The 49,467-nt window shown below is 45.8% G+C and carries 30 protein-coding genes, 1 pseudogene and 1 CRISPR repeat array; of the genes and pseudogenes, 24 read left to right on the top strand and 7 right to left on the bottom strand.

Annotated elements, in window-relative coordinates; genetic code table 11:
- Positions 1 to 78: 78 nt before the first annotated feature.
- From cas9 to DXD25_RS10945, 5 genes are all read left to right on the top strand, one after another.
- Complete coding sequence (gene cas9 / locus DXD25_RS10965; protein ID WP_117663537.1) at positions 79 to 3,702, top strand: type II CRISPR RNA-guided endonuclease Cas9; 3,624 nt, start codon at positions 79 to 81, stop codon at positions 3,700 to 3,702.
- 7 nt (positions 3,703 to 3,709) lie between these two features.
- On the top strand, positions 3,710 to 4,594 hold the full coding sequence (gene cas1, locus DXD25_RS10960; protein WP_117663536.1) for a type II CRISPR-associated endonuclease Cas1: 885 nt from the start codon (positions 3,710 to 3,712) through the stop codon (positions 4,592 to 4,594).
- Entirely contained in the window at positions 4,591 to 4,953 is a 363-nt protein-coding gene (gene cas2, locus DXD25_RS10955; RefSeq protein WP_117663535.1) for a CRISPR-associated endonuclease Cas2, read from the top strand. The genes cas1 and cas2 overlap by 4 nt, the downstream gene beginning before the upstream one ends.
- Before the next feature lie 92 nt (positions 4,954 to 5,045).
- Positions 5,046 to 6,193: direct repeats of the CRISPR family, unit length 36 nt; unit sequence GTTGTGGTTTGATGTAGGATTCAAAAGATATACAAC.
- Between the two features lie 16 nt (positions 6,194 to 6,209).
- Positions 6,210 to 6,458 (top strand): DUF3791 domain-containing protein, encoded by a 249-nt coding sequence (locus tag DXD25_RS10950; RefSeq protein ID WP_117663534.1) that lies wholly within the window; start codon positions 6,210 to 6,212, stop codon positions 6,456 to 6,458.
- A 127-nt stretch (positions 6,459 to 6,585) separates the two neighbouring features.
- A complete protein-coding gene (locus DXD25_RS10945) occupies positions 6,586 to 6,792 on the top strand; it encodes a DUF3791 domain-containing protein (protein WP_006848384.1) in 207 nt (68 codons plus the stop codon).
- Positions 6,793 to 7,722: 930 nt separating this feature from the next.
- Here DXD25_RS10945 and DXD25_RS10940 read toward each other — a convergent pair.
- Positions 7,723 to 8,400, bottom strand: a complete 678-nt coding sequence (locus DXD25_RS10940) for an SGNH/GDSL hydrolase family protein (RefSeq protein WP_117663533.1) — start codon at positions 8,398 to 8,400, stop codon at positions 7,723 to 7,725.
- A 360-nt stretch (positions 8,401 to 8,760) separates the two neighbouring features.
- Here DXD25_RS10940 and DXD25_RS10935 point away from each other — a divergent pair, with 360 nt between their 5' ends.
- On the top strand, positions 8,761 to 9,372 hold the full coding sequence (locus DXD25_RS10935) for an HAD family phosphatase (protein ID WP_233522286.1): 612 nt from the start codon (positions 8,761 to 8,763) through the stop codon (positions 9,370 to 9,372).
- 49 nt (positions 9,373 to 9,421) lie between these two features.
- On the opposite strand, the gene DXD25_RS10930 is transcribed toward DXD25_RS10935, so the two are convergent.
- Positions 9,422 to 10,732 (bottom strand): ATP-binding protein, encoded by a 1,311-nt coding sequence (locus DXD25_RS10930; protein ID WP_117663531.1) that lies wholly within the window; start codon positions 10,730 to 10,732, stop codon positions 9,422 to 9,424.
- Between the two features lie 286 nt (positions 10,733 to 11,018).
- Here DXD25_RS10930 and DXD25_RS10925 point away from each other — a divergent pair, with 286 nt between their 5' ends.
- Positions 11,019 to 12,158, top strand: a complete 1,140-nt coding sequence (locus DXD25_RS10925) for a DUF418 domain-containing protein (protein WP_117663530.1) — start codon at positions 11,019 to 11,021, stop codon at positions 12,156 to 12,158.
- A gap of 142 nt (positions 12,159 to 12,300) precedes the next feature.
- Here the strand turns inward: DXD25_RS10925 and DXD25_RS10920 are convergent, their stop codons facing one another.
- The 3 genes from DXD25_RS10920 to DXD25_RS10910 all read right to left on the bottom strand — a co-directional run bounded on the left by DXD25_RS10920 (position 12,301) and on the right by DXD25_RS10910 (position 16,376).
- A complete protein-coding gene (locus DXD25_RS10920; protein ID WP_117663529.1) occupies positions 12,301 to 14,292 on the bottom strand; it encodes a glucosamine-6-phosphate deaminase in 1,992 nt (663 codons plus the stop codon).
- 34 nt (positions 14,293 to 14,326) lie between these two features.
- On the bottom strand, positions 14,327 to 15,118 hold the full coding sequence (nagB, locus tag DXD25_RS10915; RefSeq protein ID WP_089545304.1) for a glucosamine-6-phosphate deaminase: 792 nt from the start codon (positions 15,116 to 15,118) through the stop codon (positions 14,327 to 14,329).
- 61 nt (positions 15,119 to 15,179) lie between these two features.
- Positions 15,180 to 16,376, bottom strand: coding sequence for an ROK family transcriptional regulator (locus DXD25_RS10910; RefSeq protein ID WP_117663528.1), 1,197 nt, complete (start codon positions 16,374 to 16,376; stop codon positions 15,180 to 15,182).
- Between the two features lie 354 nt (positions 16,377 to 16,730).
- Between DXD25_RS10910 and DXD25_RS10905 the strand changes: the two genes are divergently transcribed.
- From DXD25_RS10905 to DXD25_RS10865, 10 genes and pseudogenes are all read left to right on the top strand, one after another.
- Entirely contained in the window at positions 16,731 to 17,966 is a 1,236-nt protein-coding gene (locus DXD25_RS10905) for an MFS transporter (protein WP_117663527.1), read from the top strand.
- Positions 17,967 to 18,011: 45 nt separating this feature from the next.
- Positions 18,012 to 18,929: a dihydrodipicolinate synthase family protein gene (locus DXD25_RS10900; RefSeq protein WP_117663526.1), complete on the top strand. Its 918-nt coding sequence runs from the start codon at positions 18,012 to 18,014 to the stop codon at positions 18,927 to 18,929.
- Between the two features lie 25 nt (positions 18,930 to 18,954).
- Entirely contained in the window at positions 18,955 to 20,142 is a 1,188-nt protein-coding gene (locus DXD25_RS10895; RefSeq protein ID WP_117663525.1) for an AGE family epimerase/isomerase, read from the top strand.
- 20 nt (positions 20,143 to 20,162) lie between these two features.
- Positions 20,163 to 21,440: a sialidase family protein gene (locus DXD25_RS10890; protein ID WP_158556329.1), complete on the top strand. Its 1,278-nt coding sequence runs from the start codon at positions 20,163 to 20,165 to the stop codon at positions 21,438 to 21,440.
- Between the two features lie 142 nt (positions 21,441 to 21,582).
- Positions 21,583 to 23,448, top strand: a complete 1,866-nt coding sequence (locus tag DXD25_RS10885; RefSeq protein WP_117663523.1) for a family 20 glycosylhydrolase — start codon at positions 21,583 to 21,585, stop codon at positions 23,446 to 23,448.
- 92 nt (positions 23,449 to 23,540) lie between these two features.
- Positions 23,541 to 25,577 (top strand): annotated as a pseudogene (locus DXD25_RS17550) (GDSL-type esterase/lipase family protein); the annotation flags it as partial.
- Positions 25,557 to 26,633: a cyclically-permuted mutarotase family protein gene (locus DXD25_RS17545; RefSeq protein WP_367400160.1), complete on the top strand. Its 1,077-nt coding sequence runs from the start codon at positions 25,557 to 25,559 to the stop codon at positions 26,631 to 26,633. The pseudogene DXD25_RS17550 and the gene DXD25_RS17545, both read left to right, overlap by 21 nt.
- Positions 26,634 to 26,904: 271 nt before the next feature.
- Positions 26,905 to 27,261 carry a P-II family nitrogen regulator gene (locus DXD25_RS10875; RefSeq protein WP_089545297.1) on the top strand — a complete coding sequence of 119 codons (357 nt, stop codon included), beginning with the start codon at positions 26,905 to 26,907 and terminating at the stop codon, positions 27,259 to 27,261.
- 63 nt (positions 27,262 to 27,324) lie between these two features.
- Complete coding sequence (locus tag DXD25_RS10870; protein WP_117663521.1) at positions 27,325 to 28,587, top strand: ammonium transporter; 1,263 nt, start codon at positions 27,325 to 27,327, stop codon at positions 28,585 to 28,587.
- 121 nt (positions 28,588 to 28,708) lie between these two features.
- Entirely contained in the window at positions 28,709 to 29,428 is a 720-nt protein-coding gene (locus DXD25_RS10865; RefSeq protein WP_117663520.1) for a hypothetical protein, read from the top strand.
- An 88-nt stretch (positions 29,429 to 29,516) separates the two neighbouring features.
- Here the strand turns inward: DXD25_RS10865 and DXD25_RS10860 are convergent, their stop codons facing one another.
- Positions 29,517 to 31,001, bottom strand: coding sequence for a glycoside hydrolase family 125 protein (locus DXD25_RS10860; protein WP_117663519.1), 1,485 nt, complete (start codon positions 30,999 to 31,001; stop codon positions 29,517 to 29,519).
- A gap of 32 nt (positions 31,002 to 31,033) precedes the next feature.
- On the bottom strand, positions 31,034 to 33,211 hold the full coding sequence (locus tag DXD25_RS10855; RefSeq protein WP_117663518.1) for a GH92 family glycosyl hydrolase: 2,178 nt from the start codon (positions 33,209 to 33,211) through the stop codon (positions 31,034 to 31,036).
- Positions 33,212 to 33,985: 774 nt separating this feature from the next.
- On the opposite strand from DXD25_RS10855, the gene asnB reads away from it, so the two are divergent.
- The 7 genes from asnB to DXD25_RS10805 all read left to right on the top strand — a co-directional run bounded on the left by asnB (position 33,986) and on the right by DXD25_RS10805 (position 49,228).
- Positions 33,986 to 35,773 carry an asparagine synthase B gene (gene asnB, locus DXD25_RS10850; RefSeq protein WP_117663517.1) on the top strand — a complete coding sequence of 596 codons (1,788 nt, stop codon included), beginning with the start codon at positions 33,986 to 33,988 and terminating at the stop codon, positions 35,771 to 35,773.
- A 69-nt stretch (positions 35,774 to 35,842) separates the two neighbouring features.
- On the top strand, positions 35,843 to 40,366 hold the full coding sequence (gene gltB, locus DXD25_RS10845) for a glutamate synthase large subunit (RefSeq protein ID WP_117663516.1): 4,524 nt from the start codon (positions 35,843 to 35,845) through the stop codon (positions 40,364 to 40,366).
- Between the two features lie 201 nt (positions 40,367 to 40,567).
- Positions 40,568 to 41,911: a glutamate synthase subunit beta gene (locus DXD25_RS10835; protein ID WP_117663514.1), complete on the top strand. Its 1,344-nt coding sequence runs from the start codon at positions 40,568 to 40,570 to the stop codon at positions 41,909 to 41,911.
- 1,552 nt (positions 41,912 to 43,463) lie between these two features.
- A complete protein-coding gene (locus DXD25_RS10820) occupies positions 43,464 to 45,593 on the top strand; it encodes a phasin family protein (RefSeq protein WP_147327898.1) in 2,130 nt (709 codons plus the stop codon).
- A gap of 86 nt (positions 45,594 to 45,679) precedes the next feature.
- Positions 45,680 to 46,807 carry an OmpA family protein gene (locus DXD25_RS10815; RefSeq protein WP_117663510.1) on the top strand — a complete coding sequence of 376 codons (1,128 nt, stop codon included), beginning with the start codon at positions 45,680 to 45,682 and terminating at the stop codon, positions 46,805 to 46,807.
- A gap of 114 nt (positions 46,808 to 46,921) precedes the next feature.
- Positions 46,922 to 48,112 carry a hypothetical protein gene (locus DXD25_RS10810; protein WP_147327897.1) on the top strand — a complete coding sequence of 397 codons (1,191 nt, stop codon included), beginning with the start codon at positions 46,922 to 46,924 and terminating at the stop codon, positions 48,110 to 48,112.
- Positions 48,113 to 48,190: 78 nt separating this feature from the next.
- Positions 48,191 to 49,228: a hypothetical protein gene (locus DXD25_RS10805; RefSeq protein WP_147327896.1), complete on the top strand. Its 1,038-nt coding sequence runs from the start codon at positions 48,191 to 48,193 to the stop codon at positions 49,226 to 49,228.
- Positions 49,229 to 49,467 lie beyond the last annotated feature (239 nt).

Raw genomic sequence — 49,467 nt, 5'->3', positions numbered from 1 at the left:
CATTTTCAATCGATTACATAAGAATTAACAGAGTATTGTTACAGAAAATTAATAATTAAGTATATAAAACTATACAATATGACTAAAATACTTGGAATTGATACCGGAACCAATAGTCACGGATGGGCTATTGTGGAAAAACAGGCAGATGAATATCATTTGCTTGATAAAGGTGTGGACATCTTCCAGGAAGGTGTTTTAAAAACAGAAAAAGGCAAAGAATATTCTAAAGCTGCTGAGCGTACAGCTCATAAAGCTGCAAGAGTAAGAAACTATCGTATTAAATTACGTAAGATACGTTTGCTTCGTATTTTAAGTGATGCACATCTATGTCCTCCGCTTTCTAAAGCAGAACTATCTGCATGGAGACTCAAGAAAGAGTATCCTAAGAATGAGTTGTTTATGCAATGGCAAGCTACTGATGATGATTCAGAAAAGACTCCTTATGCTTATAGACACAAATGCCTTCATGAAAGTTTGGACTTCAGTAGTATAACTGATAGGTATATTTTAGGCCGAGCATTTTATCACATGATTCAACGCCGCGGTTTTTTAAGCAATCGTAAAGATCAGAATGGTGACGAAACAGGAAAGGTAAAAGAAAGTATCAGCAATCTGACTCAGGAGATGCATGATGAAGGTTATGAGTATCTTGGTGATTATTTTTATTCTCTCTATAATAAAGGAGAGAAAATCCGTAATCATTATACTGCACGAAATGAACATTATCTGGCAGAGTTTAAGGCTATATGTGAAAAGCAAGATTTAGATAAGAATCTTGGTTCTGATGTGGTACGTCAAATAGAAAAAGCCATTTTCTACCAGCGACCATTAAAGTCGCAAAAAGGACAAGTTGGTAAATGCGTATTTGAGAAGAACAAGACAAGATGTCCTTCTTCACATCCTATGTATGAAGAGTTTAGAATGCTCTCTTTTATCAATAACATAAAGATTCAGACTCCAAATGATGATGTATTACGCCCTCTGTCTTCAGAGGAGCGAGCACTCATTATGCCTTTGTTCTTCCGTAAATCAAAGAAGTTGTTTGACTTTGAAGATATAGCAAAGAAATTGGCACCCAAAAAACAATATGGTTTTTACAAGAAGAGTTCTGATGCCGAAATGCCATATCTTTTCAATTACCCTATGGATACATCTGTTTCTGGTTGTCCTGTAACTACCGCTTTAAAAGATATCTTTGGAGATAATTGGATTGATTCTCTTTGCGAAACCTATACGCTAGCCGAGGGTAAAAGTCGTTTGAATGTAGTCAATGATATTTGGCATGTATTGTTCTTCTATACAGATGATACAAAACTTGCAGAGTTTGCTAAGAATCGTCTGCAATTGAATGATGAAGAAGCAAGGAAATTTTGCAAGATTTCTTTGCCGGGTGATTATGCGTCTTTAAGTTTGAAGGCTATCTGTAAGATTCTTCCTTATCTTAGAAGAGGTTTGATTTATTCTCATGCCGTATTTTTGGGTAACTTATGTGAAGTGATGCCGCAATATGAATGGGATATAGAAGAAATGCGTAATGCTGCTATTGAGCATATTATCCACGAAATGAATCAGATTGATTCTAAAGATGCACGTACTTTCGAGGTTTGTATTGAGGAGTATCTGAAGGAGCAGTATCATGTATCTGAAGAGAAACTTAAGAAGTTATACCATCCTTCTAAGATGGATAAATATCCAAGAGTATTGCGTACTAATGATCATGGTGTTTATCAGCTTGGTTCACCTCGAATTGATTGTGTGCGTAATCCAATGGCTATGCGTTCCATATTCAGATTGCGTAAATTGGTAAACCGATTGTTGGAAGAGGGAAAGATAGATCTGGATACAGAGATCCATATTGAGTTTGCTCGTGAGTTGAATGATGCGAATAAGCGTCGTGCGATAGCGAAATTTGCAAAAGATAATCAGAAAAAAAATGATGAGGCTCGTAAGAAGATTATAGACAAAATGGGGGAGGAGTATAATGTTAAAGATGATGATATCCTAAAGTGTATTCTTTGGGAAGAGCAGGGACATATCTGCTTATATACAGGCAGGCAGATTGCCATTCCCGACTTTGTAGGAACAAGTCAAAAATTTGATATAGAGCATACGATTCCCCGTAGTGTAGATGGTGACAGTACAAGAATGAATTTGACGCTCTGTGATAGTCGCTTCAATAGAGAAATCAAGAAAACCAAGTTGCCGGCAGAATTGCCTAACCATGATGAAATTATGGCACGTATTAATGACTGGAGAGAAAAGTATGAGTCTCTTGATGGGCAAATACGTAAACTGAGGGGAAAATCAAAGGGGGCAACAACCAAAAAGCTAAAGGATGACATAATTTATAATCGTCATCTTTTGGAATTGCAACGCGATTATTGGCGAGGTAAGTATTTGCGTTTCACGATGGAGATTGTACCTGAAGGATTTAGTCGACGCCAAGGTACTGATATCGGTGTGATTTCTAAGTATGCACGTCTTTACTTGAAATCCCTTTTCAAGCATGTCTATACCGTTAATGGTATTGCTACTTCTGATTTTAGAAAGATTTGGGGTGTTCAAGATGTATATGGTAAGAAAGAGCGTGTAAATCATGTTCATCATTGTATTGATGCTATCGTTGTTGCATGTATAAGCCGAGACGAATATGATAAGTTAAGTGCATACTATCATAATGAAGAAAATCATAAATGGTATGGCATGTCAAAGGCTTATTTTAAAAAGCCATGGCCTACATTTGTTGAGGATTTAAAGAATGTGCAAGATGAAATTTTGGTTTATCATTATACTCCAGACAATATGCCTAAGCAAGGACGTCGTAAAATACTTCTTGATGTAGAAGTTGATGGAATCAAAAAGAAAAAGAAGGTCCTTTGTAAGGGTGATGCAGCAAGAGGTTTATTGCATAGCGATACATACTATGGTGCTATAGAGAACGATGGCGTGGTAAGATACGTTAAGCGTATAAATTTGGCTTCTATGAAGGTGACCGATGTTAAAAATATCGTTGATGATGCTGTTAGAGGTATTGTAGAGGCTGCTATCAGAGAAAAGGGCTTTAAAGAAGCTATGGCTGGAACTATATGGATGAATGAAGAAAAGCAAATTCCTATAAAAAAAGTAAGATGCTATACTTCGATAAAAAATCCAATATCTTTCGATAAGAAAAAACAACGAGATTTGTCGGATAAAGAATATAAAAGAAACTATTATGTTACCACTAAGGGTAATTATATAGTTGCATTATATGTTGGTTCTACAAAAACTGGCAAAAGAAAGACATTTTATGAATTTGTGAATATGATGGAAGCTGCTGGTTATTATAAGACGAGTACTGATAAGTCTGTTGTTGGACATAATATAGTGCCACTTGAAAAAGATGATTGCCAGTTGGCTTTTATCCTAAAAAAAGGAACTATGGTTATCTTTTATAAAGAAACAAAAGAGGAGGTATGGGATTATTCTCAAAAAGAGACAGTCAGAAACCTTTACTACGTATCCGGGATAGAATCCGATGGTAGGGTAACGTTTAAGTATCATCAAGAAGCGAGACGAGACGAAGAACTTCCTCGAAATGCTTCTGACACATCAGATATAAAGCCTAAGATAAGAGTCGGTTTGGCTTCTGCAAAGATACTGGTTCAAGGCTATGATTTCGAGATTAATGAATTAGGTGAAATTAAAAGATTAAGATAAAAATGATATGATTAAGCAGACATTGTTCTTTTCAACTCCAGTTTGCCTTTCACTTAAGAATTGCCAGATCGTAATCTCTTGGAAAGATAGTGACGACAAGATTACACACCCTATTGAAGACATAGGGTGTGTAGTCTTGGAAAATCAAATGATAAGCATTACTTTACCGCTTCTCAACGAGTTGGTAAAGAATAATGTTGCTGTTATCTTATGTGATAACAAGATGATGCCAACATCTATGTTGCAAAGCTTAGATGCTAATACTACGCAAGCTGAAAGTTTAAAATTTCAGCTTGCTGTTACTGAGCCAATGAAAAAGCAGGCTTGGAAACAGATTATAGAGTCAAAGATAGAAAATCAAGCCGCAGTCTTGGCTCTTGCTGGTAAGAATAAAGATATTCTCAAGCCTTATTATAATAATGTAAAGAGTGGAGATTCTGACAATAGAGAAGGATTGGCGGCAAAGGTGTATTGGAATAGCCTTTTCTGTAACTCCTTTAAAAGAGAAAGAGAAGGATGTCCACCTAATGCTCTTTTAAATTATGGTTATGCCATATTGCGTGCAGCCGTAGCACGTGCTTTGCTTGGTTCTGGTTTGCTCCCGAATTTGGGCATCTTTCATAAAGGCAGATATAATGCTTTTCCATTAGCTGATGATGTAATGGAACCATATCGGCCATTTGTTGATGAAATCGTTTATCGGCTTTATGGAAATGGAATTACAGAACTGAATAAAGAATCAAAGTCTGAGATAATGCGTGTGTTGAATAGTGATGTTAACATAGGAAAGGTTAAGCGACCTTTGCAGATTGCATTGACCATCACAACTGCCTCTCTTGTGAAATATTATTCTGGAGAAATCAAGAAACTTTCCTTACCTATTATGACATGACAGAAGATAGACTAAATGCGTATCATATAATGTGGTTATTTGTATTTTTCGATTTACCTGTTACTACGAAAAAAGAAATGAAGGCAGCTTCTCTTTTCCGCAAGAACTTGGAGAAAGATGGTTTCTCCATGATGCAGTTTTCTGTCTATATACGTCATTGTGCATCAAGGGAAAGTTTGGAAGTGCATATAAAACGGGTAAAATCTTTGCTTCCGGAGACAGGAAAAGTTAGTTTATTAAGTGTTACTGATAAGCAATATGGAGATATTTATAACTTCTGGGGTAAACCCAAAAGTATTAATAAGAGTAAAATATCGAAAAAAGTTATCAGTGAACCTATTCAATTGGAATTTTTTTAGTACTTTTGCATAGAAAATTATATCCTACTCATCATTTCTTATTAGAAAAAGTGATTGTTATGTGCTGGAAATCAGTACTTTCAAATCTGTAGGTTGTGGTTTGATGTAGGATTCAAAAGATATACAACGCATCAGAGGCAGGCACGGTACTGGGACTGTTGTGGTTTGATGTAGGATTCAAAAGATATACAACTTAGATTATGGATGATACTTTGCTCTTTATGTTGTGGTTTGATGTAGGATTCAAAAGATATACAACTTGCTGAAGAATGGGGATGAGAAGCGTCGGTTGTGGTTTGATGTAGGATTCAAAAGATATACAACGGGCGGCTTTGCCGTGGGACCCGCCCTTGCGTTGTGGTTTGATGTAGGATTCAAAAGATATACAACGATTGGTATATTGGTTCAGATGGTTTTATGTTGTGGTTTGATGTAGGATTCAAAAGATATACAACGATTGGTATATTGGTTCAGATGGTTTTATGTTGTGGTTTGATGTAGGATTCAAAAGATATACAACGATTGGTATATTGGTTCAGATGGTTTTATGTTGTGGTTTGATGTAGGATTCAAAAGATATACAACAGAACATGCAGAGTGAACGGCAAGGTAGTAGTTGTGGTTTGATGTAGGATTCAAAAGATATACAACGAGTTGATTTCGCATATTTCTGCCCACGCGTTGTGGTTTGATGTAGGATTCAAAAGATATACAACAGATATTGCGCCGCATATTAGTTATCGTGGTTGTGGTTTGATGTAGGATTCAAAAGATATACAACTACAGCAGCTACCAGTGTTGCAATCATGCAGTTGTGGTTTGATGTAGGATTCAAAAGATATACAACAAGGAGGCATCTGAGATTGTAAACGGTATGTTGTGGTTTGATGTAGGATTCAAAAGATATACAACAAGCAGTCCGTCAGCATGATCTATCACTCAGTTGTGGTTTGATGTAGGAGTCAAAAGATATACAACAACCCATAAAATTAATAATTAAAGAGTTAAGTTGTGGTTTGATGTAGGAGTCAAAAGATATACAACGCTACCGCCGCCATCCCTCGGACCACCGCGTTGTGGTTTGATGTAGGAGTCAAAAGATATACAACAGCATAAAAAAAAATGGTAAAGAATAAAGAGTTGTGGTTTGATGTAGGAGTCAAAAGATATACAACGGAAGACGGTTACAAAGTGCTCGACCCGAGTTGTGGTTTGAAGTAGGAGTCAAAAGATATAAATACAATATTTTGTAAAGAATGGAAGATCGAGAACTATTACAGAAAAGTGCTCCAGAGTTCGAACGCCTCGCCTTTACGGTGTTGGCTATCGAGGCTTCGGCACAAAAAATGGGTATATCGCCGTCTGAAATGAGAAAGCGATTGGATAAGGTGGGGCTAATCAAGAGTCTCATCCAAGATTGCTATGACACTCTACATACCGAGAGCCGGGAAGCTGTGGCAAGTGATGTGGTCGAAGCTCTTAAAAATTGGGAAAGAAAAGAATAATGGAAAAGCAAATATTATATCATGGTTCAAATGTCTTTGTTGAGTATACTCTCCGCCAGATTTGCATTTTAAGCCAAGAGATAGTTGATAAGTATTTGCAGTTCAAATTATATGAAAGGGTATAATTATGTTGGATTTCTTATTATGGAATAAAATCGCTCGTATCATAAAGCAACTAGCCGATACGTTACATATATCAACCGACAGAGCATTGCAGATATTCTATGACTCTGATGTTTGCCGTATGTTACATGACAAAGAACTTGGCTTGCATCTAATGAGTGATACATATATTGTAAATGATTTGATAGAAGAGCTGAGGAATAAGCAATAGCAAAACAATGGATCATTAGAGGAGGAAGATTCTTTGTACTGTAGCACCTTGATTGTTTAGTACGATCAAGGCAAATGCTTCATAATTCAAGATTGAAAGTGGGTATGGTGTCATCCAACAACTCTTCGCCCACCAGCTGATTTCCGCTTGCACAACAGATGCTGGACGAGCGCATATCAGCTGTTATGCAAGCGCACAACAGCTGTTGTGCGGCTGAAGATATAGGCTTCTCCGGCTTATAATATTAATTCTTCCGGCAACAAGTAAAGGTTACTCCGAAGACTTTTTACGTAAAACCGATGCAACAATGATAGTATTTACAAGCAACAATGATAGTACTTGCAAGCAACAGCGATAGTACTTACACGGTGCAAAGACGTTACTGAGAGGTCGCCATGATAGTACTGACGAGGCGTAAAGGGGCTTGTAGCGCTTATTGCCTCACTATGGCACAACATTGCCCCTTACCAGGGCAATAACCTGCCATTGCCAGGCACAAAACGATACGTCGGGAGCTGGTAAAACAACCACTCGCTTTTTTACTCTTCACTCTTCACCAAATCGGCTGAAACCCCGATAAACACTGGGGGTGCGAGAGGTGAAGAGTTACGCACTACTCTTCACCACTCTTCACCCCTCTTCACCTTCGGATTGCGCACGGAATTGAAATGGTAGCTCGTCCTGTTCGGTCGGGGGGCTGAAACCACTTTTTTATGTCCCACAGATTTCACAGATTTTCCGTAAGCGGCTCCGCGTGAAGAGTGGTGAAGAGTGGCGTAAACTCTTCACACGTGCAAGTTCTTAAACTACAGGTGTTTATGACCTTCTGGTGAAGAGTGAAGAGTGTTTTTGAAAGTGGCTTGCTATTACGCCGGATTCAAAGACGGAACAATTTATATCCATTGTTTGGAAGGTTATGTTGCGGTAATTTTATTTCTTTATCACCTTCAGAACCTGGTCGGCAAGGCTTCTCATTCCCTTGATAGTTGGGTGACCGTTCTTCTTGTCTATGTCATGAAGGGCGATGACCGGAACCTGGTAGGTCTTGCAGATCTTTTTTACTGACTCGTTGATCTCATCCTTCAGCTCTGAGTTCAGAATGAAGTAGATATCTACATTCGGATGGCGCTGACGGAGATCGGAAAGCAACTTCGCCAGAGCAGGACGGAAACAGTAGAGGTCGGCACGCTTCCAGTTGCTGTACTGGTAATTGCCGATAGGAGCATTCGCCCAACTGTCGTTCGTTCCGCCGCAAATCAAGATGATGTCCGGATTGCCCAGCAGGGTAGTGCGGTTGATGAATGAACGGTCGCTGTAATCCTCATCGCGATAGCCGGTGTTGCAGATGGTGGAACCGGAATAGGAATTGATGTTGCCCATCTTGTAACCACCTTCCTTGATAACCTGCCACCACCAGGTTTGCTCCACCTTGTTGACATCGGTTGCTTTTTGAACCGCAGTGGTGTACCAGGTGGCATATCCCTTTGGGATGAAACCTTCGAAAGTTGAATACGAGTCGCCGAGCACGGCAACGGTCTGCTTCACCTGTGCCAGCAGGGGCATCAGGGCGAACATAAAGAGGCAGACGATAACTGATAATCTTTTCATGACGTTTTTTATATAGTTTGATTTTTAATATGATCCTCTTTTGGGATAGGGCTTGAAACCCGATTGCAAAGATACGATATTATTTGTGGATATACAAATTTCCCTTAAGGAAAAAAATAAAAACCCTTAAGGAAAAATTCTCAATCTCTTCTTTCCCCATTTTTCGGGTGTTTTTGCCTGATTTCCTTTCTTAGGAATATTGTTTACATAGGGATGATGGGGAAGAACCTCTTTTACTAATAAATGTTATATTCCTGAAATTCCTTCCCTAAATCATTTGTTCTCTCCCAAATTTACAGTATTTTTGCAGTAAGTATCTGATTAAAGATTAAAAGTGTGATTCAAAATAAGATATAGATTATGCAATACAAGAATATCATATTCGATTTAGGTAATGTCTTGGTGAAGCTCAATCCGGAAGGATGCATCGGGGCTTTCAAGGCGATAGGAATGGGGGAGTTGGTTGATACGAATCCTCAGAGTGAGGGGATGAAGCTGATGAGCAAGCTGGGTGTGGGAATGATCACCACCGAAGAATTCTGTGAAGCAGCCCGTAAGTTGACAGGGACTGATGTGACGAATGGAGAGATCATCGATGCTGCCAACAAGATGCTGGTGGAGATTCCTGATGAGAAAAAGGAGCGACTCCTGCAGTTGAAGAAGGCTGGCTATCGCCTCTTCCTCCTGAGTAATACCATTGATATTCACTGGGATTATTGTGTGGAGCATCTTTTCCCTTATCAGAACCATGGGGTAGAGGATTATTTCGAGCAGTGCTTCCTCTCTCAGAGAATGCATCTGGCTAAGCCTAATGCCCGCATCTATGAGGAGGTAATCAGGCTGGCGAACATCCATCCCGATGAAACCCTCTTCATCGATGATCTGAAGGAAAACTGTGAGGCTGCCGAGAAGCTGGGCATCCACACTTTCCAGAACGTGAATTTCGATGATTGGCTTGAGCTTCGATTCTGACGGATATGTCAGAATCGAAGCTTTTATTAAATGCCATTAGGCTGATTTGTCAAATAATACTAGGTAATTTATCAAATGGTGTCAGGCATGCATAGAGCGGAACATTGATCATCCAATCTTGATCCTTATAGGGAAGCATGGAGTAGCGGAGTCCCTTCAGGTGCGGATTGTTGGTGATGAATGTTCTGAGAGATTTGGCCTTGACGTTCACCTCTGCCTTTACTTCAATCGGTATAACCCGGTCGTGCCATTGGGCTAGGAAATCAATCTCTATTGTGGAGTTATCCACAGCATGATAGTATAATGAAATATCCTGGCTCTTCAACTGGGTGAAGACATATAATTCCGTGAAGGCTCCTTTATATTCAGAGAAAATGCTATCTCCTACCAACATCGATTCTGCTGAAGTCTCTGCCATCGCTCCCATCAGTCCCACATCGAGCATGAAGAGTTTGAAGGCGTTCAGGTCTTCATAGAATTTGAAAGGGAGGCGTGGGGTATTGACTCTCTGAACCTTATATGCCAGTCCTGCATCTATCAGCCATTGGATGGCCAGTTCGAAATCTGCGGCTCTGGCACTTTTCTTCACGGCTCCATAGATAAACTTCTTGTTCTCTTTGGCAAGTTGGGCAGGGATACTGTCCCACACCATATTAATGCGAGGCACTTCTCTATCTGGTGCGTGCTTCGAGAAATCTCGGCGATAGTCTTGTATAATCTGCTTTTGGATGGAACGGACTTCCTGCAGTCCCTTCTGCTCTACATGGGCGAGTACGGCGGCTGGCATTCCTCCTACATAATAATATTGTCGCAGCAGGCTGATCAATTCTGTTTCCAGTAAATTGATGACGTTCCAATTTCCTTCTTTCAAGATGCTTGCCAGTTTTGCTTTTCCCATGGCATCGAGGAATTCGATGAAGTTCATCGGGTAGAGGCGCAGCTCTTCTACTTTTCCTACTGGATATGACACCTCGCTATGGAGTGATATTCCCAACAGGGATCCTGCCACGATGATATGAATATCAGGAGCATCCTCGCAAAAGAACTTTAAAGCTTCTAATGCTTTGGGACAATCCTGTATCTCATCGAGTACCATAAGGGTATCGTTGGGGGTAATATCTACCTGGCTGATGGCGGAGAGTGCCATCAGTATATCAGCAGTTGTGCCTCCTTTTTCAAACACTTCTGCTGCCTTCTGATTTCTGTCGAGACTGAAGAATGCAAGCTTTTTATATTCTCTTTTTCCGAATTCTTGCAGGATATAGGTCTTGCCTACTTGTCTTGCTCCGTTGAGAATCAGAGGTTTATGATTTCGCTTGTTCTTCCATTCAACGAGTTTATTATAGATGCTTCTTTCCATGATTTACACTTTTTATGATGAATAATCGTATAAACTTCACATTTTTTCTAACGAATATCTGTAGATTCTCACACTTTTTCTGACGAATACATGGAAGTTTTTCACACTTTTTCTAATGAATAACGGAACAAAGATACACTTTTTCTAACGAATAACCAAGGAAAAGGCAGACTTTTTCTCTTTTTCTATTAAAACTTAATATTTGTTATACATTGAGGATAATTCGCTTTTTCCAATAAAATGTTATACCTTTGCCAACTCATAATAACTAACATAAAATATCAAAATGAATTTTTACAAGACATTAGGACTGAAAAACAGTCGTATTGATGTGGCTGATGCCTTGCGAGGATTGGCAGTGGCAGGTATTATTCTCTATCACTCCGTGGAGCATTTTAATATGTACGATGGAAGCATAGCGCATGCTTATACGTTGGGGTGTGATGATTGGATGGCAGATGTGCTGGCATTGCTGCTGTCGGGAAAGATGTATGGTATCTTTGCCCTGCTCTTCGGATTGAGCTTCTTCATCATGAACGATAACCAGCAGCAGCGTGGAAATTGCTTTTCGGGTAGATTCGCCTGGCGAATGTTCCTCCTGGCAATGCTCGGTATCGTGAACACCGCCTTCTTCGATGGCGACATCCTCTTCTCCTATGCCATCTATGGACTGGTTCTCATCCCTCTGAGCTATCTTCCTACCAAATGGCTCTGGTGGGTGGTTGCCTTCCTCTTTATCCAACCGATAGAAATCTATTCCCTCATTTCGGGATGGCAGGTAGATGCGTCGTCGTTGAGAGAGGTGTATGGAAATATGTATAATGGTCATCAGCACGGCAGTTTCCTGGAGAATGCCTATGGCAACCTGCGATACGGACAGGTGGCTACTTATTACTGGTGCATGATGAAGGGAAGACATACGCAGACCATCTGCCTCTTCATACTCGGAATGCTGGTGGGCAGAAAGCGTTGGTTCTACAATGAGAACAACAACCTGGCTTTGTGGAAGAAGGTGCTGGTGGTTTCCATCCTGGTATTGATTGTGGGAGGCATAGCTGATGTGCGCCACATGGAAACATGGAACAATTGGCTTTATCCTATCTACAACTTCTTCATTCTCTCGTTCGTAGTTTCAGGCTTCGTACTGTTGTGGTATGGTAAGGAATGGTTCAGAAAGGGATTGTCGTTCCTGCGTCAGTTTGGTAAGATGAGTCTGACCAACTATTTCCTCCAGTCTATCATCGGTTGCGGACTGTTTGCCTATTATGGTTTCAATCTCCAGACGAAGCTCGGCATTACCTATGCCTTCTTTGTCGGCATCGCCATGGTGGTAGTACAATGCCTCTTCTCCAACCTCTGGCTCAAGTATCATTCCCATGGTCCTTTCGAGGGAATATGGAAGAAGCTGACCTGGATTAAGTTCTAAAAAAATGCCCTCCTGTCTTTCGGCAGAAGGGCACAAACTAATTATTCTCGTACAATTAGTTTTGTCAAATGAATAGTTGATATAGGTTAGAGTATGAATGAAGATCTATATTATATATCAACTTGAGTATGCGATGGAAGGCTTAGAGTGGAATGTACTCCACAAATGCTTCCATAGCCTCGTAGCAAGCCAGACCTAACTCATCATAGAGCTGAGCGGTGCCACGGTTGCGGTCTTCTGCACGCTGCCAGAAGAGGCGCTCATCGTTACCCAGGAATGGAGCACTCTCCATCTGTGACTGGTGCTTGAGGATAGAGTTACGCTTTGCTCTCAACTCCTCTGGGCTCAATGGAACACACATCTCGATGTTCTCAATCTCCCATTCTGCCCAAGCGCCACGGTACATCCAGATGCGGCAGTCCTTCAACCACTCTGCGCCTGCCTTCTTCTCCTCGTCGATGGCTGCGAGAACAGCGTCGGTACACTTCTTGTGAGTTCCGTGTGGGTCAGCCAGGTCACCTGCAACATAAATCTGATGAGGCTTCACCTCCTGGAGCAATGCTCTAACAATCTCAACGTCCTTCTCAGTCATAGGCAACTTCTCAATCTTGCCGCTCTCATAGAATGGCAAGTCAAGGAAGTGAACGCGGTTCAGAGGAATCTCGTTGTATGTACAAGCTGTACGAGCCTCGCCACGACGAATCAAGCCCTTGATGGTCAGAATGTCGCGGGTATCGAAATCGCTCTCCTTCTTGTGTGCGAAGAACTCCTTGATTTCCTGGTATTTCTTAGAGATCACGCTATCCTTGGAGTCAGCGAAGATCTGGTTGAAACCATTGATGAAGTGCATGAATCTTGTAACCTCCTCGTCGCCTACTGCGATGTTACCGGATGTCTCGTAAGCTACATGTACCTCGTGCTTCTGCTGTACCAATCGGCGGATAGTACCACCCATAGAGATCACGTCATCGTCTGGGTGTGGAGAGAATACGATCACTCTCTTTGGGAATGGTTTCGCACGCTCAGGACGATAGGTATCGTCAGCGTTTGGCTTACCGCCTGGCCAACCTGTGATGGTATGCTGCAAGTCGTTGAAGATCTTGATGTTTGCATTGTATGCAGAACCGTAGAGAGCCAAGAGTTCACTCAAGCCATTCTCGTTGTAGTCCTTGTTGGTCAACTTCAGGATAGGCTTGTGCAACTTCTGGCAGAGCCATACCAATGCACTGCGTACCAGCTTGTCTGTCCACTCGCAGTTTGTTACGAGCCAAGGATGCTTGATACGTGTCAGGTGAGAAGCAGCGCTCAGGTCGAGAATTACGTTTGCATTAGGATGAGTCTGGAGGAAGCTAGCTGGCAATGTGTCAGTGATGTTTCCTTCTACTACCTTCTGCATGATTTCAGCCTTCTCGTCGCCCCATGCTGTGAGGTAAACACTCTTGGCAGAGAGCAGGGTAGCGATACCCATGGTGAGAGAGCAAGGAGGAACCTGCTCGTTGGTGCCGAAGCTGTTCTCCATCTCCTCGCGGGAAGTATTGCCGATGAGGATCAGACGGGTGATAGACTGGATACCAGAGCCTGGCTCGTTGGCAGCGATATTACCCATTCTTCCGATACCGAGGAGAGCGATGTCGAGACCGCCGAAGGTCTTGATGCGCTTCTCGTAGAGGTGACAGGTATCCTGCACTGCGTCCTGTGCCACACTGCCATCCAATGTGAAGATGTTCTGTGGATCGATGTCAACATGGTCGAGGAAACGCTCCTTCAACTGGTTGATGCTCTTCAGAGAACTTTCCTTCTGTACTGGATAGTACTCGTAAGCATTGAATACTACCACGTTTCTGAAACTGAGCTGCTTAGCCTCGCATCTTCTCTGCAATTCCTTGTAGATAGGTGTGAGCGACAAGCCTGTGCCCAATGCCATCACGTAATATCTGCCCTCGTGCTGAGCTGCCTTGATTTCCTTCTCTACTTGGTCAGCTACATGAGCTGCACCCTCCATGGAAGAGGCGAAGATGTCGGTGTGAATTTTCTCCATTCTGGAGATCTCTGAGTACTCTACAGTAGTCTTTGGTTTGTAGTATGCCAATGGTACCTTGTTGAGTACAATTTCTGAACTAAGATTTAGTCTCATAGTTTCTTGTCTTTATAGTTATTACTTTGTTTTTTTACAAGTTGTCTTTCTCGATGTCCTTGAAGTACTTGTAGGTGCTTACCTTCAACTCATCTGTAGCGCTCTCATCGCAAACGATGATACCGTGCTGGTGAGTCTGCAGTGCACTGATAGTCCAAGCCTGAGTAACAGGGCCTTCGATAGCTGCCTGGAGGGCACGAGCCTTGTTGTGACCATTGCAGAGAATCATCACCTCTCTAGCTGCCATAACGGTACCAACACCTACTGTGAGGGCTGTAGCTGGTACTGCGTTCATATCGCCACCGAAGAAACGGGAGTTAGCGATGCGGGTATCAGTAGTCAAAGTCTTCACGCGAGTGCGAGAGTTGAGAGAAGAGAATGGCTCATTGAAAGCAATGTGACCATCAGGGCCGATACCACCGATGAAGAGGTCGATACCACCTGCTTCTGCAATCATCTCCTCGTAGTGAGCGCACTCAGCTTCGAGATCCTCAGCGTTACCATTGAGAATGTGGATGTTCTCCTTAGGGCAATCGATGTGGTCGAAGAGGTTGTGAGCCATGAATGAATGATAGCTCTCTGGATGAGCCTCTGGCAAACCTACGTATTCGTCCATGTTGAATGTGAGTACATGCTTGAAAGAAACCTCACCAGCCTTGACAGCCTTTACGATTTCTGCATACATACCAATAGGTGATGAACCTGTTGGCAAACCCAAAACGAATGGTTTCTCTGCTGTTGGTTGGAAAGCTTTGATGGTCTCCACAACGTGACGAGCTGCCCAGCGAGCCAACTCATCGTAATTCTTTTCGATAATTACACGCATAGTTGATATATGTTTATTTAGTTAATGTATTCTTATATATTAATAATGTATTCTTAATCTATTAATTGTTCAAGTACTTGCTTCTTGCCATCAGGCAGGCTCCAATCAGTCCTGCATGCTCTTTCAGGGTAGATGCGGCAACCAGCGAATCCTCGTTCACCATATTGAGCGAGAACTTTTTGATGCCCATGCAGATAGGTTGGGTAAGATAAGCACCTGTTACCGAGAGGTCTCCTCCGATGACCAGCATCTCCGGATTGAAGATGTTGATGATGCCGGCGAGATTGGTTCCCAGTTCCACCGCCACCTTCTGCAGGGTCTCGATGCTGAGCACATCCTCTTTTTGGATGGCGTCGAGGATATCCTGCAGGGTGAGTTCCTGATGCAGGTTCTTCACCTTGTCGGACAGCACGGAAGTTCCACCGTTTTCCAGAGCCTCTTTCATCTTGCGCAGCAATGCCGAGCCTGATGTTTCCGTTTCCATGCAACCTGTTTTTCCACAATGGCAGATGATGTCATTATTATAGATGTGCATGTGTCCGATTTCACCCGAGAAGCCTGATTTTCCGAGATAGAGCTTACCGTCGAAGATGATACCGATGCCGATGCCCCAGCTGACGTTTACGAAGATGATGTTTCTCAATCCCTTGCAGACACCTTTCAGATATTCACCGTAAGTCATGCAGCGGGTATCGTTGTCGATGCAGAAAGGCAGATCGAGTCTTTCTGTCAGCGCTTCTGCCAGCGGCATTGTCGTGCAGGTGAAGTAATTATAGGCACAACCTGTTTCCGGGTTCACTCGTCCACCGATACTCATGCAGGCCTTCTTGATCTGGCTTCTTTCGATGCCTGATTTCTGAATATATTTGTTGATGAGGTTGATGAAACTGTTGAAGCATTCCGGGGTGTCCTGGTAGTCAAAGTGTATCAGTTCGGGTTCTGTCACCATGTTTCCACAAAAATCACAGATGCCGAAGGTGAGACTTTGCTTTCCTGTATCTATGCCGAGGAAATATCCGGATGTTGCGATGAGGTCGTAGATCTTTGGTGCTCTCTTCGAGTAATTGTCTTTCTTGCCAGTTACCTCAATCAAGCCATCCTCAATGAGTTCGTTCAGAGTCTTGGTAGTATATGGCACACTTACCCCCAAACTACTGGATAGTTCGGCGATAGTTTGTCCTCCATGTTCTATGAGCAAGTTCAAAAGAGCTGTCTTAGAGGCAGACCATTTAGTGTGAGGTATGATGCTTTTTGCCATACAGATATTTCATGTTTAAGTTTTTACGCTGCAAAGATAAATAAATAAATCCGTTTTTTTAATATTTGTGAGTTAATTAATCTAAATTGTTAGAATAAACCTTGTTTTTCCCTGTTTTCGGGGGATGAATTAACTATTTGAGTCTATGATTTTTAGCTTTTTAAAATACTGGTTGCTCAAACAGCTCAGAGGAGATTCTTTTATATATATAATAAGGTGTATAGATATAAAACGTAAGAACAAATAAATAAACTAATTTAATTAACTTGAATAACGAAAATTAATTCATTTAAATTTGGCTGGTATTAAAATTAGTTGTAAATTTGCAGCCGAATAACAAAACTAACAATCGAAATGAAAAATAAAAAGTTTTATCCCTGGTTAGTTGTAGCGCTCCTCTGGGTGGTTGCTCTTCTCAACTATATGGATCGTCAGATGCTTTCTACCATGCAGGCTGCTATGAAGGTTGACATCGTGGAATTGCAGCAAGCTGAAGCCTTTGGCGCTTTGATGGCTGTCTTCCTTTGGATCTATGGTATTGTGAGTCCATTTGCCGGTATCGTAGCAGATAGAATCAGTCGAAAGAAATTAGTAGTAGGCAGTCTCTTTGTCTGGTCTTTGGTGACCTACCTGATGGGATATGCGTCCAGTTTTGATCAACTTTACATGTTGAGAGCGTTGATGGGTATCAGTGAAGCGCTTTACATCCCTTCTGCCTTGTCTCTCATTGCCGACTGGCATGAAGGAAAGTCCAGATCTCTGGCCATTGGTGTTCACATGACAGGTTTGTATGTAGGTCAGGCTATCGGAGGATTTGGTGCTACCGTGGCAGCAGCCTTCTCCTGGCACACCACTTTCCACTGGTTCGGTATTCTCGGAATCGCTTATTCTTTCGTATTGCTTCTGTTGTTGCACGATAAAGACAAGGATACTGCGAGTATGGCTGTGGTTCAGCAGGAAAAGCCTGCGAAGGGCGGATTGTTCCAAGGCTTATCAGTTGTGCTTTCTACTTGGGCATTCTGGGTGATTCTCTTCTATTTCGCAGTTCCTTCTCTCCCTGGTTGGGCTACCAAGAACTGGCTTCCAACCTTGTTTGCAGAGAATCTGGGTGTACCTATGTCTGAGGCTGGTCCGATGTCAACTATCACCATCGCAGTATCCTCATTGTTTGGTGTCCTCTTCGGCGGTGTACTTTCCGATAAATGGGTTCACAAGAACATCCGTGGCCGCGTTTATACCAGTGCCATCGGTCTGGGAATGACGATTCCTGCTCTCTTCCTCCTGGGTTTCGGTCACAGTGTGGTAGCAGTAGTGGGAGCTGGCTTGCTCTTCGGTATCGGTTACGGTATGTTTGATGCCAACAATATGCCAATCCTCTGCCAGATTATATCGGCAAAATACAGAGCTACTGCCTATGGTATCATGAATATGGTGGGCGTGTTTGCCGGAGCCATGGTTACCCAGGTGATGGGTAAATTCTCTGATGGCGGTAATCTGGGCTTGGCCTTTGCCGTATTGGGCGTGGTGGTTATCGCAGCGCTGACACTTCAGCTGGTTTGCTTGAAACCAAAGACTGATAATTTAGAATAATAAATAGTAACAAGGAAAATTTAACAAACTTATATATATATAATTATGGAAAAGATCATTGGACTTATCGATGCACCGTTTACTCCTTTTTATGCTAACGGTGATGTGAACTTGGAACCAATTGAGGCTTATGCCAAGATGCTTCAGAAGAACGGTCTGAAGGGTGTGTTTATCAATGGTTCATCAGGCGAGGGCTATATGTTGACCACCGAGGAGAGAATGCTCCTTGCTGAGAGATGGGTAGCCGTAGCTCCAAAGGACTTTAAGATTATCGTTCATGTAGGCAGCTGCTGCCTCCGTGAGAGCCGTCGCTTGGCTGAGCATGCGCAGAAGTTGGGTGTTTGGGGTATCGGTTCAATGGCGCCTCCATTCCCACATATCGGCCGCATCGAGGAACTGGTGAAGTATTGCGAGGAGATTGCTTCTGCAGCTCCTGAGCTTCCTTTCTACTACTATCATATTCCTGCATTCAATGGCGCTTATCTGCCAATGCTCGATTTGTTGAAGGCTGTAGATGGACGCATTCCTAACTTCGCTGGTATCAAATATACCTTCGAGAGCCTGTATGAGTACAACCAGTGCCGTCTCTACAAGAACGGTAAGTACGATATGCTCCATGGTCAGGATGAGACTATTCTCCCTAGCCTGGCTCAGGGCGGTGCACAGGGTGGTATCGGTGGTACAACCAACTACAACGGTAAGGAGTTGGTAGGCATCATCGAGGCTTGGAAGAACGGCGACATCGAGACAGCCCGTGAGAAGCAGAACTTCGCTCAGGAGGTTATCAACGTCATCTGTCACTACCGTGGTAACATCGTTGGCGGTAAGCGTATCATGAAGTTGATGGGCTTCGATTTGGGTCCAAACCGCACTCCATTCCGCAACATGACCGATGAGGAGGAGCAGGCAATGAAGAAAGAGTTGGAGGCAATCAACTTCTTCGAGCGTTGCAATCAGTTTTAAGTAAAATCCACTAGAACCAGTAAGAATGAATATAAAAGAATATATTAAGCAGTGGGCTGAATCTTATAAGACTGATCTGACAGAGAACATCATGCCATTCTGGATGGAGCATGGATGGGATAAGGTGAACGGTGGTGTTTACACTTGTCTTGACAGAGATGGAAGTCTTATCGATACCACCAAGTCTGTGTGGTTTCAGGGTCGATTCGCCTTTATATGCGCCTATGCATATAATAATGTAGAGAAGAACCCGATGTGGCTGGAGGCAGCGAAGAGCACCCTCGACTTCATCGAAAGCCATTGTTTCGACGAGAATGGCAGAATGTACTTCTCTGTTACAGCCGAAGGCAAGCCATTGCGCATGCGTCGCTATGTATTCTCTGAGACTTTCGCAGCCATTGCGATGTCAGAGTATGCTTTGGCTACCGGCGAGCAGAAGTATGCCGAGCGTGCCCTCCAGATTTTCAAGGACACCCAGCGTTTCCTCACTACTCCAGGTATTCTGGCTCCTAAGTTCGAGGAATCAGTGCAGTTGCAGAGCCACAGCATCATCATGATTCTCATCAACGTAGCTTCCTGCATCCGCAAGGTCATTAACGACCCTAAGCTCACCGAGCAGATTGATGAGTCAATCGCCAAGCTGAAGAAGTACTTCATCCACCCAGAGTTCAAGTGTCTGCTGGAGACGGTGGGCATGAATGGTGAATTTGTGGATACCTGTATGGGTCGCACCATCAACCCAGGTCATTGCATCGAGACTTCATGGTTCATCATGGAAGAGGCAAAGCAGAGAGGCTGGGACAAGGAGATAACCGAAATGGCGCTGCAGATCTTCGACTGGTCTTGGGACTGGGGATGGGACAAGCAGTATGGCGGCATCATCAACTTCAGAGACTGCAGGAATCTTCCTTCGCAGGATTATTCTCAGGATATGAAGTTCTGGTGGCCACAGACCGAAACCATCATCGCTTCGCTCTATGCTTACCTTGCAACAGGTGATGAAGAGTATATCTACAAGCATCAGCGCATCAGCGAGTGGACCTATGCTCACTTCCCGGATACAGAGTTCGGCGAGTGGTATGGTTATCTTCACAGAGACGGAACCGTGGCACAGCCTGCCAAGGGTAATCTCTTCAAGGGACCTTTCCACATTCCGAGAATGATGATCAAGGCATACTCTCTGTGTCAGGAGATTTTGAACAAGGAAGTATAAATGAACAAAAAATGAGAAGTATGATTTTTTCTGCAAATATAGGCAAGGCATTGTGTCTCGCTACGATGGGTATTACCCTGATGATGCCTGCACAGGTTACTGCTGCAACCCCAGAAATGGCAGTTGAGGCTCAGACTGTGAACGGTCAGAACGGCATCACCGTCTTCTCTAACAAGAATGCACAGTATCGTATTCCTGCCATCGTAGAGTGCAAGTCGGGTAAGTTGATTGCATTTACCGATCATCGTTATCACAATAAGGATATAGGTGGCGGCCGTCATCTCGACATCGTGATGAAGACCAGTATGGACAAGGGCGCTACCTGGAGCTCTCCTGAGCAGATGGTGGCAAAGGGTGGAAACGGTATTGCTACCAGTTTCGACTGTGCCCATGGCGATGCGGCTGTCGTAGTAGATAAGAAGAGCGGCAGAATCCTCCTGATGTGTGCATCGGGTGGTATCGGCTACTGGGAGTCTAAGCGTGGTCATCTCCTGATGATGGGTAGATACTACAGCGACGACGAGGGTAAGACATGGTATGGCGAGGAAGTGACCAAGCAGATCTACGACCTCATGCCAGAAGTGGAATCTGCCTTTTTTACCAGTGGTAGAATCTGTCAGAGTAAGCAGATCAAGGTGGGCAAATATTATCGTGTCTATACCGTGTTGTGTACCCGCAGCGGAAACCGCATTCTCTATAGCGATGACTTCGGCCAGATCTGGAATGTCTTGGGCAAGAATGTAGCCGAGGCTGCTCCTTATGGAGATGAGGCTAAGGTTGAAGAGTTGCCAGACGGTAATGTGTTGCTCAGCAGCCGTGCAATGGGTGGACGCCACATCAACATCTATACTTATGAGGATAAGAAGACAGCCACAGGTTCTTGGGGCAAGGTAATAGCTTCTGATGCCAAGAATATGGGTGTTGCTGCCCATAAGAACTCTTGCAATGGCGAGGTTCTCATGGTGGATGCCAAGAAGAACGGCAAGAAGGTGAAGCTGTTGTTGCAGAGTGTTCCGGTAGGTCCAGGCCGTAACAACGTAGGTATCTACTACAAGGCATTGGAGACTCCTGCTGATTATGCTACTCCAGAGACGATTGCCAAGAACTGGGAAGGCTGTTATCAGTTGAGCAACACAACATCGGCTTACTCAACCATGGTTCAGGGCAAGGATGGCAGCATCTACTTCCTCCTGGAAGAGAATGCATTCAGAAATCCTAAAACCCAGACGGATGATTACTACGACATCCGATTCTATAAGTTAGGCATAGACCAAATAACGAACAATAGATATAAATAATTGAACTTCCTGACATGCGAAAGTTCAGTTATATATAAATAAGGTAGAGGGGAGTCAAATCCCCTCTCCTTTATACCTTTTTCGGTATGCTACTCTTCTCTCTATCATTGATATGATTTCATCCATTTAATTCAACCTAATTATGAATCGACTCTTACTTTTTGTGTTTTCTATATTTTGTTGCATGGCTGGCATCTGTGCCAATCATCCATCTTCCTTGTTGCCTCTGCCTCAGAAGTATCAGTTCAACGGCAAGAAATTCAGCGGCGAGTTGACAGTGGAGGAAAAATATGTGAGCCAGATTGAAGGAGCTAAATTCCAGGAAGAGGCTTACCATCTATTGATTACCAAGAAAGGCATCCTGCTGGAGGCTACTACTCCTAAGGGTATGTATTGGGGACGACAGACGCTGGAACAGTTGAAAACCACTAAGAATAAAAAGATATATTTGCCACAGTGTGACATCACCGACTGGCCTGCTTTCCGCATCCGTGGATTCATGCACGATGTGGGCAGAAGCTATATTCCTGTAGAGGAACTGAAGTGCGAAATCAGTCTGCTGAGCAGATACAAAATCAATGTTTTTCACTGGCATCTTACAGAAAATCAGGCATGGCGCCTGGAAAGCAAGCGCTATCCTGAACTCAATGCCCCAGAGAATATGGAGCGTGAGAAAGGAAAATTCTATACATTAGAAGAGGCCCGACAACTCGTGGAATTCTGCAAGCTGCATCAGGTGCTCCTGATTCCTGAGATTGATATGCCGGGACACAGTGCCGCTTTCGAGCGTACCTTCAAGACCGATATGCAGAGCGAGAAGGGTACGCAGATTCTGAAAGACATCATTGATGAGGTATGCGCTACGTTCGATGTACCTTATCTCCATATAGGAACCGACGAGGTTCAGTTTACCAATCCGGATTTCGTTCCGATGATGGTGAAATACATTCGCGACAAGGGCAAGAAGGTTATCTCTTACAACCCAGGCTGGAACTACAAACCGGGTGAGATTGACATGATGCAGCTCTGGAGCTATCGTGGAAAGGCACAGGAGGGCATCCCTGCCATCGACTGCCGATTCCACTACGCCAACCACTTCGATACCTACGCCGACCTGGTGGCGATGTTCAACAGCCGCATCTATAACCAGACTGAGGGAAGTGATGATCTGGCTGGTTGCATCGTAGCCTTCTGGAACGACCGCTTCATAGACAATACACCTCAGCTGCTGGCAGAAAACAACTTCTATCCTTACATGCTCACTCTGGCAGAACGTGCCTGGCGTGGAGGTGGCAACTGCTATTTTGATGGCAAGGGCACCCTGCTTTGGGAGGATGAACCAGAGCAGTTGGCTGCATTCAGGGAATTTGAAGACCGTCTGCTGTGGCAGAAGAAGACCTGGTTGAAGGAAGTTCCGTTCCCATACGTTTGCCAGACCCAGAGCGAGTGGCAGATTACCGATGCCTTCCCTAACGGAGGCGACTTGACCAAGGTGTTCCCACCCGAGCAGCAGGAAGATTCCGTCTATCAGTATGAGGGCAAGACTTACAAGACCCGCAAGATCATCGGCAATGGTTTCTATCTCCGTCATGTGTGGGGAACATTGGTTCCTGGCTTCTACGCCAACCCTCAGGAGAACCACACCGCCTATGCAACCCGATGGATTTACTCTCCAAAGGAAAGAAAGACCCAGTTGATGCTGGAGTTCCAGAACTACAGCCGTTCTGAGAGCGACCTGGCTCCCCGTCAGGGCACCTGGGATTACAAGTGCAGCCGAGCATGGCTCAATGGGCAGGAAATCATGCCTCCTGTATGGGAGAACACGAATACCGAGCGCTCTAACGAGATTCCGCTGAAGAATGAGAATTACATGTCTCGTCCTGCGATAGATATTACCCTGAAGAAGGGTTGGAACAAGCTGATGCTGAAACTTCCTGTCGGCAAGTTCTCTTCCAAGGAGACCCGACTCGTGAAATGGATGTTCACGGCAGCGCTGGTTGATGAATAAAAGTATAATAAGATAGGTTTATATATATGTTGTATGGTAAGTTAAAGTTTCCTCGTAGAGTGTTGGCAGCAGTTTTGCTGTCGGCACTCTCGATGGGGCTCCAGATAGTAAATGCAGCCCCAAAGAAAAAAGCTGCCCCAAAAGTAAAGGTGGCTTGTGTTGGTAACAGTATTACCTATGGTACGGGTATTCAGGATAGAGAACATTTCTCTTATCCTGTACAACTTCAGAAGATGTTGGGCGACAAGTACCTGGTAGGTAACTTCGGAAAGCCGGGTGCTACCCTGTTGAAGCATGGACACCGTCCGTACATGCAGCAGGAAGAGTACAGACAGGCAATGGCGTTCAAGGGCGATATTGCTGTCATCCATTTGGGTATCAACGATACGGACCCAAGAAACTGGCCTAACTATCGTGATGAGTTCGTGAAAGATTATCTTTCCCTGATGGACTCTCTGCGTTCCGTGAATCCGAAGGTACGTTTTATTTTGGCTCGAATGACTCCGATTGCCCACCGCCATCCCCGTTTTATCTCGGGCACCAAGCAGTGGCATGATGAAATACAGGATGCTATCCAGGTGGTAGCAAAGGTGAGCGGAGCGGAAGTGATTGATTTCTATGCTCCTCTCTATCCTTATCCTAATCTGTTGCCGGATGCCATCCATCCGAATGCGGAAGGTGCCGGCATCCTGGCGAAAACCGTTTATGGCGGTATTACCGGAAATTATGGTGGATTGCAACTCTCCGGTCTCTATACGGATGATATGGTATTGCAGCGCAATGTGCCGCTCGATATCCATGGCATCGCCAATACGGGCGAGAAGGTGATGGTAAGCATTGCCGGACAGAAAGCCACAGCCATTGCCAATAACCGTGGTGAGTGGAGTGTCACCCTGCAACCTCTGCAGGTAGGCACTGATTATACGCTCACCATTCAGGCTGGCAAGCAGAAGAAAGAGTTCCGCCATGTGGCTGTAGGTGAGGTCTGGTTGTGTTCGGGACAGTCGAATATGGCATTCCGATTGAATCAGGCTGCTACCGGCAAGAAAGACATCGCTCAGGCTGATGACCCTGATTTCCGTCTTTTCGATATGAAGGGAAGATGGGAGACATACGATGTGGCATGGCCGGCATCCTGTCTGGATTCTCTGAATCATCTGCAGTATTTCAAGAATACTACCTGGAAGAAGGTTTCTCCGGAAACTGCAGCCCAGTTCTCTGCCGTAGCTTATTATTATGGTAAGATGTTGCGGGATAGTCTGAAGGTGCCTGTGGGATTGATATGCAATGCCATCGGCGGTGCTCCTACGGAAGCCTGGGTAGATAGAAATACCTTGGAAACCCAGTTCCCGGCTATCTTGAGAGACTGGTTGCACAATGACTTTATCCAGGATTGGGTAAGAGGCAGGGCTGCCAAGAATCTCACCCACGATGCTACTCATCTCGGTCGTCATCCATACGAGCCATGTTATCTCTACGAGAGTGGTATCCTGCCTTTGCAGCAGTATCCTATCAAGGGAGTGATCTGGTATCAGGGTGAATCGAATGCCCACAATATGGATGCTCACGAACAACTCTTCCGCCTGCTGGTGGATAGTTGGAGAAGCAATTGGAAGAATCCTGAGATGCCTTTCTATTTCGTGCAGTTGTCTAGCCTGAACCGTCCTTCCTGGACCTGGTTCCGTGACAGTCAGCTCCGATTGATGAAATCCATCCCGAATACCGGAATGGCGGTGTCTTCCGATCAGGGAGATTCGCTCGATGTGCATCCTACGAACAAGCAGCCGGTAGGTGAGCGTCTGGGGCGCTGGGCTTTGAACCAGACCTATGGTCATGGCGTAACCCCATCGGGTCCTATATATAATAAGGTGGTAAGAGAGGGCGAGTCGCTGGTGGTTTCATTTACCTATGGCGATGGTCTCCGTACTTCCGACGGCAAGGCTCCATCCTGCTTCGAGATGGCAGAGGAAGAGGGTCTCTTCTATCCTGCACAGGTGAAGATTGAGGGAAATAAGGTCCGACTCACTTCTCCAGAACTCAAGGCACCGAGATTTGTGAGATATGCATGGCAACCTTTCACACGTGCCAATCTGGTGAACCAGGACGGTTTGCCGGCATCTACATTCCGGGGAGAAATCAAAGCGAGCATCAAGTCCCTGTCTGGCTTCCCTTCAGGTGAGGCTGGTTATGAGCTCGGTGTCTCAGCTTGTTATTCTGGATTCATCGGCGACTACCTGATAGTGGCTGGTGGCTGCAATTTCCCTGAACCTGGAAAGAAGAAGTACTATTCGGGTATCTATGCAGCGAAAGTGACAGGCAACGAGGAAACCTTACATTGGGAGATGATAGGCCACTTGCCTGAACCTGCGGCTTATGGTGGAGTAGTGACCTCTGGTGATAGTCTGGTTCTGGTTGGTGGATGCAACGGCGAACATAGTTTGAAAACTGTCTTGAGTATCCATTTGGACAAGAAGAGTGGCAAACCGATATTGAAATCCTTGCCAGACTTGCCTTGTACGGTAGATAACATGGGTGTCTGTCTGATGGACAACCGCCTGTTTGTTGTGGGTGGTAATCAGGATGGTCATCCTTCCGCTTCCGTTCTCACCTGTGAACTCGGAAATAATCAGGAATGGAAAAAGGAAACGGAAATGATTGGCGAACCGAGAGTTCAACCGGTCTGTGCTGCCTATGATGGCAAACTCTATGTCTGGGGCGGCTTCTATCAGAATGGCAAGTCAAGCATCGTTGCCACATCGGGATTGCGTTATCTTCTCCAGGGCAAATGCTGGAATCCGCTTCCGGCACCCCGTAATGGCGAAGGCAAGGAACTCACCTTGACGGGCGCTACTGCCATGCTGGCTGTGAGTCCCGACGGTGAAGCCCAGATTATCTGCGCCGGAGGCGTGAACCATGATATCTTCTGGGATGCCATCAGCGGAACCTATTCCAAGGTGGCACAAGCTGATTATTTGAAGAAGGACATTTCGTGGTATCAGTTCAACGGTTGTCCTTTGACATATAAACTGAAAACTGAACGCTGGGAAATTCTTTCCCACCAAACCTCTCTACTGGCTAGAGCGGGTGCCCAAGTGGCAATGCGAAAACATACATTATATTATATTGGAGGTGAATTGAAGCCTGGTCTTCGTTCACCCGGTATAGTTCAGTTAGATTTACGTTAATTAATGATTCTACCAGTGTGGTATGATAGTCTGGTGAGGCTTCATCCACACTGGTTTTTCTATTTTTATGAAGGTTTGTTTCAAAATGAAAGTTAAAACCATTATTTTCCTTTTATTTTGTGTTATGTTTCTTAAAAATGGCTATCAAATAGAAAGAAAACTAAAATAATAAAAGCAAAAAGTAAGTAAATAACTATTTAATTAATCAAATTGTCGTATCTTTGCACTCGAAAACGAACAATATGTAATTTAAATAATAGGAGAGATTAACATGAAAAAGATCGAAGCAATTATCCGCAAGACGAAATTTGAGGATGTAAAGGAAGCTTTGCTTGCCGCCGACATTGAGTGGTTCTCTTACTACGATGTAAGAGGAGAGGGCAAGATGCGACAGGCTCGTATCTATCGTGGTGTCATGTATGATACCAGCAGTATTGAGCGAGTGTTGTTGAATGTTGTCGTGCGCGACAAGAACGTAGAGAAAACAATTCATGCCATCCAGGAGGCAGCCCGTACCGGCGAGATTGGTGATGGTCGAATCTTTGTAATTCCTGTAGAGGATACCGTAAGAATCCGTACAGGTGAAAGAGGCGACATCGCTCTTTATAATGCGGAGCAGGAAAAATAAGATGTGGAAGGGAGGAGAGAGATTAGTTTTCAGATTGTATCAACACTTTAAAGATTTTGTGTTATGAGTGTACAGGATTTAGGAATTTCATTAGATACCGTATGGATGCTCTTGGCAGCCATGTTGGTCTTTTTCATGCAGCCGGGATTCGCCCTCTGCGAGGCGGGCTTTACCCGTAGTAAAAACACCGCGAACATCTTGTTTAAGAACTTCGTTGACTTTATGGTCGGTTCGGTTCTTTTCTGGTTCATAGGTTTTGGATTTATGTTTGGTAGTGATGGCGCCGGATTCATCGGTATGCCTAACTTCGGCGACCTTTCTTTCTACAAGAATGCAGCTGGTCTTCCTACAGAAGGCTTCCTGATGTTCGAGACCGTATTCTGCGCTACCAGTGCTACCATTGTTTCAGGTGCCATGGCAGAACGTACCAAGTTCTCTATGTATTGCATCTATTCATTCTTCATCTCATTGATTATCTACCCTGTAGAAGGTCACTGGACATGGGGTGGCGGTTGGCTTTGCAATGCTGATGCCGGTTCATTTATGATGGACACCTTTGGTGCTGCCTTCCATGATTTTGCAGGTTCTGCCATTGTACATAGTGTTGGTGGTGTCCTCGCCTTTGTAGGTGCTATCTGCTTAGGTCCTCGTTTGGGTAAGTACCGCAACGGCAAGAGTACTGCTATCCCTGGTCACAACCTGATGGCTGCTGCCCTCGGTGTATTCATCCTCTGGTTCGGATGGTTCGGATTCAACCCTGGTTCTCAGCTCGCTGCTTCTGGTGAGGTTAACCGTGTTGCTATCAGTCACGTATTCCTGACCACCAACCTGGCTGCTGTCTGCGGTGGTTTGGGTACTATGTTTACATCTTGGATCAAGTATGGTAAGCCATCATTCTCATTGACATTGAATGGTATCTTGGCAGGTTTGGTAGCTATCACAGCCGGTTGCGACTTGGTTAGTCCATTGGGTTCAGCCATCATTGGTCTTCTGGCAGGTATCATCCTGGTATTCTCTATCGAGTTCATCGATACCAAGCTTCATATTGATGACCCTGTAGGTGCCAGCTCAGTGCATGGTGTATGCGGTATCTTCGGTACCTTGATGACAGGTCTCTTCGCCCTCGATGGCGGCGCTTTCTATGGTGGTGGCTTCGGTTTCTTCGGAGCTCAGTGCTTCGGTATCCTCTGCATCGACCTTTGGGCAGCTGCAACAGGTATTATCCTCTTCTGGGGTATCAAGAAGATTGCTGGTCTCCGTGTTGACAAGCGAATCGAGGAGGAAGGTCTCGATATCTACGAGCATGGTGAGAGCTGCTACAACTAAAGTACTTTCATATATTGACGAGAGAGATTATTGATAAAAGTTTTGGTAAGCAGAATTATTATTCGTAATTTTGCAGCCAAAACTTTTTAAAACAGGAATGTATCACATAAAAAGAGAGATTATGAAGAAGATTTTAGATATGAAGAAGATGGGTGCCTTGGCACTCGGTTTGATGGCTTTTGCTCCTGCTGCCATGGCGCAGGACGAGGTAGAAACTTCTATCGGTGCTGATATCGTTAGCCAGTACTACTGGCGTGGTCAGGATTTGGGAGCCGTTTCCCTGCAGCCTACCTTGGGTATCGGATATAAGGGGTTGTCTCTTACAGCCTGGGGAAGTGTAGGTCTTTCTCAGCCGGAAGATACCAAGGAGTTTGATCTTACCTTGGCATACGAAACTGGTGGTTTCCATATCGGTGTTACCGATTACTGGTTCAACTCTCCTAACGAGAAGTATTTCGCTTACAAGGCTCACGAAACTTCTCATGTTTTCGAGGCAAATGTAGGTTATGACTTCGGTCCGCTTGCCTTGAACTGGTACACCAACTTCGCTGGCAACGATGGAGTCAACAAGGGTGGCGACCGTGCCTATTCATCTTATTTCGAGGCTACCGCTCCATTCAAGTTGGGTGGCTGTGATTGGGAGGCAAGCATCGGTGCAGTGCCATTTGCCACTACCTTCTATGGAGAAGCCAACGGTTTTGCCGTTACCCACGTAGGTGTCAAGGCTACCAAGGATATCAAGATTACCGATTCCTTCTCTGTTCCTGTCTTTGCTCAGGTAGCTGCTAACCCTAGCACAGAGAAAGCTTATCTGGTAGTAGGTTTCACCCTGCAGCCATAAAGTGAGGTCATTTTTTCAGTTAGCATAAATATAAATGCCGATAGTTCCAGCGAACTATCGGCATTTTCTTTATATATAATAATGTGTATTACAGGTTGTTCAGCAAGTCTGCCTTGCCATCATTGATCAACTTGATGACCAACTCTCCGAAGAGGGTGTTCTGCCATGCGAACCAAGGACGGGTGTATTTAGAGGCATCGTCCTTGTGGAAAGACTCATGGATGAATCCCATACCTGCATCCGTATTCAGCAGCATCTTCATGCAGAAGCGGATCTCGTCATCGCTCTGTGCGGTGAAGCACTTCATCATGATAGACATAGGCCAAGGCATGTCGTAACCGATGTGTGGACCACCGATACCTTCGCCAGCCTTGCCACGGAAGAAGCAAGGATTGTCCTCACTCCAAACGAAACGGCGGGTGTTCTGATAGATAGGGTCGTTCATAGGAACATCACCCATATAGCCCATACCCAGGAGAGAAGGAACGTTGGAATCGTCCATCAGGAGCTGGTTGCCGAAACCATCTACCTCGTAAGCATAAATCTTGCCATACTTAGGATGGTTGTAGATAGCATACTTCTGCAGAGCAGTATGTACCTCGTCAGCCAGACTGCTGCAATCCTGCGCAATCTTCAAGGCTGCATCTTTCTTTGCTGCATCCTTCTCTGCCACGTGCTTCAAGATTTCTGCTGCCTTGTTCATGGAAGAAACTGCCATGAAGTTGGATGGAATCAGGAATGGAAGGATGGTGGCATCATCAGAAGGACGGAACATGGAAGCGATCAGTCCTACCGGTTTTACCGGAGCACCGAAGCCGTCCCAACCGATGGTATCGAAGGCACGGTCAGAAACACGGGTAAAGTGATAAGCCTTGGCTGTCACCTTGCGCTGCTGCTCGTGGAAGGTCTTCAGGATATTCTCGATAGCCTTCATCCATACTTCGCCGAAAATAGAGTCATCGCCTGTTACCTTCCAGTATTCGTAAGCCAGACGGATAGGGTAGCAGAAGGAGTCGATCTCATATTTGCGCTCGAATACATCCGGCTGCATCTTGGTGCGGTCTTTCTGCCAGCCGGCACCGGTAGGACCGTCATTGAAGGCATTGGCGTAGCGGTCGATGTTGATGCACTTCAACTGGCGGAGAATCACACCCTTCAGCATCTTCTTCAATTTTTCGTCCTTGTTGGCGAGGGCTACGTAAGGCCATACCTGGGCACCTGAGTCGCGGAGCCACATGGCTGGAATATCACCGGTATATACGAATGTATCATCATCACCATTCTCGAGCACACGGTAGTGAACGGTACTCTCCAGGGTGTTAGGATAGCAGTTGGCAAACATCCACGCCAACTTTGGATTCTTCTTCAGGAGTTTCTGTACTTCCTTGATCTTCTTCTCTACTGCTGTAGAAGTGAAGAGACGGTCCTCTACAGGAGGACGCTTTGACTCGTATTTGCCATTCACTGGGGTTACCACCTTGGTATAGCGTGCATGCACATCTACCTCAGCATTCTCCTGAGCCATAGCGCTCATGGAGGCAAGAAGAGCCAATGTTAAAATAGTCTTTCTCATTATTTATATTTTTGTTAGTTAGTGCTTGATTCTTATGGACGGTCGGCAGGACGGGTTCCCCACTTCGATGGCTGGTTGCCCATCTGCAGTTCGAGGGTGCCGCCCTTCATGATGTCGTTATACATGATGTATGACTTGCTGTATCGCTTGCCGTTCAACTTCACAGACTGTACGTACATGTTTTCCTTGCTGTTGTTCTTGCAGACGATGTTGAAGGTCTTGCCCTTGCCCACGTTCAGTTCAGCCTTGTCGAAGATAGGGCTGCCGATGACGTACTTGCCGCCGGCTGGCTCTACCTGATAGAGACCTACGGAAGAAAGCACATACCATGCTGACATCTGACCCACGTCTTCGTTGCCGCTCAAACCGTCGAAGTCATCCTTGTACATCTCGTCCAGTGTCTGTCTGAGCAGACGGGCAGCCTTCCAAGGCTGACCTACATAGTTGTACATATAGAGCACGTGATGGCTAGGCTCGTTGCCATGAGCATACTGACCAATCAGACCAGAGATGTCTGGAGAAGCATTGGCACCCATCTCACCGGTAACGATGAAGAGAGAGTCGAGCTTGGTCACAAACTTCTTTTCATTGCCGAAGAGCTTCACGAGTCCGTGAACATCATGAGGCACCAGCCAGGTATATTGCCATGCATTTCCCTCGGTATAGTCATCTTCACGATGCTCGGCAGAGAATGGGTTGAAAGGAACACGGAACTTGCCGTCAGAACTCAGACCGCGCATAAAGCCGGTCTCCTTGTCGAAGTACTTGCTGTAAGCCTTTGATCTGTTCTCGAAGTACTTGGCATCTTCCTTCTTTCCCAGCATGCGAGCCACCTTTGCCACACAGGCATCAGCCAGCGCATATTCCAAGCCCTTGGCAACGGTTTCCTTGGTAGGCTCCTTGTCGTATGGCAGATAACCGTACTTCTTGAGCAATCCCATACCACGCTCATCGAGCATAGCCGACTTCTTCATCGCCTCGTAGGCTCCTTCCTTATCCTTCACATAGCCCTTCAGTACCATATCGGCAAGAACAGGAATACCTGGGTTACCCACCATACAGTTGGTTTCGTTACCCATCAGATGCCATACTGGCAACTTGCCCTGCTGGCGATAGATATTGATGAAGGTGCTTGCCATATCTGGCAACATGTCGGTATGGATCATGGTCATCAATGGATGAGCTGCACGATAGGTGTCCCAGAGTGACAAGGTGGTATAATTGGTGAAGTTGCCGTCATAGACCTTGCCGTCGGCACCGCGATACTGACCGTTGACATCTGAGAAGACAGATGGAGCGGTCATGGTATGATACATGGCTGTGTAGAAGATGCGGCGGGAGGTAGAATCGCTGGTCTCGATGTTCACCTTAGCCAATTCCTTGTTCCAGGCAGCATCTGCATCAGCTACTACCTGACGGAAATCCCAGCCCGGAATCTCCTTCTCCAGGTTCAGCTTGGCGTTCTCTGCACTTACAGCGGACATACCGGTCTTCACCAACAATGGCTTGGTGACATCAGCAGCGGTAATCAGCCATCTGCCGGTGCCCAGTGGCTTCACGGTAACAGGCTGGGAGAATTCTGCGAAGAAGAATGCCTTCTGGTCGTTCGCCCATCCCTTGGAGAAACGGTGACCAGCCACGGTGGTAGCTGTAGTATTATCTACATTGAAGTCCTTGGCTGCATCCCAACCGATACCCTGCTTCAGGTCGAGTACCAACTGTGCCTGCTGTGCATCAGCACCAAAGGTATAGCGCTGGAAACCGGCACGCTGTGTAGCAGTCAGCTCTACCCATACATTAGGCTGCTGCAGTTTGACTGCATAGTATCCAGGGCGCACGTTCTCGTTGTCGTGACTGAACTTGATTTGTTTCTGGTTGCCATCTGTTACGGGCAGGAAAGCCACGTCGCCTAGGTCGCCGATACCGGTACCGCTCAGGTGCTGGTGTCCGAAACCGATGAGGATGGAGTCAGAATGATGATAGCCGGAGCACCAGTCCCATCCGCGGGATGGTTCTGTAGGACCTAACTGGACATATCCGAACGGAACGTTGGCTCCGAGGAAAACGTGTCCATGTCCACCTGTTCCGATTCGAGGGTTGACAAACTGAGTTAGCTTGCCCGACTTAGCCTGTTGGGCAAGCGATACCTGAGAGTAGCCGCCGGCTAATACGCAGGTCATCATTAAAAGATTTATAATTCTCTTTCTCATAATGCTATAGTAACATCTACGGAATAATTGAATAAATTAGGTTATTTGTAATAAAACTAATAATGCTGCAAAGATACTAAAAAATTGGGAAAAACGGCACTATTCTATATATTTTTTAACTAAACTTTCTTTGTATTGATGGGGGATTGCAAATCCCTTCAGGGGTGGTCGAACCTTTTTAGACGGCGGATTTCAAATCCGCCGGAACGCCTAACGGATTTCAAATCCGCCGGAACGCCTAACGGATTTCAAATCCGCCGGAACGCCTAACGGATTTCAAATTCACCGGAACGCCTAACGGATTTCAAATTCACCGGAACGCCTAACGGATTTCAAATCCGCCGGAACGCCTAACGGATTTCAAATCTGTCGAGATGCCTCACGGGTTTTGCCCAATACGTGGGGGATTGTCTCCAAGAGCGTAAACCCGTTAGGCGTTCCGGCGGATTTGCAATCCGCCGTAAAAAAAGGTTCGACCTATAAACACCGGGGGATTTGTAATCCCCCAATAAAAGTAAATGTATCCTCCTATCTTGTTTTTCTCTCTTTGTGTTATTTTGAAATAAATAATATTGTTTGTACTTTCAAAATGAAAGTTTAAATGTGCTAATACGTGCTGATATGTAATTATTCTCCTTTTCTTAAGACAAAAGGTAATGGAAATCTTTCGTATGTTGACAAAAAGTAGTAATTTTGCAGCCGAAACATAACAAAATGTTATTTGTTTTAGGTAAAAAGAGATAAAAATAACCGTAAAAGAAAGGAAAAGATATTATGTGTGGAATCGTATCTATCTTCAATATTCAGGAGCAAACTCCTGAATTGCGACAGCAAGCGCTTCGTATGAGTCAGAAGATTCGCCATCGCGGACCAGACTGGAGCGGAATCTACTGTGGTGGTTCTGCTATCCTGGCACATGAGCGTCTGAGCATTGTTGACCCGGAAAGTGGTCGCCAACCTTTGTTTGCACCAGACAAAAAACAGGTGCTTGCCGTAAACGGTGAGATTTATAATCATCAGAATATCCGTGCCCGTTTTGCTGGCAAATACCAGTATCAGACCGGTTCCGACTGCGAGGTGATTCTTTCTCTCTATCGTGAGATGCGAGCAGATTCCGACTTTGATACCTTCATATATAAAGGTGAGGATGCGCTCCACGCCCGTATCACCCAGATGCTTGAAGAGCTGAACGGTATCTTTGCCTTCGCCCTTTACGATGCTGAGCGTGATGAGTTCCTCATTGCCCGCGACCCTATCGGTGTCATTCCTCTTTATATTGGTTATGATAAGGATGGAAAAGTGCTGGTGGCAAGCGAGTTGAAGGCTCTGGAAGGTCAGTGTGATCATTACGAGCCATTCCTTCCGGGCCATTATTATTACAGCAAGAACCCTGGCATGAAGCGTTACTATACCCGTGATTGGTTTGAATACGCTGCCATGCAGAAGAAATATCAGATTGATGATACTCAGAAGGCTGAAGCCCAGCTGAAGGATGCGGAACCTCAGGAGGAGGCTGCCGTGAAGGAGATTCACGATGCCCTGGAGGCTTCTGTAAAGCGCCAGCTGATGAGCGATGTTCCTTACGGTGTCCTCCTCAGTGGTGGTCTCGATTCTTCCGTCATCTCTGCCGTTGCCGAGAAATATTCTTCTACCCGCGTGGAGAATGGGGGCGAAACCAAGGCATACTGGCCTCGACTTCACTCCTTTGCCGTAGGTTTGAAGGGTGCTCCTGATTTGGCGAAGGCACGATTGGTTGCCGAGCACATCGGAACCGTGCATCACGAAATCAACTACACCATCCAGGAAGGTCTGGATGCCATCCGTGATGTCATCTATTTCATTGAGACCTACGATGTAACCACCGTGCGTGCCTCTACCCCGATGTATCTCCTGGCGAGAGTCATCCGAAGCATGGGTATCAAGATGGTACTTTCCGGTGAGGGTGCCGACGAGGTATTCGGAGGTTATCTCTACTTCCACAAGGCACCGGATGCCAAGGCTTTCCATGAGGAAACCGTGCGCAAGCTCGGCAAGCTCTATCTCTACGATTGCCTGAGAGCCAACAAGAGTCTGGCGGCATGGGGCATCGAGGGTCGTGTGCCTTTCCTCGACAAGGAGTTCCTGGATGTAGCGATGGGCATGAACCCGGTATTGAAGATGTGTCCTGACAAGACCATCGAGAAGAAGGTGGTTCGTGAGGCTTTCGCCGATCTGCTTCCGGAAGAAGTAGCATGGCGACAGAAGGAGCAGTTCTCCGATGGAGTGGGCTATTCATGGATTGACACCCTGAAGCAGATTACCGCATCAGCCGTCAGCGACGAACAGATGGCGCATGCTGCCGAGCGATTCCCTATCAATCCTCCACAGAACAAGGAGGAGTATTATTATCGCTCTATCTTCGCCGAGCATTTCCCAAGCGACAGCGCTGCCAAGAGTGTGCCTAGCGTGCCAAGCGTAGCCTGCTCTACAGCCGAAGCCCTTGCCTGGGATGCCTCTTTCAAGAATCAGAACGACCCTAGCGGTAGAGCCGTGGCGGGAGTTCATGAACAGGCGTATAAATAACATAGCTTTTACGAGCAAGCATATCAATAATAAAATAGTTAGAAATAACCGATATAAAACGAACAAGAAATGGAAAAAGGATTGTACAGTTCTGCCTATGAACACGATGCGTGTGGCGTAGGTATGGTGGTGAATATCCACGGTAACAAGAGTCATGAGCTGGTCGATAACGCCTTGAAGGTCCTCGAAAATATGCGCCATCGTGGTGCTGAGGGTGCCGATAACAAGACGGGTGATGGTGCCGGTATCATGCTCCAGATTCCACATGAGTTTATTCTTCTTCAGGGTATCCCTGTACCGGAAAAGGGAAAATATGGTACAGGTCTTGTCTTCTTGCCTAAGGATGAGAAGAAACAGCAGGATATCCTCTCTATTATGATTGAAGAGATTGAACGTGAGGGACTTCAGTTGATGCATCTCCGCAATGTACCTACCAATCCAGACTGTCTGGGTGAGGCTGCATTGAGCAATGAACCTGCCATCAAACAGGTGTTCATTACAGGTGTGACAGATGATAAGGTGCCAGTCTTCGAGCGCACCCTCTATCTCATCCGCAAGCGCATCGAGAAACGAATCAGCGATCCTGATTTCTATATCTGTTCGTTGTCTAATTCGAACATCGTATATAAGGGTATGTTGAGCAGCCTCCAGCTGCGTCAGTACTATCCTGACTTGACTAATAATTATTTTACAAGCGGTCTGGCTCTGGTTCACTCCCGCTTCTCTACCAACACCTTCCCTACATGGAGTCTGGCTCAGCCATTCCGTCTCCTTGCCCACAATGGTGAGATCAACACCATCCGTGGCAACCGTGCCTGGATGAAGGCTCGTGAGAGTGTGTTGAGTAGTGAGGCTCTGGGCGATATCCGTGAGATTTCTCCTATCGTTCAGCCTGATATGAGTGACTCTGCAAGTCTCGACAATGTATTCGAGTTCTTCGTGATGAGCGGTCTGTCTCTGCCTCACGCCATGGCTGTGATGGTGCCTGAGAGCTTCAACGACAAGAACCCTATCTCTGAGGATCTGAAGGCTTTCTATGAGTATCACTCTATCCTGATGGAGCCATGGGATGGTCCTGCCGCCTTGCTCTTCAGCGATGGCCGCTATGCCGGTGGTATGCTCGATAGAAACGGTCTGCGTCCTGCACGCTACACCATCACCAAGAACGATATGATGGTTGTGGCTTCTGAGGTGGGTGTGATGGATTTCGACCCAACCGAGATTGCCGAGAAGGGACGCTTGCAGCCGGGTAAGATTCTTTTGATTGATACCCAGGAAGGCAAGATTTACTATGATGGCGAAATCAAGGAACGCCTGGCTGAGGCTCATCCTTACCGCCAGTGGTTGAACACCAACCGTATTGAACTGGAAAAGCTGCGCAGCGGACGAAAAGTGGAAAACGCTGTGGAAAACCTCACTCGCAAGGAATTGGAGTTCGGTTTTGGCGAGGAAGACATCGACGGTACCATCATTCCGATGGCTACCAAGGGTCAGGAGCCTACTGCATCTATGGGTAATGATACTCCGCTTGCCGTACTTTCCGACCAGCCACAGATCTTCTTCAACTACTTCCGTCAGCAGTTTGCTCAGGTTACCAACCCTGCCATCGACTCCATCCGTGAGAACCTCGTGATGAGTCTTACCGAGTATATCGGTCGTGTAGGTTCCGGCATTCTGAACCCGGACGAGAGCAACTGCAAGATGGTTCGCTTGCCACATCCTATCCTGACCAATACCCAGCTGGATATCCTTCAGAATATCCGCTACAAGGGATTCAATACCGTCAAGCTTCACATGATTTTCGAAACCGCCAAGGGCGAAGAAGGATTGCATGAGGCTCTGGATGAACTCTGCAAGCAGGCAGCACAGAGCGTGGATGATGGTTACAACTACATCATCTTGAGCGACCGTGGCGTGGATGAGACCCATGCCGCCATCCCATCATTGCTCGCCGTAAGCGCCGTACATCATTATCTGATTGATGCCGGCAAGCGTGTACAGACAGCCCTCATCGTTGAGAGCGGTGAGATTCGTGAGGTAATGCATGCAGCCCTCTTGTTGGGTTACGGTGCATCAGCCCTCTGTCCATATCTGACATACGCCATCCTCGACGACCTCGTAAAGAAGGGAAAGATTCAGGAGGATTACCATACAGCCGAGCAGAACTATATCAAGGCTGTGAAGAAGGGCTTGTTCAAGATTATGGCTAAGATGGGTATCTCTACCATCCGTAGCTATCGTGGTGCCAAGATCTTCGAGAGCATCGGTTTGAGCGAGAGCCTGCTGAAGAGCTACTTCGGAACAGAGGTGAGCACCATCGGCGGTATCGGACTCGAGACCATCGCCCGTGATGCCATCCGCCTGCACGACAAGGCTTTCGAGACCAAGAAGCTCGACTTCCTGCCAAGTATGGGACAGTTCCACTATCGCAAGGACGGTATCAAGCACGCTTGGAACCCAGAGACCATCGCCACCCTGCAGCTCGCAACCCGCAAGGGCGATTACGATCTCTTCAAGAAATATACACATCTCGTTGACGATAAGCAGGAGCCTATCTTCATCCGCGACTTCTTCAGCTTCCGCAAGAACCCTATCTCTATAGATAAGGTGGAGCCGGTAGAGGAAATCGTGAAGCACTTCGTTACCGGTGCGATGAGTTTTGGTGCCCTCTCCAAGGAGGCCCACGAGGCAATGGCACTCGCCATGAACGCCCTCGGTGCCCGAAGCAATACCGGTGAAGGTGGTGAGGATAACGAGCGATTCCATTCTACACAGGATGGCATCAGCCTCTCCAGCAAGACCAAGCAGGTGGCTTCCGGTCGATTCGGTGTGACAACAGAATATTTGGTAAATGCAGAGGAAATCCAGATCAAGGTGGCACAGGGTGCTAAACCGGGTGAGGGTGGTCAGTTGCCTGGCTTCAAGGTCAACGAGGTCATCGCCAAGACCCGTCACTCTATCCCTGGCATCAGCCTGATTTCTCCTCCACCTCATCACGATATCTACAGTATCGAGGATTTGGCTCAGCTCATCTTCGACCTCAAGAATGTGAACCCTAAGGCGGCTATCTCCGTGAAGTTGGTAGCTGAGAGTGGTGTGGGTACCATCGCTGCCGGTGTGGCTAAGGCGAAGGCAGACCTCATCGTTATCTCTGGTGCTGAGGGTGGTACAGGTGCCAGCCCTGCATCCAGTATGCGTTTCGCAGGTATCTCTCCTGAAATCGGACTTTCTGAGACCCAGCAGACACTGGTGAAGAACGGTCTTCGCGGTCAGGTTCGCCTGCAGGTGGATGGTCAGTTGAAGAGCGGTCGTGACATCATCCTGATGGCTCTGCTCGGTGCTGAGGAATTCAGTTTCGGTACTGCCGCCCTCATCGTTTTGGGTTGTGTCATGATGCGTAAGTGTAACCTGAATACCTGTCCTATGGGTGTTGCCACACAGGATCCTAAGCTCCGTGCGCACTTCCGTGGCAGCTACAAGTACCTCATCAACTACTTCCGCTTCCTCGCCGAGGAGGTTCGTGAGTATCTGGCTGAGATGGGTTACACCTCATTGAACGATATCATCGGTCATACCGAGCTCATCGTCCGCAAGAAGGATGAGGAGATTGTTCCTACCGAGGGTGCTGATGCCGTAGAGCCAGAGGTGGCTAAGAGCATCGAGGAGAAGGCAGACTTGCTCGATTTCTCCCGCTTGCTGCATCGTGAGACAGGTCATTGCTCGCTCTATCATACGACCGAGCAGATTCATGACCTAGACAATGTGCTCGACCAGCAGTTGATTCGTGGTGCACAGCGTGCCATCGAGAACCAGGAAGAAGTGAACCTCGACTTCGCCATCAAGAATACCGACCGTGCTGCCGGTGTGATGCTGAGCGGTATGATTGCCAAGAAATATGGTGAGGCTGGTCTTCCAGACAAGACCGTGAACGTGAAGTTCAAGGGTTCTGCTGGTCAGAGCTTCGGTGCCTTCCTGGTCAAGGGAGTGGATTTCAAGCTCGAAGGTGAGACCAATGACTATTTCGCCAAGGGACTTTCAGGAGGTCGTATTTCCATCCTTCCTCCTATCCGCAGTAACTTCTCTGCCGAGGATAACATCATCGCCGGTAACACCGGTCTGTATGGTGCCACAAGCGGTGAGTTGTATATCAATGGTAAGGTAGGCGAGCGCTTCGGTGTTCGTAACTCCGGTGCCATCGCCGTGATTGAGGGTGCTGGCGACCACTGCTGCGAGTATATGACGGGCGGTAGAGTCGTAGTGCTCGGTGAAACCGGCCGTAACTTCGCCGCTGGTATGAGTGGTGGTGTTGCCTACGTATGGGATAAGAACCACAACTTCGATTACTTCTGTAACATGGATATGGTGGAGATCAACCTCGTGGAGGACAGCACCTATCGCAAGGAGTTGCACGAGCTGATCCGTCAGCATTATCTCTATACCGGCAGTAAGCTCGCCCGTACCATGCTCGATGACTGGAACCACTACGTAGAGGATTTCATCCAGGTAGTGCCAATCGAGTACAAGCGAGTTCTCCAGGAGGAGCAGGTAAAGAAGTTGCAGCAGAAGATTGCGGATATGCAGCGAGACTACTAACTTTGAACTTTGAACTTGGAACATTGAACTTTATGATTAGTATCGAGAGCTATAACTCTATGAAGCATATCATAAAGTTCAAAGTTCAATGTTCAAAGTTCAAAGGAAAAAAGTTCAAAGTTCAAAGCTCAAAGTTCAAAGGGAACAAAGTTCAAAGTAAAAAAAGTTCAAAGTTCAAAGTTCAAAGTTCAAAGTAAAACGATGGGAAATCCAAAAGCATTTTTGACTATACCTCGCAAGGAAGCAGGTTATAGACCAATTCACGATAGAATCCTCGACTTCAGCGAGGTAGAACAGACATTGAATAGCAACGACCGCCGACAGCAGGCTTCCCGTTGCATGGATTGTGGCGTGCCTTTCTGCCACTGGGCTTGTCCGCTGGGCAACAAGGCACCGGAGTGGAACGATGCCCTCTACAAGGGCGACTGGGAGTTGGCTTACCGTCTCCTCAATTCCACCAACGACTTCCCAGAGTTCACAGGACGCATCTGTCCTGCACTCTGCGAGAAGGCATGTGTATTGAATCTCATGGATCATGAACCAACCACCAACCGTGAGGATGAGTGCGCCATCGTGGAGCACGCCTTCTCTGAGGACTATGTGCATGTTGAGATTCCGGAGCGTAATGGCAAGACGGTGGCTGTCATCGGTGCCGGTCCTGCGGGATTGGTTGCTGCCAACCAGTTGAACCACAAGGGATATAAGGTAACAGTCTTCGAGGCACGTGAGAATGCCGGTGGTCTGTTGCGTTACGGTATTCCTAACTTCAAGCTCAATAAGAGCATCATCGACCGCCGTCTCCGTCTTCTCGAAGAGGAGGGCATCGAGTTCAGATACAATCAGCAGATAGACGTTACCAAGTTGCCGGAAGGCTTCGATGCCTACGTGGTATCTACCGGTACACCGACAGCCCGCGACCTGAAGATTCCTGGAAGAGAGCTGAAGGGTGTTTACTTCGCCCTGGAACTGCTTTCTCAGCAGAACCGTATCCTCGCCGGTATGGAGTTCTCTAAGGATGAATTGGTTAACTGCAAGGGCAAGGATGTATTGGTAATCGGTGGTGGTGATACAGGTTCCGACTGTATCGGTACCGCTCATCGCCAGGGTTGCAAGAGCGTAACCCAGATTGAAATCATGCCTAAGCCGGTAGAGGGTCCTGAGGATCCTAAGAATCCTTGGCCAAACTGGCCTCGCACCCTGAAGACCACCTCTAGTCATGAGGAAGGCTGTACCCGCCGCTGGAACATCAACTCTCTGGAGTTCCTGGGAAAGAACGGTAAGCTGACTGGTGTGAAGGTTCAGCCTATCGACTGGAAGCCAAACCCAGAGGGTGGTCGCCCACTGATGGTAGAGGCTGGCGAGCCGGAGATTATCAAGGCAGAGGCTGTGTTCCTGGCAATGGGCTTCCTGAAGCCACAACAGCCTGAGTTTGCCGAGAATGTATTCGTAGCAGGTGATGCTGCCAGCGGAGCTTCTCTGGTGGTTCGTGCGATGGCAAGCGGCAGAAAGATTGCTGCTCAGGTAGATAAGTTCCTGAACAAGTAATATTCGGTTATTTTTAACTATAAGTGTAGGGAGGTAAACCTTGTGACGAGGTAAGCCTCCCTTTTTTGTGTTCGTAATGGGTGAGTAGAGAGCTACTTTCGATTTTACTCTTCACTCTTCACAGAAGTGGTGTAAATTGCTGTGTGAAAGGTGTTTGCGAGGGTGAAGAGTTGGCTCACCTCTTCACCACTCTTCACCCACTCTTCACCTTGTTTTTTCGACCTGTTCGGTCTTTTAAAAGAGTCACGCAGATTGCGCAGATGACGCAGATTTTCGAATTCTCCAGAAAGTCTTCCGCCAGGCGTCCCGGCGGATTTGAAATCCGCCGTAAAAAAGGTTCGACCTATAAAGATAGGGGGATTTGTAATCCCCCAATAAAAGGAAAAGCATGCCCTTTGCTGCGGATTGCAAATCCGCAGAGCCTAAATAGGTTAGGACATTTTTTAACGCCGGATTTCAAATCCGGCGGGACGCCTAGCGGGCTTGTGGTGAAGAGTGGTGAAGAGTGGTGAAGAGGTGAGCCAACTCTTCACCTCTCAGAACCCCAGTGTTTATCGGGGTTTCAGACGATTTGGTGAAGAGTGAAGAGTAAAAGCGAGAGTAGTCTTTTTCTCTCTTCTGCTATCTTTTTCTCTCTTCCTCCTTCTCTTACCTTCTTTCGCCTTCTGTCTTCTGCCTCCTCCCGACGTGTCGTTTCTTGCCTGGCAATGGCAAGAAATTGCCCTGGCAAGGGGCAATATTGTGCCATAGCCAGGCAATATACGTTACGAGCCTCTTTACCATCCGCCAGCACTATCGTGGCGACCTCTAGGTGACGTTCTGGCACCTCGTAAGTATCATCATTACCTTATTATATTAAAAGATTTTTCGCCGGTCCACACACACGCCTTCTTCTTCGTTTCTTCAAGAACTTAAGCCCGCTAGGCGTCCCGCCGGATTTGTAATCCGGCGTTAAAAAATGTCCTAACCTATTTATGCTCTGCGGATTTGCAATCCGCAGCAAAGGAGTATGCTTTTCCTTTTGCTGGGGGGATTGCAAATCCCCCGGTTTTAATAGGTCGAACCTTTTTTTTACGGCGGATTGCAAATCCGCCGGGACGCCTAGCGGGATTTATGCTCTTGGGGATGCCTAGGTGCGTGTGGGGCGTGTGTGGCATACATGTCGTGTAGGGCATATGTGTCGTATATTTATTAACTGGATTGATGTGTATCAATCATATTGACAAGGATATTTTTCAGAAAACGTTATCATTGTGGTAAAATAGGGGAGAAAAGGAGGAGAAAAGGGGAAAGAATGCTTAAAATATTTAAAATTTAAGGCTTTTTGCTAAAAATAATGGGGCAAAAACATTCTAATTCAAAAAAAAGCTTTACCTTTGCAGCGGTATATATACATTTTGGTAACGATAAAATTGGAAACTAAGAATGAGTAAAGTAGGAGAGTGACGGCAAGACCTAAGTCAACAACATACACTGGCTGCTTCGTCGAGCCGAATCTTTCTTTAATATAATGAGTTAGACAACATAAGTTTAATTAAATTTTTTATAAAAAATGAAAAGACAATTAACTAGTATTTTGCTCTTCTCTGCCCTCTTGGTGGGTGGAGCTAGCACTTTCGTATCTTGTACAGATCACGAAAGCGACAGTGCTTACAACACTAGCATTTCTTTGGCTGATGCTATCGCTAAGCAGAAGTCTGATTTGGCAGACCTTAATCTGTGGTTGGGTAAGTTGAGAGACGAGAATCCTTCATTGGCTGATGCTATTGACGCTCGTATCAAGGCTAACTTGAAGGCTATGGACAAGGGCGCTATCTCTGAATTGGGTCAGTATGCTACATTGGATGCTGCTATCCAGGGCTCTAAGGCTTACACTGATCTTAAGAAGACGGTTGATGACCACATTAAGGCAATCGAGGAATTGCGTAAGAAGGACGAAGAAGCTGCTGAGAAGTTCACTGAATCTTTGAATAAACGTCTTGAGAAGATTGAGGGTTCTGTATCTGGTGAGGCTGAGGCTCGTAAGAAGGTACAGGCTGTTTACGACCAGGCTTTCGATTACTTGGTAAACAAGAACCTTACTAGTATCGCTATCAATGCAACAGAGAACCCTGTTTTGGGTTACTACAACGCTGCATTCCTTGGCTCTAAGTTGAACTTGGTTTCTTCTTTCTATGGTACTGCTGCTGCACAGAACCAGGATTGGGATATCACTAAGGGTGAGTTCTTGAACAATGGTGATGCTGGTAAGATTTATATTACTTTGAACCCAAATGAGATTGATCCAGAGTGTATCACTGATCTCAAGTTGGTTGATAGCCAGGGTAACGAGGCTAAGGGTTTCAAGCTGGGTGATATCCAGACAACTGATAGAGTTCTGACTTACGGTTTCACTAAGGCTGCTTCAGCTAATGGTTTCTATGAGGTTCCTGTTCTTGCAACGGATCCAGCTAACGATGACTTCTCTTTGAATAAGGGTGAGTTGAAGGAGGCTGCTAAGAATGTTCTTGCTAAGTTGAAGAACCCTAAGGAGTCTAACTTGAACTTGAGCCAGATTGCTACAACTTTGTATCGCTCTGTAAACAATCAGTTGAAAGCTTATACTGTTAAGGCTACATACTATTTGTATGATCCAACTGTTACAAACGAGGATGGCTCTAAGGGCGCTTTAGTTGAGAAGCATCAGGTTGCTCCTACATACGATATGGCTGCATTCGCTGTTAAGCCATTGTCTTTCAATACTTTGAAGGATAACCAGAGCTTGAAGAACCTCGGCTTGGCCCTCGATAAGTATATGTTGCCTACATTGTCTGACAAGTTGGGTAAGTTCATGAATGCCCTTGACTTCCAGATTAAGAATGAGAATGGTAAGCAGATCAAAATGTACTCAATGGTTTCTGGTAAGAATGTATATGCATATCAGAATGGTAAAAATGTTGTGATTGTAAACATTGGTACAGGTGATAGTTTCACTCTCGAAAATACTCAGATTTCTAAGGATCTTTCAGGATTCAATTATGATCATAATATTTATGAATTCTATCAGGATTGGTATCAGGCATCTGATGGTAATTACTATCCTACTTATGGTCTTAAACCAAAGAATGATTTGGTAACAGAGAATTATGAAAGAGTTTATGTATTGGAGACAACAGATAATACAATCGATGAGTTGATTGGTTCTATCAATGATCAGATTGGTACACAGTTGCAGCCAGTTAAGGATGCTATCACCAACGCTGCTACAAAGTGGGACAATGCAATCACTCCAGTAAACAACTTGCTCCACAAGATCAATGCTCACATCTCTGATGTTAACCAGTTGTTGCAGCCTACTATGCTTTACAAGAGCAGCAAGACTGGTGACTGGAATACTTTGAGCACACTCAAGGGTAAGCTCGGTACTCGTATGACAGGTACAGGTTCTACTGTTCTCGTTGCTACATCTTGGACTGGTGAGCTCCTCGCTCCTGCTTACAAGAAGTCTGTTTATGTAAAGGGCAACCCAGATGGTGCTAAGGTTACTTTGATGGACGGTAAAACTCCTGCTAAGAAGTTTGCTGGTAGCACTCAGAAGGTATTGTTCACAGCTACAGCTAAGGGTCCTTACACTATCGTTTACGAGGCTGTTGACTACTCTGGCGTTTCTGCAAAGAAGGAATATCATATCACTGTAGAGTAATGTAAGAAACGAATAGATGGCGACACTTGTTGCCGCCTTCTACAAGTCTTAATATAAACATTATATAATAAATAAGAATTAAAATTATGAAATTAAATAAAGTATTACTGTCAGGTGTTATTGCTTTGAGTTGCGTTAGTGCGTCAGCTCAGGAAGCAGATAAGACTGTTAATGTCTTCACTCCACATTGGTATGCTCAGGCACAGGTTGGTGGCCAGTACACATTGGGTGAGATCGGTTTCGGTAAGTTGTTGTCTCCAAATGTACAGGTAGGCATCGGCTATAACTTCAATAAGGTTGTAGGCGCTCGCTTCTCTTTGAATACATGGCAGAGCAAGGCTGGTCAGAACGTGGCTGGCAACGTTTACAAGTGGAAGTGGAACTATGTAGCTCCTATGGTTGACGCTACATTTAACCTCACAAACCTCTTCTGCGAGTACAACCCAGACCGTTTGGTTGAGGTTGGCGTATTCGGTGGTATCGGCGCTAACATCGCTTGGGGTAATGACGAGGCTGCTGATGCTCAGAAGGCTATCCTCGCTGGTGCTGGTAAGAACCTCGCTGAGGTTCAGGCTCCTTTGGAGAACCTTTGGGATGGTACAAAGACTCGCTTCGTTGCACGTGTAGGTGCTAACGTTGACTTCCGCGTAAGTGATCGCGTTAAGTTGGGCGTTGAGCTTTCTGCTAACACATTGAGCGACAAGTACAACTCAAAGAAGGCTGGTAACCCAGACTGGTACTTCAACGCATTGGTAGGTGTAAAGGTTGCTCTTGGTGAGACTCATACCACTAAGGTAATCCCTGCTCCAAAGCCAGTAGAGAAGATCATCGAGCGTATCATCGAGAAGCCAGCTCCAGCTCCAGCTCCTAAGGTTGAGTCTAAGGTTGTTGAGGAGAACTTCCGTCGTGATATCTTCTTCCCAATCGGTAACACTAACATCGCTAAGTCTCAGAGAACTAAGATTGCTGAGATCGTAGAGTACATGAAGGAGAACCCAGATGCTAAGATCACTTTGACTGGTTATGCAGATAAGGGTACTGGTTCTGTACGCTTCAACGATAAGATTGCTGCTCGCCGTGCCTTGACTGTTTACAACACACTCGCAGCTAAGGGTGTTGCTAAGAGCCGCATGATCAAGCAGTCTAAGGGTTGCCGCGTTCAGCCTTTCGAGGAGAACGATATGAACCGTGTTACTATCTGTATTGCTAAGTAATCAGGTTTAGCTAGAATACATTAGTAAACTAAATAACATAACCGATCTTCATTCTTACTATGTAAGCGATGAAGACCGGTTATTTTTTTACAGTTTCTGTTTAAATAAATGAGAATGAGAAAAAGACTATACGTACTTTTGATTTCCTGCGCTACCTTGCTCTCTGCTCACGCTCAGTTGAGCGACAAAGGATACTACCGTATTCAGAATGTGAATACCAAAAGATGGATGTCACTCTCTGACAATACAAGTACGGGTGTTGACAATGTATCAATGACGGCAGACTGTGGCGCCCTCGTCACCAAGCGCATCTGGGAGGATGTAGTAGCAGACCCGGGTTCCATCTTCTTTATCGAGAAGTTGGCTGATTCCAGTATCAGACCGAACACCATCGAGGCAAATGTCAGCGGTCAGGGTACCAGCATCAAGGAACTGATCAACTATACACTCCTCATCACCAAGGTAGGTTCTGCCTATCGTGCCTGGCAGCAGGAAAAGGGACAGCCGGTTATGCTCTGCGATCAGACAGCCGAGGATTATGATGTCAGTTCAGTCATCACAACGGGCGACAACTATGCCTGGAACATCACTCCGGTAGATGCAAGCACTAACTACTTCGGTGTCAAGCCAACCGTAACGGTTGGCGGCAAGAAGTATGCGGCTCTCTTCACCGGTTATCCTTATACCCTGGCAGAGGGTATGAAGGCATACTATATCAATAAGGTGGATGAGGCAAGAGGGGTAGCTGTCTATAAGGAACTCACAGGCGTGATTCCTGCCAAGACACCTGTGCTGGTAGAGTGTGTATCGGATAATGTGAAGGATAACCTGGTTACACCGGTTATCAATTCTGCAGCCATTCCAGCAGATAACGCTGCCACAGGTATCTACTTCTGTCTGGGTGATAAGTGGACAGCTCATTACAACTCCACCAAGTTTGATGCTACCACCATGCGTGTGCTGGCAGTCAGTGCAGCCGGTAAGCTTGCTGCTACCACTGCTACCGATAACCTCAGCACCGTGGCAATCAAAGAGAAGGATGCCAGCGGACAGCGCAAGACCATTACCGCCATCCCAGCCAACAGCTGGTATCTGAAGGTATCAGCCAGTGCTCCTAAGGAATTGACCCTGATGAGTGCTGATGAGTATGCTACCGGAATTACCCATGTCAGCAATTCTACAGACAAGCATACCTATGATGTCTATACCTTGCAGGGTGTACAGGTGAAGAAGAATGCAGCTTCACTGGATAACCTCCCTCAGGGAATCTATATCGTGAATGGTAAAAAAGTAGTTATCAAGTAAATAAAAAGCTCCAAACTCTTGTCAGTTTGGAGCTTTTTGCGTAACTTTGCAGCCGAATTTAATGAAAATCAAGAATTTATGAAGAAATATGTATTTGCCTTGGCAGCTTGGCTGCTGCCAACCCTGGGTGCTTTCGCCCAAACATTCAGTGAACCCTGCATTCCTGGCAAGGTATTCACCAAGAGTATTGACGCTTCCGTGACGATGGGTACCACCGGTATTGGTGTAGATGTTGCGCTGCCCATCAGTGAGGTGGTGAAAGTACGTACCGGTTTCTCCTGGATGCCTCGTTTTCATGCAACCATGAACTTTGGCGTAAAGGTGGGCAACCAGCAGGATACTGAAGAGGAACAGAACAAGAAGTTTGATAAACTTGCTGATATGTTGGAGGAGATGACTGGTACCCGTGTGGATAAGAGTATCGACATGGTGGGCACACCCACTATGGACAACTTCAAGCTCCTGGTAGAGGTGCATCCTTTCCGCAACAAGAACTGGCACGTAACGGGTGGTTTCTATTGGGGACCTTCTCAGATAGCCAAGGCGGAAAATGCCGTATATGATGGTACTTCCCTGGTGGCTGTCAATATGTACAACAACCTCTATGAGCGTGTAAAGGCTTCTTATGAGTACTTTATTCCTTATATGTCGCTGAACGGACAGACCGTTTATGCCGACAAGGCGCTTTATGATAAGTTCATGAGCTATGGTCACATGGGAGTGAACCTGGGTGAACGTGAGGATGGATCTATGTTCCGTCTGGAACCGGATGAGAATAATAATGTGTCGGCACGTATCAAGGTAAACAACTTCAAGCCTTACCTGGGTTTCGGCTATGGTGGCAGACTCTTTAAGGATAATGATGACTATTGGGTATCTTTCGATGCCGGTGTTCTCTTCTGGGGTGGTACTCCTAAGGTTGTTACCAATAATATATATAAGATGACCGTAGATGAGAATGGTAACAAGATTGAGAGTATGGAACCAGGCGTGGATTTGGCAAAGGATGTGAAGAACGTACCGGGTAAGGTAGGCGACTATGTGAAGTTCTTCAAGGGAGTGAAGGCTTATCCTGTTTTGGAGCTTCGTTTGACCCGCCGAATCTGGGTGAAATAAGGTAGGATGTGTGCCTACACACCCAGATAGCTTAAAAACGGCGATTTGGGGCGAAAATAGGCGATTTAAGGCGCAAAAGTGTTTAAGACTGTTAAATAATAGCGGTTTTTGAAATTTTTCTCTCCGAAAATTTGGTGGTTTCGCAAAATGTTAGTACTTTTGCACTCGCTTTTGAGAAATCGATTCTCTAAGCAATTGAAGAAAGAGTTCTTTGAAAGATTTTACATAAACAGACAAGT

The sequence above is a fragment of the Prevotella sp. TF12-30 genome, assembly GCF_003436715.1.
GTDB classification, from domain to species: domain Bacteria; phylum Bacteroidota; class Bacteroidia; order Bacteroidales; family Bacteroidaceae; genus Prevotella; species Prevotella copri_A.
This window is presented reverse-complemented; position numbering and strand designations above follow the sequence as displayed.

Excerpts from the sequence above, each read along its gene's own strand:
- DXD25_RS10805 (WP_147327896.1), top strand. The coding sequence starts at position 48,191 with ATGAAGAAATATGTATTTGCCTTGGCAGCTTGGCTGCTGCCAACCCTG.
- DXD25_RS10940 (WP_117663533.1), bottom strand. The coding sequence starts at position 8,400 with ATGAAAAGATTATCAGTTATCGTCTGCCTCTTTATGTTCGCCCTGATG.
- DXD25_RS10945 (WP_006848384.1), top strand. The coding sequence starts at position 6,586 with ATGTTGGATTTCTTATTATGGAATAAAATCGCTCGTATCATAAAGCAA.
- asnB (WP_117663517.1), top strand. The coding sequence starts at position 33,986 with ATGTGTGGAATCGTATCTATCTTCAATATTCAGGAGCAAACTCCTGAA.
- nagB (WP_089545304.1), bottom strand. The coding sequence starts at position 15,118 with ATGCGTGTAATTATCGAAAAGAATTACGATGAGTTGGCTCGCTGGGCA.
- DXD25_RS10855 (WP_117663518.1), bottom strand. The coding sequence starts at position 33,211 with ATGAGAAAGAGAATTATAAATCTTTTAATGATGACCTGCGTATTAGCC.
- DXD25_RS10925 (WP_117663530.1), top strand. The coding sequence starts at position 11,019 with ATGAATTTTTACAAGACATTAGGACTGAAAAACAGTCGTATTGATGTG.
- DXD25_RS10905 (WP_117663527.1), top strand. The coding sequence starts at position 16,731 with ATGAAAAATAAAAAGTTTTATCCCTGGTTAGTTGTAGCGCTCCTCTGG.
- cas9 (WP_117663537.1), top strand. The coding sequence starts at position 79 with ATGACTAAAATACTTGGAATTGATACCGGAACCAATAGTCACGGATGG.
- DXD25_RS10910 (WP_117663528.1), bottom strand. The coding sequence starts at position 16,376 with ATGGCAAAAAGCATCATACCTCACACTAAATGGTCTGCCTCTAAGACA.
- DXD25_RS10810 (WP_147327897.1), top strand. The coding sequence starts at position 46,922 with ATGAGAAAAAGACTATACGTACTTTTGATTTCCTGCGCTACCTTGCTC.
- DXD25_RS10870 (WP_117663521.1), top strand. The coding sequence starts at position 27,325 with ATGAGTGTACAGGATTTAGGAATTTCATTAGATACCGTATGGATGCTC.
- DXD25_RS10875 (WP_089545297.1), top strand. The coding sequence starts at position 26,905 with ATGAAAAAGATCGAAGCAATTATCCGCAAGACGAAATTTGAGGATGTA.
- DXD25_RS10920 (WP_117663529.1), bottom strand. The coding sequence starts at position 14,292 with ATGAGACTAAATCTTAGTTCAGAAATTGTACTCAACAAGGTACCATTG.
- DXD25_RS10820 (WP_147327898.1), top strand. The coding sequence starts at position 43,464 with ATGAAAAGACAATTAACTAGTATTTTGCTCTTCTCTGCCCTCTTGGTG.
- DXD25_RS10935 (WP_233522286.1), top strand. The coding sequence starts at position 8,761 with ATGCAATACAAGAATATCATATTCGATTTAGGTAATGTCTTGGTGAAG.
- DXD25_RS10895 (WP_117663525.1), top strand. The coding sequence starts at position 18,955 with ATGAATATAAAAGAATATATTAAGCAGTGGGCTGAATCTTATAAGACT.
- DXD25_RS10885 (WP_117663523.1), top strand. The coding sequence starts at position 21,583 with ATGAATCGACTCTTACTTTTTGTGTTTTCTATATTTTGTTGCATGGCT.
- DXD25_RS10930 (WP_117663531.1), bottom strand. The coding sequence starts at position 10,732 with ATGGAAAGAAGCATCTATAATAAACTCGTTGAATGGAAGAACAAGCGA.
- DXD25_RS10900 (WP_117663526.1), top strand. The coding sequence starts at position 18,012 with ATGGAAAAGATCATTGGACTTATCGATGCACCGTTTACTCCTTTTTAT.
- DXD25_RS10950 (WP_117663534.1), top strand. The coding sequence starts at position 6,210 with ATGGAAGATCGAGAACTATTACAGAAAAGTGCTCCAGAGTTCGAACGC.
- cas2 (WP_117663535.1), top strand. The coding sequence starts at position 4,591 with ATGACAGAAGATAGACTAAATGCGTATCATATAATGTGGTTATTTGTA.
- DXD25_RS10835 (WP_117663514.1), top strand. The coding sequence starts at position 40,568 with ATGGGAAATCCAAAAGCATTTTTGACTATACCTCGCAAGGAAGCAGGT.
- cas1 (WP_117663536.1), top strand. The coding sequence starts at position 3,710 with ATGATTAAGCAGACATTGTTCTTTTCAACTCCAGTTTGCCTTTCACTT.
- DXD25_RS10890 (WP_158556329.1), top strand. The coding sequence starts at position 20,163 with ATGATTTTTTCTGCAAATATAGGCAAGGCATTGTGTCTCGCTACGATG.
- gltB (WP_117663516.1), top strand. The coding sequence starts at position 35,843 with ATGGAAAAAGGATTGTACAGTTCTGCCTATGAACACGATGCGTGTGGC.
- DXD25_RS10865 (WP_117663520.1), top strand. The coding sequence starts at position 28,709 with ATGAAGAAGATTTTAGATATGAAGAAGATGGGTGCCTTGGCACTCGGT.
- DXD25_RS10860 (WP_117663519.1), bottom strand. The coding sequence starts at position 31,001 with ATGAGAAAGACTATTTTAACATTGGCTCTTCTTGCCTCCATGAGCGCT.
- DXD25_RS10815 (WP_117663510.1), top strand. The coding sequence starts at position 45,680 with ATGAAATTAAATAAAGTATTACTGTCAGGTGTTATTGCTTTGAGTTGC.